Origin of the sequence: Kitasatospora sp. HPM-01-4, assembly GCF_051374625.1 — a bacterium.
In the GTDB taxonomy this organism is placed as follows: Bacteria; Actinomycetota; Actinomycetes; order Streptomycetales; family Streptomycetaceae; genus Kitasatospora.
Map to the genome: position 1 here is coordinate 2,062,329 of NZ_JBPQGP010000005.1, position 57,671 is coordinate 2,119,999.

Annotated in this window: 28 protein-coding genes and 3 rRNA genes (2 of these 31 cut by a window edge); 13 read left to right on the forward strand and 18 right to left on the reverse strand. The window is 70.5% G+C overall.

Features of this window, described 5'->3' with window-relative positions:
- The 3 genes from ACSMTC_RS08960 to ACSMTC_RS08970 all read right to left on the reverse strand — a co-directional run.
- On the reverse strand, nucleotides 1-1,105 hold the 5' portion of the coding sequence (locus tag ACSMTC_RS08960; protein ID WP_436559125.1) for a sodium:solute symporter family protein. 374 nt of this gene lie to the left of the window's left edge; the window shows 1,105 of its 1,479 coding nt (coding positions 1-1,105); its start codon is at nucleotides 1,103-1,105; its stop codon lies beyond the left edge, outside the window.
- Complete coding sequence (locus ACSMTC_RS08965) at nucleotides 1,102-1,359, reverse strand: DUF3311 domain-containing protein (RefSeq protein ID WP_436559126.1); 258 nt, start codon at nucleotides 1,357-1,359, stop codon at nucleotides 1,102-1,104. The genes ACSMTC_RS08960 and ACSMTC_RS08965 overlap by 4 nt, the downstream gene beginning before the upstream one ends.
- 137 nt (nucleotides 1,360-1,496) lie before the next feature.
- Nucleotides 1,497-2,159 carry an O-methyltransferase gene (locus ACSMTC_RS08970; protein ID WP_436559127.1) on the reverse strand — a complete coding sequence of 221 codons (663 nt, stop codon included), beginning with the start codon at nucleotides 2,157-2,159 and terminating at the stop codon, nucleotides 1,497-1,499.
- Nucleotides 2,160-2,429: 270 nt separating this feature from the next.
- Between ACSMTC_RS08970 and ACSMTC_RS08975 the strand changes: the two genes are divergently transcribed.
- On the forward strand, nucleotides 2,430-3,848 hold the full coding sequence (locus tag ACSMTC_RS08975; protein WP_436559128.1) for a selenium-binding protein SBP56-related protein: 1,419 nt from the start codon (nucleotides 2,430-2,432) through the stop codon (nucleotides 3,846-3,848).
- A 75-nt stretch (nucleotides 3,849-3,923) separates the two neighbouring features.
- On the opposite strand, the gene ACSMTC_RS08980 is transcribed toward ACSMTC_RS08975, so the two are convergent.
- Entirely contained in the window at nucleotides 3,924-4,805 is an 882-nt protein-coding gene (locus tag ACSMTC_RS08980) for a LysR family transcriptional regulator (RefSeq protein ID WP_436559129.1), read from the reverse strand.
- Between the two features lie 183 nt (nucleotides 4,806-4,988).
- Between ACSMTC_RS08980 and ACSMTC_RS08985 the strand changes: the two genes are divergently transcribed.
- The 3 genes from ACSMTC_RS08985 to ACSMTC_RS08995 all read left to right on the forward strand — a co-directional run bounded on the left by ACSMTC_RS08985 (nucleotide 4,989) and on the right by ACSMTC_RS08995 (nucleotide 9,450).
- Nucleotides 4,989-5,873 carry a DMT family transporter gene (locus ACSMTC_RS08985; protein ID WP_436559130.1) on the forward strand — a complete coding sequence of 295 codons (885 nt, stop codon included), beginning with the start codon at nucleotides 4,989-4,991 and terminating at the stop codon, nucleotides 5,871-5,873.
- A gap of 155 nt (nucleotides 5,874-6,028) precedes the next feature.
- A complete protein-coding gene (locus tag ACSMTC_RS08990) occupies nucleotides 6,029-8,074 on the forward strand; it encodes a PIG-L family deacetylase (protein ID WP_436559131.1) in 2,046 nt (681 codons plus the stop codon).
- A 230-nt stretch (nucleotides 8,075-8,304) separates the two neighbouring features.
- Nucleotides 8,305-9,450 carry an acyltransferase family protein gene (locus tag ACSMTC_RS08995; RefSeq protein WP_436559132.1) on the forward strand — a complete coding sequence of 382 codons (1,146 nt, stop codon included), beginning with the start codon at nucleotides 8,305-8,307 and terminating at the stop codon, nucleotides 9,448-9,450.
- Nucleotides 9,451-9,612: 162 nt separating this feature from the next.
- Here the strand turns inward: ACSMTC_RS08995 and ACSMTC_RS09000 are convergent, their stop codons facing one another.
- Nucleotides 9,613-10,608: a LuxR C-terminal-related transcriptional regulator gene (locus tag ACSMTC_RS09000; RefSeq protein WP_436559133.1), complete on the reverse strand. Its 996-nt coding sequence runs from the start codon at nucleotides 10,606-10,608 to the stop codon at nucleotides 9,613-9,615.
- Between the two features lie 165 nt (nucleotides 10,609-10,773).
- On the opposite strand from ACSMTC_RS09000, the gene ACSMTC_RS09005 reads away from it, so the two are divergent.
- The 4 genes from ACSMTC_RS09005 (at nucleotide 10,774) to ACSMTC_RS09020 (ending at nucleotide 15,590) form a co-directional block, all read left to right on the forward strand.
- Nucleotides 10,774-11,130: a hypothetical protein gene (locus ACSMTC_RS09005; protein ID WP_436559134.1), complete on the forward strand. Its 357-nt coding sequence runs from the start codon at nucleotides 10,774-10,776 to the stop codon at nucleotides 11,128-11,130.
- 119 nt (nucleotides 11,131-11,249) lie between these two features.
- The gene (locus tag ACSMTC_RS09010; protein ID WP_436559135.1) at nucleotides 11,250-11,414 is read left to right on the forward strand and encodes a hypothetical protein; all 165 of its coding nucleotides are present in this window, start codon (nucleotides 11,250-11,252) and stop codon (nucleotides 11,412-11,414) included.
- A gap of 170 nt (nucleotides 11,415-11,584) precedes the next feature.
- Entirely contained in the window at nucleotides 11,585-13,693 is a 2,109-nt protein-coding gene (locus tag ACSMTC_RS09015) for an Ig-like domain-containing protein (RefSeq protein WP_436559136.1), read from the forward strand.
- Nucleotides 13,694-13,832: 139 nt separating this feature from the next.
- Nucleotides 13,833-15,590, forward strand: coding sequence for a transglycosylase family protein (locus ACSMTC_RS09020; protein ID WP_436559137.1), 1,758 nt, complete (start codon nucleotides 13,833-13,835; stop codon nucleotides 15,588-15,590).
- Between the two features lie 91 nt (nucleotides 15,591-15,681).
- Here ACSMTC_RS09020 and ACSMTC_RS09025 read toward each other — a convergent pair whose 3' ends face one another.
- The 3 genes from ACSMTC_RS09025 to ACSMTC_RS09035 are packed head-to-tail and all read right to left on the reverse strand — an operon-like array spanning nucleotide 15,682 to nucleotide 21,673.
- A complete protein-coding gene (locus tag ACSMTC_RS09025; protein WP_436559138.1) occupies nucleotides 15,682-17,706 on the reverse strand; it encodes a PIG-L family deacetylase in 2,025 nt (674 codons plus the stop codon).
- 47 nt (nucleotides 17,707-17,753) lie between these two features.
- Nucleotides 17,754-20,624 carry a stealth conserved region 3 domain-containing protein gene (locus ACSMTC_RS09030; protein ID WP_436559139.1) on the reverse strand — a complete coding sequence of 957 codons (2,871 nt, stop codon included), beginning with the start codon at nucleotides 20,622-20,624 and terminating at the stop codon, nucleotides 17,754-17,756.
- Nucleotides 20,621-21,673, reverse strand: coding sequence for a hypothetical protein (locus ACSMTC_RS09035; RefSeq protein ID WP_436559140.1), 1,053 nt, complete (start codon nucleotides 21,671-21,673; stop codon nucleotides 20,621-20,623). The genes ACSMTC_RS09030 and ACSMTC_RS09035 overlap by 4 nt, the downstream gene beginning before the upstream one ends.
- 363 nt (nucleotides 21,674-22,036) lie before the next feature.
- On the opposite strand from ACSMTC_RS09035, the gene ACSMTC_RS09040 reads away from it, so the two are divergent.
- The 4 genes from ACSMTC_RS09040 to ACSMTC_RS09055 all read left to right on the forward strand — a co-directional run bounded on the left by ACSMTC_RS09040 (nucleotide 22,037) and on the right by ACSMTC_RS09055 (nucleotide 27,290).
- Nucleotides 22,037-23,872: a stealth family protein gene (locus ACSMTC_RS09040; RefSeq protein ID WP_436559141.1), complete on the forward strand. Its 1,836-nt coding sequence runs from the start codon at nucleotides 22,037-22,039 to the stop codon at nucleotides 23,870-23,872.
- A 235-nt stretch (nucleotides 23,873-24,107) separates the two neighbouring features.
- Nucleotides 24,108-25,871 carry a hydroxysqualene dehydroxylase gene (locus tag ACSMTC_RS09045; protein ID WP_436564632.1) on the forward strand — a complete coding sequence of 588 codons (1,764 nt, stop codon included), beginning with the start codon at nucleotides 24,108-24,110 and terminating at the stop codon, nucleotides 25,869-25,871.
- Between the two features lie 251 nt (nucleotides 25,872-26,122).
- Nucleotides 26,123-26,752 (forward strand): hypothetical protein, encoded by a 630-nt coding sequence (locus tag ACSMTC_RS09050; protein WP_436559142.1) that lies wholly within the window; start codon nucleotides 26,123-26,125, stop codon nucleotides 26,750-26,752.
- A 253-nt stretch (nucleotides 26,753-27,005) separates the two neighbouring features.
- Nucleotides 27,006-27,290: a hypothetical protein gene (locus tag ACSMTC_RS09055; RefSeq protein WP_436559143.1), complete on the forward strand. Its 285-nt coding sequence runs from the start codon at nucleotides 27,006-27,008 to the stop codon at nucleotides 27,288-27,290.
- Between the two features lie 134 nt (nucleotides 27,291-27,424).
- Here ACSMTC_RS09055 and ACSMTC_RS09060 read toward each other — a convergent pair whose 3' ends face one another.
- Nucleotides 27,425-28,105, reverse strand: a complete 681-nt coding sequence (locus ACSMTC_RS09060; RefSeq protein ID WP_436559144.1) for a class F sortase — start codon at nucleotides 28,103-28,105, stop codon at nucleotides 27,425-27,427.
- Nucleotides 28,106-28,320: 215 nt separating this feature from the next.
- Here ACSMTC_RS09060 and ACSMTC_RS09065 point away from each other — a divergent pair, with 215 nt between their 5' ends.
- Entirely contained in the window at nucleotides 28,321-29,739 is a 1,419-nt protein-coding gene (locus ACSMTC_RS09065; RefSeq protein WP_436559145.1) for a hypothetical protein, read from the forward strand.
- A gap of 1,675 nt (nucleotides 29,740-31,414) precedes the next feature.
- On the opposite strand, the gene rrf is transcribed toward ACSMTC_RS09065, so the two are convergent.
- The 9 genes from rrf to ACSMTC_RS09110 all read right to left on the reverse strand — a co-directional run.
- Nucleotides 31,415-31,531 (reverse strand): 5S ribosomal RNA (gene rrf / locus ACSMTC_RS09070).
- A gap of 81 nt (nucleotides 31,532-31,612) precedes the next feature.
- Nucleotides 31,613-34,723, reverse strand: a 23S ribosomal RNA gene (locus ACSMTC_RS09075).
- A 283-nt stretch (nucleotides 34,724-35,006) separates the two neighbouring features.
- Nucleotides 35,007-36,530: ribosomal RNA gene (locus ACSMTC_RS09080) — 16S ribosomal RNA — on the reverse strand.
- The 16S, 23S and 5S rRNA genes sit together here, the layout of an rRNA operon.
- A gap of 639 nt (nucleotides 36,531-37,169) precedes the next feature.
- Nucleotides 37,170-37,814, reverse strand: coding sequence for a response regulator (locus ACSMTC_RS09085; protein WP_436559146.1), 645 nt, complete (start codon nucleotides 37,812-37,814; stop codon nucleotides 37,170-37,172).
- Nucleotides 37,778-39,100 (reverse strand): sensor histidine kinase, encoded by a 1,323-nt coding sequence (locus ACSMTC_RS09090; protein ID WP_436559147.1) that lies wholly within the window; start codon nucleotides 39,098-39,100, stop codon nucleotides 37,778-37,780. The genes ACSMTC_RS09085 and ACSMTC_RS09090 overlap by 37 nt, the downstream gene beginning before the upstream one ends.
- A gap of 266 nt (nucleotides 39,101-39,366) precedes the next feature.
- Nucleotides 39,367-41,883 carry an ABC transporter permease gene (locus tag ACSMTC_RS09095; RefSeq protein WP_436559148.1) on the reverse strand — a complete coding sequence of 839 codons (2,517 nt, stop codon included), beginning with the start codon at nucleotides 41,881-41,883 and terminating at the stop codon, nucleotides 39,367-39,369.
- Entirely contained in the window at nucleotides 41,883-42,641 is a 759-nt protein-coding gene (locus tag ACSMTC_RS09100) for an ABC transporter ATP-binding protein (protein ID WP_436564633.1), read from the reverse strand. Before ACSMTC_RS09100 ends, ACSMTC_RS09095 begins: the two co-directional genes overlap by 1 nt.
- Before the next feature lie 261 nt (nucleotides 42,642-42,902).
- On the reverse strand, nucleotides 42,903-46,769 hold the full coding sequence (locus ACSMTC_RS09105; RefSeq protein WP_436559149.1) for a type I polyketide synthase: 3,867 nt from the start codon (nucleotides 46,767-46,769) through the stop codon (nucleotides 42,903-42,905).
- Nucleotides 46,766-57,671: the 3' portion of an SDR family NAD(P)-dependent oxidoreductase gene (locus ACSMTC_RS09110; protein WP_436564634.1), read on the reverse strand. 4,418 nt of this gene lie beyond the right edge of the window; 10,906 of the gene's 15,324 nt are visible here — the last part of the coding sequence; its start codon lies beyond the right edge, outside the window; the stop codon is at nucleotides 46,766-46,768. Before ACSMTC_RS09110 ends, ACSMTC_RS09105 begins: the two co-directional genes overlap by 4 nt.

Sequence of the window (57,671 nt, forward strand, 5' to 3'; positions counted from 1 at the left end):
CCATCAGCTTGGCGGCCCTGGCCACGGTCCGCTCGCTGGTCCTCGGCCGGAGCGGCAGCAGGACGTTCCTGGCCAGGCTGGTGGCCGAGTTCATCAGCAGCAGCGAACCGGGGACCAGCGCGGTCAGCAGTCCGGCGCCGCCGACCACCCCCACGAACCACGGGTCGAAGGTCCTGACCGTGGTCTTCAGCAGCGAGAGGTCCCCGTCGGCGCCCTTGAGGCCGGGCGCCGCGATCACGGCGGCGAACCCGGCGAAGAACACGAACAGCAGGATCAGCTGGTACAGCGGCAGGTAGACCGCGTTGCGGCGGAACGCCCGGGGGCTCCTGGCGCTGTAGACGGCGCTGAAGGTGTGCGGCCACATGTAGAAGCCGAGCGCGGACAGCAGCACGGTGGAGGCGAACCACCACGGGCTCAGGCCCTGGTGCGGCAGGGTCAGGAAGCCCGGCCTGGTGGCGTCGATCGAGTGGAACATCCGCCCGATCCCGCCGTAGTAGTGCAGCGGCAGGTAGATCCCGAGGAACACCACGACCCCGAGGATCAGCACGTCCTTGACCACCGCGGTCCAGGCCGACCCGTGGATCCCGGAGATGGTGACGTACCCCGTGAGCGCGACCGTGCCGATCACCGCCGCGAGGTGCGGCGAGACGTGCCCGTACGAGGCGGCGGAGACGATGACGCCCATCCCGGTGAGCTGCAGCACCAGGTAGGGCACCATCGCCACCACGCCCACCAGCGCGACCAGCACGCCGAGCGCCGGGCTGTCGAACTTCCGCGCGAAGAAGTCGGACTGGGACAGCAGCCGGTGCTCCTTGGCGAACCGCCAGACCACCGGCAGCAGCCAGTACGAGATCACGTACGCGAGCGAGGCGTAGGCGAGGATGTAGAAGGCCGGTCCGCCCTTCCCGTACGCCCAGCCCGAGGCGCCGAGGAAGGTGAAGGTGGTGTAGATGTCCCCGGCCAGCAGCAGGAAGACGAAGACCGAGCCGAAGCCGCGGCCGCCGACCGACCACTGCTCCAGGTCCATGTCCCTGCCGCGGCGTGCCCTCAGCCCCAGGGCGACGGCGAGCAGCAGGAAGGCCGCGATGACGGCCAGGGCGGTCACGGCCCGACCTCCCCGTCCTGCTCCGGCTCACGGTTGCTCGGATCCAGCCGGTAGATCACCGCCGTCACCGCCGACCCCAGGACCACCCAGAGGACCACCCAGAACAGTAAGAAGGGCATCCCGAGCACATAGGGCTTCACCCGGTTGGCGAAGAACACGCCGCCGAGGATCCCGGCGAACGGCACGGCGCCGAGCAGCGGGAGCAGCACTCCGCCCGCCGTGGTGGATCTTCTGGTCCTGTGCGCAGAGTGCATCGGTCATCCCCTGGAGGTCGGTACGGTCCCCGAACCCCCAGCACCTACCACCACCGGGCGGTGTCCATGCCAGCGCCGCCGATACTCGGCCACCAGACCTTGGCAGCGCCCTTGTTCGACCGGGCCGGGCCGGCGGCTCAGTCCAGGCGCCGGGCCAGGGTGAGCCCGTCCGCGACGGTGAGCAGCACCGCCTCGACCCGCTCGTCGGTGCGGACCACCTCGTTGAAGGCCCGGATCGCGCCCGCCTTGCCGGTGGCACCGGCATCGGCGACCTGCCCCTGGTAGAGGGTGTTGTCCAGGACGATCAGCCCGCCGGGCCGCGTCCGGCGGACCAGTTCCTCCCAGTACAACGGGTAGTTGGGCTTGTCGGCGTCGATGAAGGACAGGTCGATCCAGCGCTCGTCGGGCAGCGAGCGCAGCGTCTGGAGCGCGGGCGCGATCCGCAGCTCGATCCGGTCGGCGACCCCGGCCCTGGCCCATGCCTGCCGGCCGAGCCCGGTCCACTCCTCCGACACGTCACAGGTGATCAGCTTCCCGTCCTCGGGCAGCGCCTGGGCCATCGACAGCGCGGAGAGCCCGGTGAAGGTGCCGACCTCGACGATCCTGCGGGCCCCGATCAGCCGCACCAGGAACGCCAGCAGCGGGCCCTGCTCCCGGGCGGTCTGCAGCCCGGCGTCGGCGGCGTACCTGCTGTGGGTGATCTCGATCAGCTCCCGCTGCACCGGGTCGAGCGGCGGGTTCTGGCTCAGTACGTAGGCGTAGAGCTCGGGCGTGAGCGGCGGGTTCTTGGTCTCGATCACGGGACTCTCCAATCACGGATGCTGCTCCAAGCATCCCACCGGCCACTGCGCACACCGTGCTTCACCGGCAGGCCGGCGCCCATTCGGCCCGGTTCGGGCGTCCGATGGCCAACTCACCAGCGGTCAAAGGCAGTAGCGCGCTCCTCTTCACCACCATGCGCCCCGTGGCGCGCCTGCGGTTATGTGGAAGGCTGCCTGGGCAGTTGTCTTGTTCCGATCGCTCTCTCCTTCTGTGCCACCCCCAGTCGGACCTCAAGTCGAGGAGGCGTCATGGCAGATGCGCACGCTGCCCACGGGCACACGGATCCCTCTCTGTACCGGACCCCTGCGGAGGCGATGGCCGCACCGCCCGAGAAGCTCGCGTACGTCGTCGGGTTCGACCGGTCCGCGAGCCGTCCGGACGCCCTGATCACCGTGGACACGGATCCCGACTCGCCCGCTTACGGACAGGTGCTCAACTTCGCCGAAATGCCGGACGTCGGCGACGAGTTGCACCACTTCGGCTGGAACGCCTGCTCCAGCGCGCTGGCCCACGCCTGCCACAGCAATCCCGAGCGGCGGTTCCTGCTGCTGCCCGGGCTGCGGTCCTCCCGGCTGCACGTCATGGACACCCGCCCCGACCCGGTGCGGCCCAAGCTGGTGAAGACCATCAGCGCCAAGGAGCTCGCCGCCAAGGCCGGGTACTCGCGTCCGCACACCCTGCACTGCGGCCCGGACGGCGTCTTCCTCTCCTGCCTGGGCGGCGCGGACGGCGAGGACGGGCCCGGCGGGGTGGCGCTGCTGGACCACACCGGCTTCGAGGTGCTGCGCGCCTGGGAGACCGACCGGGGGCCGCAGCACCTCGCCTACGACGTCTGGTGGCACCTGGGCTCCAACGTCGGGATCACCAGCGAGTGGGGCACTCCGTCCATGGTGGAGGAGGGGGTGGTGCCCGAGCTGCTGCTGGGCCGCAAGTACGGCCACGCCCTGCACTTCTGGGAGCTGGACTCCGGCCGGCACCTGCAGCGGATCGACCTCGGCGACCAGCACCAGATGGTGCTGGAGCTCCGCCCGGCACACGACCCCGAGCAGGAGTGGGGCTTCGCCGGGGTGGTGACCAACGTCGAGGACCTGTCCGCCTCGGTCTGGCTCTGGTACCGCGACGGCGCCGCCTTCGCCGCGCGCAAGGTGATCGAGATCCCCGCCGAGCCCGCCAAGGCCGAGGACCTGCCGCCCGCCCTGCAGCCCTTCGGCGCGGTGCCGCCGCTGGTCACCGACATCAACCTGTCCGTGGACGACCGCTGGCTGTACGTCTCGGCCTGGGGCACCGGCGAGCTCTTCCAGTACGACGTGGCCGACCCGTTCCACCCCCGGCTGGCCGGCTCGGTCCGGCTCGGCGGCGTCACCGGCCGGGCCCCGCACCCCACCGCGCCGGACGTCCCGCTGACCGGCGGCCCGCAGATGGTCGAGCTGAGCCGGGACGGGAGGCGGCTCTACCTCACCAACTCCCTCTACGGCTCCTGGGACGACCAGTTCTACCCCGACGGCATCGACCCGTGGATGATCAAGATCGACGCGGACACCGTCAACGGCGGACTCACCGTGGACCCGCGGTTCTTCCCGCACGGCGCGGACTTCCGCGGCCTGCGGGTGCACCAGACCCACCTGAGCGGCGGTGACGCCTCCTCGGACTCGTACTGCTTCCGCTGACGGCCCCTCGTGCCTGTGCCGGCGGCCGCCCGCTACGTTTCCGCCGGCGGCCGCCCGCAACTCCTTCCCCGCCGGCTACCCCGCCCGGACGCCGTCCGCCGCCGTGGCCACCAGCGCGGTGACCGCCGGGTGCCAGGGCCGGTCGGCGGGGCCGGTGAGGACCAGCCGGCGGGTCACCCTCGGGTGCAGCGGGATCAGCACGCAGCCGGACGGGATCATGGCATGGGCCAGCGCGGGCATCACCGAGACCCCGATGCCCGCGTGCACCATGCTGATCAGGGTGCCCACGTCGCGGATCCGGTGGGCGGGGGTGAAGCGGCCGCCGATCCGCCGGTAGACCTCCCGGATGTGGCGTTCACAGCCGCCCTCGGAGAGCAGGAAGGCGTCGTCCTCCAGCTCGCGGATGTCGACCACCTGCTGCCCGGCCAGCGGGTGGTCCCGGCGCAGCAGGGCGTGCATGGAGTCCCGGGCGAGCAGCAGCGACCCGGCCGGCGCGGGCTCCGGGTCGATGAGGACGGCGGCGTCGACCGTGCCGGAGGCGAGCCAGGCGGCGAGTTCGTCGTCCTCGCCCTCGAAGATCCTGACCTTGACCCGTGGATGGGCGGCCTGCCACTCGCCCAGCAGCCGGGGCAGCAGTCCCTGGCAGACGGTGGTGGGCGCGGCCAGCCGTACCGTGCCCGCCGGACCGCCCTGGTGGCGGGCGGCGATGGCCGCGATGGCGTCGGCGGAGGCGGTGGCGGCGCGGGCGTGCGGCAGCAGCTGTTCGCCCAGCCGGGTGGGCCTGATCCGGCCGGTGCGGTGCACCACGGGCGCCTGTACGGCGCGCTCCAGCGCCGCGACGGCATGCGACACCGCTGACTGGCTGATGCCCAACTCCCCTGCCGCCGCGCCGAATCCACCGTTCTCCACGACGGCGACCAGTGCCCGCAGCTGGGCCAGATTGACTCCGGTGGCCATGAGCAACTCTCATCCTGTCCGCATCCGCACTTGTTGGACTCATGATCGTCCCTCCCGGCACGGTGTGTCCACGGGCCCGCTCGGGCCCGGTGGGTCGGACCGGCCGGCCACAGGCGCGCACCCGCGGCCGGTGTCTTCGGGTGGGTCGCTCCGGCCGGTCCCGGAACGGAAGCAGGTGACGAGGTGCGGCAGTGGTGGCCAGGTTTCGTGGCGCTGTCGGCGATCTGGGGTGCGAGCTTCGCACTCATCAAGGTGGCGGTGGACGCGGGTGTGCCGCCGGTCTGGGTGGCGCTGTGGCGGTGCGTGCTGGGCGCCGCCGCGCTCTGGCTGATCCTCGCCGTACGGCGTGAGACGGTGCCCCGGGATGCCCGCGCCTGGGCGCACTCGGCGGTGGTGGCGGTACTGCTGAACGCGGCGCCGTTCGTCCTGTTCTCCTTCGGTGAGACCCGGATCAGCTCGGTACTGGCCGGGGTGTGGAACGCCACCACCCCGCTGTTCACCCTGCTGTTCGCGCTGGTCACCGCGGGCGGCGAGCGCCCGGGACCGCGCCGGGCCGCCGGTCTCGCCCTCGGCTTCGCCGGGGCCCTGGTGGTCCTCGGGGTGTGGCGGGGCATCGGCTCGGGACAGCTGGCCGGCAGCCTGGCCTGTCTGGGCGCCGCGGCCTGCTACGGCGCCGGCTTCGCCTACACCCGCCGGTTCCTCTCCGACCTCCCGCACAGCACCACCTGCCTGGCCACGCTCCAGATCAGCTGCGCCACGGCGGAGTTGGCCCTCATCGCCCCCGCGGTGGCCGGCGCACCGCACTGGCCGGGCGTCTCCCCCGCGCTGTCGCTGCTGGTCCTGGGCGCCCTGGGCACCGGTGTGGCCTACATCCTCAACCTGCACCTGGTCCGGACCGCCGGTACCACCGTCGCGGCCACCGTCACCTATGTCATCCCGCTCTGGTCCACCGCCCTCGGCGCCCTGCTGCTCGCCGAGCCGGTCCACTGGAACACCGCCCTCGGCGGCCTGCTGGTGGTCGTCGCGGTCGCGCTCACCCGTACCGGCCCGCGCCCCCTCCGGGCCTGAGGAGGCTGCCGGGCGGCGTGTAAGGTGCATGGCACGGGGTGGGTCCATGCGTTCATCTGTCCTTCGCCTCGGCCCTGGGGCCTGGTGTCCGGGGGACAGATGTCCAGGTCTCAGCAGGGGGCGCCAGTCCTCCACCGGGTTCGAGGAAGCTTTCCGTGACAGTGCGCCGCCCCAGCCGAGTGTCCCGCCGTGCCGTGCTCGCGGGGATCGCCGCACTGGCGGTGGCGGGCTGTACGACCAAGTCGGCCGCGCCGCCGGTACCCCGGCCGCGGGCCTCGCTGTCACCGGACAGGGACGGGACCAGCGGCAGCACGATCGTGCAGATCGTCGCCCACCCCGACGACGACCTGTACTTCATGAACCCGGACCTGGAACAGTCCATCGACGCCAACGACCGGCTGGTCAGCGTCTACCTCAACTGCGGCGAGAGCGGCGGGGTGAACAAGGTCCCCGGCTCGAAGAATCCCCCCAAGGCCGACGAGGCCGCGTACGCGGGCGCCCGGCGGCAGGGCCTGCGGCAGGCGTACGGGCTGATGGCCACCGGAAACCACCTGGCCCCCTGGGACGTGTCCACCGAGACCCTGCCGGACGGCACCGTGGTCGAGGTGGACACCCTGGGCGGGCACCAGGGCGTCAGGCTGGTCTTCCTCGGGGTGAGCCAGCACTTCAGGCCCGCGGGCGGCGACAGCGTCAGCCTGCCGGACCTGTGGGCGAACCCGGCCGCGGTGAGCCGGACCCTGGTCAGCACCGGCTCCCCGGTGAAGAGCGCCCACCAGGTCACCCACGACAGCCTCGTCACCGCCCTGGCGCACCTGCTCGACCAGTACCAGCCGACGCTGGTGCGGACCATGGACCCGGACCCCGACATGCAGGTCCACGACGACCAGCACAAGCAGCACCACGACCAGGACGGCTACTCCGACCACCCGGACCACACCGCGGCCGCGCTGTTCACCTACGCCGCCCTGGAGCGCTACCGCGCGGCCGGCGGCCGCCACTACACCGTCACCGCCTACCGCGGCTACTACAACGAGCGCTGGCCGCAGAACCTCCCGGAGCAGCTGACCCGCCGCAAGGCCGACGTCCTCAACACCTACGGCGGCTCCCCGGACAACGGGTGCACCTTCGTGGCCGGCTGCGGCGACTACGACGTGGGCCAGGACCGCTCCTACGGCACCGGGTGGCTGCAGCGCACCAGCGCGCGCTACCCGGGCACCGCACCGTGGCTCCGGCTGGACGCCGACCACCGGCTGACCGCCTTCGGCCTGCTCGACCGGCAGGCCGCGATGTGGCAGGAGAGCGCTCCCGGCAGCGGCAAGTGGGGCGAGCCCCAACTGCTCGACGGCGACGGCCTGTTGCCGGGCATCACCGGCTCGCTCACCGAGGACGGCCGCTGGCAGCTGTTCGCCGAGCGGATGGCCGCCCTGGGACCGGCGACCGCCGACAACCGGCGCGAGATCGTCACTGCGGTGCAGAGCGCCAAGGGCGGCCCCTTCGGCGCCTGGACCTCGCTCGGCAACCCCGAGTCCGACCCCGACCACGGCCGCCGGGTGGGCGGCCCGGTCCTCGCCCGCAACGCGGACGGCACCACCCAGCTGTTCGTCCGCAACTGGGCGAAGGGCGTCTCCACCCGGCAGCAGCGCTCCGACGGCAGCTGGAGCGACTGGACGGACCTGGGCGGCGCGGACGTCCAGGAGGGCCTGGCCGCCGTCACCGACGGCTCCGGCCGGATCCACGTCTTCGGCGCCGGCCACGACACGGTCCACCACTGGGCGCAGCAGCAGCCGAACGGGCCGTTCACCGTGGTGGCGACCGGCCTGCCGGCCCCCGCGGACCCGCCGAGCGCGGTGGTCCGGCCCGACGGCACGGTGCTGCTCGCCTTCCGCGAGGCCAAGACCGCCCGCCCGCTCGCCCGCCGGCTGGAGGCCGGCGGCGGCTGGCAGGACGAGCCGCTCGACCTGACCGCCCGCGGCTTCGGCCCGCTCACCCTGCTCGCCCTGCGCGACGGCGTCCTGCTGGCGGCCCGCAACAACGACGGCTCCACCAGCCTGGCCACCTTCGGCTCCGGCAAGTCGGCGCGCTGGAGCACCGCCCCCGGCCCCGTCGTCGGAACCGCGGCCCTCGCCCTCGACACCGACAACCGCCCGGTGCTCGCGCGCCTGGGGCCGGACGCGGCGCTGCACTGCGCGCCGGTGGGCTAGCATCCACGTCCAGCCGATCGGCACGGTCGGCAGTGCGGCAACCGTACGCCGGAACCGAGTTCAGTCATCGGAGGAGGACCCGAGCAACCGTGCCCATGGCCTTGCCCGCCGCCCCGGCGGCCCGTCGCCCGTTCCGGTCGGATCCGCCGTGCCGGCCCGGATGCGAGCGCCGGCCACCCGCCCCCGCTGAGCACCTCCCGTTCCCCCATTCCAACCCAGGACAGCCACTGATGAATGTCTACGCCCCCGCCACCGGACACCATGCGGGCATACCGGAGGCACCTCCTGCGCGTCCCGCCCGCGCAGTCCGGCTGTACGCCCTCGACGGACTGCGGCTGATAGCCGCGCTCATGGTCGTGCTCTTCCACTTCGTCGGATACGACAACTGGGGAGGTTCCCTTCCCTGGGGCACCCACAACTCCGTGGTGTTCCCGACCGCGCAGCCGATCACCGCCTACGGCTGGCTCGGCGTCCAGCTCTTCTTCCTCATCAGCGGGTTCGTGATCTGCCTCTCCTCCTGGGGCCGCACGGTCCGGGACTTCGCGATCTCCCGGCTGCTGCGGCTCTATCCCGCGTACTGGTTCGCCGTCCTGGTGACCTCAGCGGTGCTGATCCTCGCCAACGGCGTGCACGGTTCCGGCCTCACGCCGTCGAAGATCTTCTCGAACCTGACCATGCTCCAGGAACCGATGGGCATCGGCGACATCGACCCGGTGTACTGGACGCTCTGGGCCGAGATGCGCTTCTACCTGTTGTTCGCGATCATCGCGGCCGTGGGACTGACCTACCGCCGGGTGGTGGCTTTCTGCGGTCTCTGGCTGCTGCTGGCCATCCTCGCCCCGCAGTCCGGCATCGCACTGGTTCAGCTGATGGCGGTGCCGGACGCCGCTCCGTTCTTCGTCGGCGGCATCGTGATGTATCTGATGCACCGTTTCGGCTCCAGGCCCGCCTTGTGGGTCCTTCTCCTCGGCTCGTGGCTGATGGCCCAGAACCAGCTGCGTTCGCTCATGCTCGCGGCCGAGCGCTCCACGCACCGGTCGCTGTCCTGGACGGTCACGCTGGCGATCGTCACCGTGTTTTACCTCCTGGTCCTCGCCATGGCACTGGGCAAGCTCACCTTCCTCAACCGCCGCTGGCTCACCACCGCGGGCGTCCTGACCTACCCGCTGTACCTGCTCCACGACGAGCTCGGCATCGAGGCGATCCGGCATCTCCACGGCCGGGTCTCCCACTGGGCCCTGGTCACGGGCGTCATCGTCGCGCTGCTCGCACTGTCCTGGCTCGTCCATCGCCTCATCGAACAGCCGCTCGCCAGGTGGCTGAAGCGCTGGTTCGCCGCCTATCCGCCGGTGACCGAGGTCTCACCCGCCCGCTGAGGGGTTCTCACTCCTCCGACACCGAACGAGGGGCCCAGGCCGGATCGAATCCGGCCTGGGCCCCTCGCGCGTTGCCGACGGCTGTGGGACCACCGGCACACCCAGCCGCAAACAGCCCGCCCGGCCGCTCGTCCCCAGATGCGGGCCGGCGGGCCACTTCTCTCACCCGCTCTGCGGCAGCCACCCTCGCTGGACCGCCCGCACCCCGAACTCGAACCGGCTGCGCGCGCCCAGCCGTTCCATCAGGTCCGTCGCCTGCCGCCGGGCGGTACGGGAGGAGACGGCGAGCCGCTTGGCGATCGCCTCGTCAGTGAGCCCCTGCGACAGCAGCCTGATGATCGTGGCCTCCTGGGCGCTGAGGCCTTCCTCGTCCCTCACCGTGCCGCTGGTCAGCGGCTGGGCCGAGGTCCAGACGTTCTCGAACAGCGCGCACAGGGCGGTCAGCGTGCCCTGCCCGGTCAGCACGACCGCGCCGGCCCGGGTGTCCTCGTTGCTCACCGGGATGAGGGCGGTGCTCCGATCAAAGATGATCATCCGGGTGGGGAGCTCCGGCGCGGTCCGGACCTCGCCACCGAGCTCGGCCAGCCAGCTCACGTACGCCACCGTGGGCTGGCTGTTGCGCACGCTGTCCAGATACACGGTGCGCATCCGGATCCCCCGGGCCAGCAGGTCCTGGTCGTGGGGCTTGGACGCCTCGATGCTCTCCGGGCTGTGCGCGCCACCGGGGGCGAAGGTCATGATCTCGGTCCGCAGCTCGCGGGCCAGCCCGGCGATCCGGTCACGGATCTCGTCGAGCCCCACCAGCTGCTCGACCCCGGGATGCGAGGCGGCGGGCCTCAGGTCCGAGAACTCCGCGATCAGCTGTGCGGCCGCAGCCCGGGATGCCTCGATCCGCAGCTGTTGCGCGGCCAGCTCCGCCTGCTGGCGGGCCATCAGCAGTTCCATACCGACGTCCGGCGACACCGCGCGAAGGCCGCCCGCCTGCTCGTACGAGGGGCGGATCAGTGCCAACTCACTGAGCACGTCCAGACTCCGCCGGACCTCCTCCTCCGGCCGGGAGAGCCGTGCGGCGAGCGCACTCACCCCGTCCTTCGGATGAGCGAGCATGCACCGGTAGACGGCCTCTGATGCGGCGTCCAGACCAAGCGCGGTCAACACGATGCTTCGTCCCCTTGGTGTGCAGAACCTGAATTCAAGCGCACACGATCATTGCATTCAGATGTTCGAACAGCCAATGCGATTCCTGGACGGTTTAGGCCATGGACGGTAGTGGCCTGTTTGATCCTCTTTTGGGCGGCATGGGCGATTCGGGAGGGTAGGGCCATGTACCTCGTCCACGCAGACCTCCGCGCGCCGCATCCGGACATGGCGCTGCCCCAGGACATCGGCCCACTGATCCACGCAGTCGCCATGCAGCACGAGCAGATCGAGCACATCTCCGTACACCGGACCTCAGGCCCTGAACCGGTACTCGGCGTCTATCTGATCGCCGATCACCTTGATGCGGCAGAAGCGGTGGTGGCCACGCTGTGCCGGCGCGCCATCGACACCGTCCCCGCCCTGCGCGGCTGGTCGACGCCCCGGGTCGGCGCACCTCTGGTCACCCCCTTCTACGAGCGACTGCTGTCCTCTTCTGGCCTCGCTGGACGGATCAGTCCAGGGCCGGTTCCGTCCATCTGAAAGCCCTTCCACCCGCTCTGAGCTGCGACGAAGCTAGTACTCGCCAGCAGGGAACACCACCCCGCAGGCAACACCGGACGAAGCGTCAACCGCGGGACGCGAGACCGGAGAAGACCCTCGTGCCGACCCTGAAGAGGACCACTCCCATGCTTCGCAGCTCGCTCGCCAAGACCGCCGCGGTCGCCGCTCTCGCCGCCATCCTGCCGATCGCCGCTGCCGTCCAGACCTCCACCGCTGCGCCCCGCACCACCGCCGCCGTCCCGGCCAACACCATCTGGGACTGACCCGGCGCCGCCCGGCGGCCCCGTTCACCCGTGCCGTCGACCGCTGCTCCTGCAGGGCAGCCGTCCGCGCCCACACCCTCTTCACGCCGACCGACCGGCGTCTCCCGGCACACGCGTGCCTGAGTCCTCAGCGCTTCCACGCCTTCCCTCACCAGCCAAGGAGTATCCCCTTGTCCAGCAGGACTGTTCGTCGCCTCGCCGTTGTCTCCGCCGCGATGGCACTGCCGATGGCCCTGACCCTGAGCCTCGGAGCGGAGTACGCCTTCGCCGCTCCTGTCGCCGGCGGGGCGGCCACCCCTCAGGCCGCACCGGTCAGCACCAAGGGCTACTCCACCGCGTTCACCCCGACCGTCCAGAACCCGACCACGGCGACCGCCTCGGAACTCGCGGCAGCCGCCAAGTCCGGTGGCGCGGCACAGCCTCAGCTCCGTGCGAACGCCCTGGCCGCCGCCTCCTCGGTGGGCGGCACCATCACCCGCGACGAGATCCTCTCCCGGGCCCAGTCCTGGGTGAACGAGGGAGTCGACTACAGCCAGACCGCCTACTGGACCGACAGCAACGGCACCTACCGCCAGGACTGCTCCGGCTTCGTCTCCATGGCCTGGCACCTCTCCGCCTCCGGCGCCAACAACTGGGGCGAGACCACTTACACTCTCCCCAACTTCGCCACCCAGCTGGGCAGTTACGACGATCTCCAGCCCGGCGACATGATCGACAACATCACCACCCATGTCGTCCTCTTCAAGAGCTGGACCGACAGCAGCCACACGGTCGCCAACGTCATGGAAGAGGCCCACACCGGTACACAGGCCCGTAACTCCACCCGCACCCGCGACGAACTCAGCTCCGGCGGCTTCAAGCCCTTCCGCTACAACAACGCCGTCAACAGCGTGGCCGCGCCGTCGGTGAGTGTGAACCAGCCGGTCGGGGACCAGTCCGGGACGGTCTTCCTGTCCGGGTCCGCGTCGGGTTCCGGCTCGGTCTCGCTGAGCACGCAGTTCTTCGTGGACGGCAAGGCGGTCGGCTCCGACACCGGCAACAACCCCGTCGTCACCTGGGACACCACCACCGTCCCCGGCGGCACCCACCAGATCACCGCCGTCACCACCGCCAGCAACGGCAGCGCCAGCACCTCCACCACCTCCGCCGCCGTCACCACCAGCGTCGAGAACTACTCGATGCTCACCAGCTCCGCCATCACCGACAAGACCGGCACCGTCCACGTCTTCCGCATCAACCAGAGCAACGGCCACCTCACCGACTCCTACCGCCCCAAGGGCGGCGCATGGGCAGCCCAGGACCTCAACACCAAGGCCGGATACACCTACGCCCAGGCCGGCGCCCCCGCCGCAGTCGTCGACACCAAGGGCGGAATCCACGTCTTCACCCGCAAGGCAGACGACGGCCAGCTGCTGGAGACCGTCGACTACCAGGGCAACAACACCTGGGCCGAAGAAAGCCTCTCCATCCGCGCCAACTACACCTACGCCATGAGCGACTCACCCGCCGCAGTAGTCGACTCCAAGGGCGGCATCCACGTCTACACCCACAAGGCCAACGACGGCGGACTCCTGGAAACCGTCGACTACAACAACGACAACAACTGGGCCGAACAGAACCTCTCCAACCGCGCCGGCTACACCTACCCCATGGGCGGATCACCCGCAGCCGTAGTCGACACCAAGGGCGGCATCCACGTCTTCACCCGCAAGGCCGACGACGGCAACCTGCTCGAGACCGTCGACTACCAGGGCAACAACACCTGGGCCGAAGAAAGCCTGTCCAACCGCGCCAACTACACCTACGCCATGAGCGACTCACCCGCCGCCGTCGTCGACTCCAAGGGCGGCATCCACGTCTACACCCACAAGGCCAACGACGGCGGACTCCTGGAAACCGTCGACTACAACAACGACAACAACTGGGCCGAACAGAACCTCTCCAACCGCGCCGGCTACACCTACCCCATGGGCGGATCACCCGCAGCCGTAGTCGACACCAAGGGCGGCATCCACGTCTTCACCCGCAAGGCCGACGACGGCAACCTGCTCGAGACCGTCGACTACCAGGGCAACAACACCTGGGCCGAAGAAAGCCTCAACAACCGCGCCAACTACACCTACGCCATGACCGGTTCGGCCGCCACCACCGTCGACACCACCGGCGGAATCCACGTCTTCACCCAGAAGCCCAACGACCGCGACCTCATCGAAACCGTCGACTACAACAACGACAACAACTGGGCCGAACAAGGCCTCACCAACCAGACCGGCCTGTAATCCCCGAGCCCCAAGCACCAAGCGCCGACCACAGCCCCCGGGCAACACCGCCACCTCTTGCCCGGGGGCTTCCCTGTGCCATCCACCCGAACCACCCGCCGGTGCCGCCCTGCCCGGCCGCCCCTCAAGGAGATCAACCGTGGCCACCAGGAAGTCCATGCTTCTGCGCGTCGCCGTAGCACTGCCGGCCGTCGCGATCGGCACGCTCACAGCTGCGACCCCGTCCATGGCCGCCTCGGTCGCGACCTGGGACAAGGTCGCGCAGTGCGAGAGCGGCGGAAACTGGAGCATCAACACCGGCAACAGCTACTACGGTGGACTGCAGATCACCATGCAGAACTGGCAGTACTACGGCGGCACCGCGTACGCGGCCCGCCCCGACCTGGCCACCAAGCAGCAGCAGATCCTGATCGCCGAGAAGATCCTCGCGGACCAGGGAGCGGGTGCCTGGGGTTGCGCCCCAGGCACCGGGCTGGCCACCGACAAGTCCCAGCCGTACCCCGACCCGCCGGCCGCGCCGTCGGTGAGTGTGAACCAGCCGGTCGGGGACCAGTCCGGGACGGTCTTCCTGTCCGGGTCCGCGTCGGGTTCCGGCTCGGTCTCGCTGAGCACGCAGTTCTTCGTGGACGGCAAGGCGGTCGGCTCCGACACCGGCAACAACCCCGTCGTCACCTGGGACACCACCACCGTCCCCGGCGGCACCCACCAGATCACCGCCGTCACCACCGCCAGCAACGGCAGCGCCAGCACCTCCACCACCTCCGCCGCCGTCACCACCAGCGTCGAGAACTACTCGATGCTCACCAGCTCCGCCATCACCGACAAGACCGGCACCGTCCACGTCTTCCGCATCAACCAGAGCAACGGCCACCTCACCGACTCCTACCGCCCCAAGGGCGGCGCATGGGCAGCCCAGGACCTCAACACCAAGGCCGGATACACCTACGCCCAGGCCGGCGCCCCCGCCGCAGTCGTCGACACCAAGGGCGGAATCCACGTCTTCACCCGCAAGGCAGACGACGGCCAGCTGCTGGAGACCGTCGACTACCAGGGCAACAACACCTGGGCCGAGGAAAGCCTCTCCATCCGCGCCAACTACACCTACGCCATGAGCGACTCACCCGCCGCAGTAGTCGACTCCAAGGGCGGCATCCACGTCTACACCCACAAGGCCAACGACGGCGGACTCCTGGAAACCGTCGACTACAACAACGACAACACCTGGGCCGAACAGAACCTCTCCAACCGCGCCGGCTACACCTACGCCATGGGCGGATCCCCCGCAGCCGTAGTCGACACCAAGGGCGGCATCCACGTCTTCACCCGCAAGGCAGACGACGGCAACCTGCTCGAGACCGTCGACTACCAGGGCAACAACACCTGGGCCGAAGAAAGCCTGTCCAACCGCGCCAACTACACCTACGCCATGAGCGACTCACCCGCAGCCGTAGTCGACTCCAAGGGCGGCATCCACGTCTACACCCACAAGGCCAACGACGGCGGACTCCTGGAAACCGTCGACTACAACAACGACAACAACTGGGCCGAACAGAACCTCTCCAACCGCGCCGGCTACACCTACGCCATGGGCGGATCCCCCGCAGCCGTAGTCGACACCAAGGGCGGCATCCACGTCTTCACCCGCAAGGCCGACGACGGCAACCTGCTCGAGACCGTCGACTACCAGGGCAACAACACCTGGGCCGAAGAAAGCCTCAACAACCGCGCCAACTACACCTACGCCATGACCGGTTCGGCCGCCACCACCGTCGACACCACCGGCGGAATCCACGTCTTCACCCAGAAGCCCAACGACCGCGACCTCATCGAAACCGTCGACTACAACAACGACAACAACTGGGCCGAACAAGGCCTCACCAACCAGACCGGCCTCTGACCAATCCGGGCGTCGTTGTCACCCGGGAAACGACTGGGGCCCTGTCCGGCGAGATCTTGCCGGACAGGGCCCCAGGTTCGTCTTCCGGCGTCTACGCCCCCGCGCTGGCCCAGTCGCCGAACGGACCGGCACCGGGCGCGAGTTGGCGACACACATGGAGCCGCCCGTCGGTGCCCTGGACGGCGATCACCGCACGGCCGGTGCTGTCGTAGGCCGCGCTGGGCGAGTGCACCAGGCCACCGGGCGGGGCGGGCAGATCGGTCCAAGAGCCGTCACCGGGCACGCGGTCGGCCGCGGCCGGGCTGCCCGGCAGGGGCCGGAACTGGTAGCCGAGACCCGCGAAGTCGTTGCGGCCGACCAGCAGCACGGTACCGGGGGTCACCGGGGAGGGCGCCGCGGCGAGGGGGCCGAAGCCGCCGCGGCCGGTGATGTACACCGGCCCGTCGTTCCAGTTCCCGTTGCGGTCGGACTGGGCGGCGGCGTAGAAGCCGGCCGTCTCCGGACGGCGGTAGAACACCTGGACCCGGCCGTCGGCGACGACCGCGGTCGGCGGATCGGCGGGGGTGGTGAGGCGGAAGCGCGGAGCCAGCACCACATCGGAGTCCTTGGCCGACTGGAACCAGTGGAAGACCCGCTCCCGGCCGGCGCCGAAGACGTCGATGGCGCCGTTCGGAGCGGTCACGGCCGTCAGGCCGTCCTGGATCGCGCCACCGTGCAGGTCCAGCCAGTCGCCCCAGGCGCCCTTCTTGTTCTGCACCCGGGAGCTGACGCCCTTGCCCCAGTTGCGGACGAACAGGTGCAGCCGGCCCTTGCCGTCGCGGGCCACCGACGGGGTGCCCAGCTGGCGCATCCGGTAGGCGGTCGGGCTGGGATTGCCGAGGCTGGTCCACGGGCCGAACGCACCGCCGCGCTTGGACTGCGCGCTGTGCACGATCTCGCGCAGCTGCTGTTCCGGGTCGTGGCTCAGCCTGGTCAGCCTGGTCGCGAAGAGCTGCCAGCGGCCGTCCGGGGTGAGGTCGACGGCCAGGCGCGGCGCCACCGGACCGTCCAGGCCCAGGAGTTCGGGTCCGTCGAAGCGTCCGCTGCCCGGAGCGGTCTCCTCCCAGCGGACCACCCGCTGGCCGAGTACACCGAACGCGGTGAGCCGGCCGTCCGGGCCGGTCCGCAGCCAGTCGGTGGAGCCGACGTAGCGGTGCCGGGTCGCCTGGGCCCAGCCGGTGCCGCGGACCGAGAAGGCCACCGTGTAGTCGCCGCCGCCGGCCGGGTCGCCGCAGTCGTAGCCGTCCGCGCAGCCGTAGATGTTGAGGTAGAACTCCTTGGCCGCGTACGACTCCGGCATCAGGTTCGGCGCCCAGCGCTCGTTGTAGTAGCCCCGGTACGCCTCCACCGCGAAGTGCCCGGCTCCTCCCGGACCGGCGTAGGACTGCAGCGCCAGCCAGGTGAACTGCGCGGTGGCGGTGTGGTCCTGGTGGTCCGAGTGGTCGCCGAAGTCGTGGTGCTGCCGGTTCTGGGCGTCGTGCACCTGGTGGTCCGGGTCCGGGTCCATGGTGCGGACCGTGGTCGGCCGGAAGGTGTCGAACAGCCAGGCCAGGGTCCGCACCAGACCGGCGCGGGTGTACCGGCCCGGCTCGCGCAGCCCGGTACCGGTCGGCAGCAGCGTGGGCACGTCGGGGACGGTGTCGTCCCACAGCATCCGCAGCCGGGCACTCTGGCCGTCGCTCGCCTCGCCCTGCTGGCGGATGTTGAGGAAGACCAGCTTGACCTGCGGGGCCCGGTCGAGGGTGAAGGTCTCCAGCTGTGCCCCGTCCGGCGCGGTCAGGACGCCCGGCGACCAGCGCGCGGCGCGGTCGCCGAGCGCCATGGCCGCGTACGCCCCCTTGAGGCCGTTCTGCCGGGCCCGGGCGAACCCCTCGAAGTCCGCCGGGCCCCGCTCGTGCGGCAGCGTGCCGTACCGGTGGTTGTGGCCGTCGGCGTCACCACTGGTCAGGTAGACGCCGGTCACCGGCGCACCGGTGCGCAGCGACTGGGCGATCTCCGGATTCATGAAGTACAGGTCGTCGTCCGGGTGGGCGACGACGTGCAGGAGAGACAGTCCGCCGGGCACGGTGCCGGTCATCGGCTCGCCCTTTCTCTGCGTCGAGGTGGGGTACGCCAGGCTCCGGCTCAACCGCGGGCGAGCCGCCGGTTGCGCACCGTGCCCTTCTCGTACTGGCTGGGCACCGGGAAGTAGCTCGGCAGGAAGACGGAGAGGATGTCCGCCTGCTCCTCCGCCGAGACGTCCGCGTTGTGGTAGTCGTTGATGCAGAACACGTCGTTCGGTCGCAGGCTCAACAGCCTTGCCAGCTTGGGGTGCTGGACCCGCAGGCCGACGTTGACGAAGCCGCTGGAGATGGGTGCGGCCACGCTGGTGCCGGTGAACATGCCGTAGTAGTGGTGCAGCGAGGAGGCGATGGCCAGGTCGGTCTCGCTGCGCAGCTGGGCCGCCGCGGTGCGGGCGACCTCGGCCGGGAAGCGCTCGTCGAGCTCGGCCAGGACGCTCTTGCGCAGGGCGTGCGGCGTGTGCAGGAAGGTGTTGGCCAGGCTCCGGCCAAACTCCCGCTCCAGCAGCTCGCGGTTGTTCTTGGCGGCGATGAAGGCGAACTCGTCGCCGTCCTTGACCGGGGTCGGGTCGACCGTGGTCGGCGACTGGAAGCACTTGGCCTGGCCGGTGCCGAGGAAGAAGCTGTCCGGGCCCAGGGCGCGGCCGATGAACACGTCGTCGTTGAAGTAGAGGAAGTGCTCGGACAGGCCCTCGATCCGGTGCAGCCGGCTCTCGATGGCGTGCGAGTTGAAGCTGGGCAGCTTGCCGGTGTCGCCGAAGATCTCGCGGTGGCTGACCACCTTGACCCGGGGGTGGTCGGTGTCCAGCCAGTGCGGCACCTGGTCGTCGGTGACCAGGTGGATGGTGCGGATCCAGGGGGCGTACATGTCCAGCGAGCGCAGCGAGTACCGGAGTTCCTCGCGGTTGCGGAACCGGGCGTCGTCCGAGGAGCCGTCGGTCTCGGTGGGTGCGAGGCCCAGCTCGACCAGGGCCTTGTTCTTGCGCTCGCGCCAGGCCGGGTCGTTGCCGTCCACCCAGGTGTAGACCACGTCGACGGGGAAGTCGACGTCGGTCGGCAGGGTCTTGGTGAAGGCCTCGTTGGTCGGGTACTCGCGGTCGCCGACCTTGAGGGTCGCGGTCGCGGTGAGCGCGGCCGCCGGCAGGGTGGCGCCGTAGAGCGTGCCGCCGGGGACGTCCAGCAGCTCGGCGTCGTCCTTGTTGGGCGTGGTGAAGGCCACGGTGCAGCCGTAGACGCCGGTCAGGCGCATGGTGCCCGCCGTGGTGGTGACCGGGCGGAACACCCGGAGCGCGGCCACCGAGCCCGCGGCCGGCAGGTACTGGTCGAGGATCGCGGCGAGGACGTTGGCCTTGGTGCCGCCCCTGGCGTCCAGCAGGCTGGCGTACACCGGGGCGTCCTTGTACCGCTCGGCGATCGCCCGCAGCAGCTTCTCGCGGTACTCGACCGCCACGGCCAGGCTGTGCCGCAGCGCGGTGGTCCTGGTCATCACGTACGGGATGCCCAGCTCGTCCAGCAGGTCGACGGCCAGGTCCAGGTTGGCCCGCATCACGTCGAACGGGGAGAGGTCGTCCGCGATCTGGCAGATGTGGCCGCTGGCCCGCATCACGGTGCCGCCGCTCTGGGCCTCGATCCGGACCTCGTGCGCCTTCTGGCCGACCTTGTCGATCGAGCCGACCGAGCGGGAGGGCTCGGCGCCGACGGTGCCCAGGTGGCCCCGGGCCGACTCGGCCAGCGCGCGGCGGCGGTGGCGGGCGGCGACCAGCCGGCCGCTGTCGCGGTCGGCTATCAGGCCCTGGAACAGCTCGCTCCACTGGGCCGCGACCTCGGGGGCCGACCAGCGCGCGGCGGCCTTCTGCGAGGCGGCACCGAAGGCGTGCCGGGTCTCGTCCTCGGACATCATCCGGTCCAGCGCCTCGGCCAGGCCCTCGATGTCGTTCGGCGGCGCCAGCAGGCCGTTGACGTCGGGGGTGACGATCTCGCCGGGCCCGTTGGGGCAGTCATACGCGACCACCGGGACGCCGGCGGCCTGCGCCTCGGCGAGCACCAGCGGCAGCGCCTCGACCCGGGAGGTCAGCAAGCAGATGCTGGCCTGCGCCCACTCCTCCAGCATGTGCTGGGTGGAGCCGACCAGCTGGATCTGGTCGGCGGCGCCGACGGTGGAGGCCAGTTCGCGCATCTTGCGCAGCAGCGGACCGTCGCCGAGCACCCTCAGCCGCCACTGCGGGTGCTTGGCGGCCACCCGGTCGAAGGCGTGGATGGCGTGGTCGATCTGCTTCTCCGGCACCATCCGCCCGGCCAGGGTGATGGTGCGGGTCTCCAGCGAGGAGGTCGGGCGGTAGCCATCGGGCAGGGCGTTGCCGAGCACGGTGAGCTTGGGTGCGTAGTCGCCGAAGGTCTCTTCGAACCAGGCCCGGGTGGGCTCGCTCAGCGCGATCAGGGCGTCCAGGTGCGGGGCGAAGCGCAGCAGCGGGGCGCCGCTGATGCCGCGCAGCTCGGAGACCCGGTGGTCCTGGCAGACGGTGATCGCGGACGGCGGGGCGACTCGGACCATCAGGGCCAGCAGGGCGGGCGTCGAGGCGACCAGGATGTCCGAGTCGGTGTCGCGCAGCGCCCGCTCCACCTCCAGGTCCGACAGCCGGTTGAAGGACCGCTCCCAGGCGGGGTCCACCAGCTCGCTGGGCTGGGCGGCGAGGCGGCGGTACACCGCGTCGTCCAGGTCGGCGCCCTCGACCGGGCGCGGGACCGAACCGGTGTTGTCCACCAGGTTCCGGATCCTCAGCTTGCCGCCGGTGGCGAAGAAGCCGCTGGAGCGGGTCTTGAAGACGCTGAGCACCTCGACCTGGTGCAGCTCGGCGACGGCTTCGGCCGCGGTCAGGATGGCCCGTTCGGTGCCACCCATGGTGTCGGCGCTGGTCAGGAGAAAGGTGATTTTCACGTGAGCGATCCCGTGGTGGCGGTGGAGTTCGACTGCTGACCGGGGGCGGCCGGCCCGGGCACCGGACTGAAGGACAACCGGTAGATACCGCGGATGGTGTGGCGCTGGGTCACGTAGTGTAGGCGGCCCCCGCGGTCGGTGATCACCAGCTTGACGCCGGTGTTCAGCATCACGCGGACCGGGCGCAGATCGTCGGGGCGGCGGCGCAGCCAGTACCTGCGGCCGCTCTCGCCCACCCAGCGGAAGCTCCAGTTGCCGCCCTTGCCGACCGCCTGGAGCTGGTCCAACGGCAGTGTGCTGCGCAGCAGTTCGGGGCTGTCGGGCACGGGCTCGGTGGCCAGCGCGATCGTCTGCCGGCCGTCGGTCGCCTCCAGCCGGCCGCGCGGGCCCGGCGGGCGGAAGTCCAACTGCAGCCCGGCGAAGCGGCGGACGGTCCGGACCAGCACGGCGCGGACGGCGGGGTCGGAGACGATGAGCCTGAGCCGGCCGGACGGGGAGATGCCGGTGTGCATCGACATGCCGCTGACCGGGCAGGCGGTGAGCGGGGCGCTCGGTCCGGTGAGGGTCGGCGTCTCGCCGGCGCCGATCAGCCGGAGCTCCTCGCTCGCGCCGCCGGGGGCGGTGATCCTGAGGGCCAGGGACCAGCGGCCGTCGGTGACGGGAAGGCCGCCGATCCGCTCGCCGAGCAGTGCGGAGGCGGTGACGGCGGGGCGTCCGCCGCGTCCCGCGGTCAGCCGGGCGGGGACGGAGAAGTGCCGGGAGCCGTTGCCGACCGTCAGCTCGGCCGTGGCGTCGGCCGGGGTGCCCGGCGGCAGCAGGGCGTGCACATTGAGGTTGTGGCCGCCCAGCACCATCGCGTACTTCACCACGGCGGCGGTGCCTTCGGCCCGCGGGGCGACCACGGAGTGGATCAGGTGGTCCCGGCCGGCGGCCACGTGCCGGCCGGCCTTGCGGCGGATCCGGTCGGGCAACTGGCTGACCGGCAGTCTGCGCCAGGCCAGCACTCCGGAACGGCCGACCACGCGCAGGGCGTGTACTTGCTCGGCCACCGTGACCTCCTAGGGCTCTCCCCGGACGGTCCGGGCTGTCGATTCGGGCACTCGTACGGGTGCGAGAGCAGCCATGCTAAGTCACCGGCAGTACCCGGGACTTCCACGCCTCCGGGCCCAACGGCCCATCTTATCGGGGACAAAAACCACCAAAGCGGACATCACCCATTGCAGCGCCCGCTTACGGTGCGGTGTTGGTCCGGTTGACACACGGCAAAATCAAATGACAGTGTGAGCGGTGAGCGAGGACCGCCATCCGTACCCGCACGTGCGGTCCCGCCGGATGCCACCGGGAGCGGTGGCGGCAAATCGGTCCTCCGCGCGCACCGTGGTCGATGGTGAAGCAAGAGTGTTGGGGGAGCGATGAATCGCTTGACAGCCATGGAGGATGCCGACTCCACCTCTCCGGCCGAGCCCAGCACCTCCCTGCCCCAGGGCAGCGCCGTCGGAGTCCTGAAGTCCGAGCACTCCAAGCTCGTCCACGCCTACCGCCGGATCCTGCCCGAGCGCAGCCGCGCCGCGATCGCCAGGCACATCTCACACGAGACCCGTACCCGGGTGATCCACACCATCTCCCGTTCGCTCTCCATGCAGCAGCGCCTCGACGACGGCGGACGCCTCGCCAGACGGCACCCGCAGTTCTTCGACTCCGGCGAGGTGGCCCTGGCCCAGATCGGCAAGGACCGCAAGATCGTCAGCGTCCGGACCGACCTCGACCCGCTGGACTGCCGCCGCCGGAACCTGGAGCTGGTCCGCGGCGCACTGGACGACGCCGGCCTGCGGTACTTCGCCGTCCGGGGCCTGGCCGACTCCTCCTCTGTCCTGGCCCTCGCCCTGACCGACCGGCCCGCCGCCCTGACCGCGCTGCAGGCGCTGTGCGCCAGGGTTCCCGGCTACCTCTCCGCCGTACCGCTCCCGGGTGAGCAGGCGCCCACCACCTCGCTGCCCGGTTTCGAGCCGGAGAGCTGGCGGTCCGTCGAACAGGCCGAGGTCATCCGGCTGACCTGGTTCCAGGCCGACCAGGACGGCCACTACGTGCTCGGCCACGAGTACGGCTGCGACGTGGAGTTCTGGCGCGCCGAGGACGGCGAACTCGTCGCCCCGCGCCGCAACCGGGTCACCCAACGGGTCGACGCCGACGAGCGGCCCGTCCCCGCACCGGGTGCCCTGTTCACCAGACTGGCGGCCTGGAGCCGCCCCGGCGACGAGATACCCACCCGGGCCCCGTTCACCGCCGCGCTGCCCGAGGACATCCGCTTCCCGGTGGACGTGGTCTACACCTGGGTGGACAGCAACGACCCCGCATGGCAGGCGACCCGCGCCGCCGCCGACGGCACCGCCGCGACCTACAACCCCGAGGCCGTCAACGACGCCCGCTTCATGAGCCGCGACGAGCTCAAGTACTCACTGCGCTCGCTGCACCTCAACGCGCCCTGGGTCCGGCACGTCTACCTGGTCACGGCCGACCAGGTACCGTCCTGGCTGGACACCTCCAACCCGCGGATCACCGTGGTCAGCCACCGGGAGATCTTCAGCGACCCCGAGGCCCTGCCCACCTTCAACTCGCACGCCATCGAGAGCCAGCTGCACCACATACCGGGCCTGTCCGAGCAGTTCCTCTACTTCAACGACGACGTCTTCCTCGGCCGTCCGGTCACCCCGCAGCTGTTCTTCCACTCCAACGGGCTGACCAAGTTCTTCCCCTCCCAGGCCATGGTGCCCTTCGGCACCCCCTCGGTCCAGGACCCCCCGGTCTCCGCCGCCGCCAAGAACAACCGCCAGCTGATCCAGCGGGACTTCGGCACCACCCTGGTGCAGAAGATGATGCACGTACCGCACGCGCTGCGCCGGGACGTCCTGCTGGAGATAGAGGAGCGCTTCGCCGAACGCCACCAGGAGACCGCCGCCACCAGGTTCCGCGGGCCGGCCGACCTCTCGGTCGCCTCCTCGCTGCACCACCACTACGGCTACCACAGCGGCCGCGCGGTCCCCTCCGAGATCGCCTACGCCTACCTCGACCTGATGCACGACAGCACCTCGCGCCGCCTGGCCCGGATCCTGACCGCCCGGAACCTGGACGTGTTCTGCATCAACGACACGGTCTCGGACCGCAAGGACCTGCCGGCCCAACTCGAGCTGCTGCAGCCCTTCCTGGACGCGTACTTCCCGGTCCCGAGCCCCTTCGAGAAGCGGGCCTGAGCCGACCGGGCGGGCCCCGGCCGTTGCGGATCGGCGGAAGTGTCGTTGGCAGTGCGTGCGAGAACGAGCGACAGACACCCCTGACCAGCGCCCCGAACGCCCCGATCGCCCAGGCCGGCCGGACCGACGCCTCGGACAGCCTGACCGCCGCCCCGACCGCCCCGGGCAGCCCGACCCGCACCCTGGTCAGCCGGACCGGCGCCCCGAGGACCCCGGCCACAGCAGGCGCCGGTTCCTGGCCGCGGCAGGCGCCCTGGGCGGCACTCTGGCCGCGGCCCCGCTCGGCAGGGCGACGGCCGCGGCCCCTCCCCCTCGGCGAGGCCGGACGCCCGGCAGCGTGGCGGTGCTCGGCGGCGGCGTGTCAGGCCTCAGCGCCGCCCACGAACTGGCCGAGCGCGGCTACCGGGTGACCGTCTACGAGCGCAACCTCATCCTCGGCGGCAAGGCCCGCAGCATGGACGTCCCCGGTACCGGCGACGGGGGCCGCCGCCCGCTGCCCGGCGAGCACGGCTTCCGGTTCTTCCCCGGCTTCTACCGCAACCTCCCCGACACGCTGCGCCGGATCCCCTTCCCCGGCAGTGCGAACGGAGTCCACGGCAACCTGGTCGAGCCCACCGAGGTGCTGTTCGCCCGCGACAGCGGCCGCCCCGGCCTGCGGCTGCCGTTCCGCACCCTGGCCACCGTCCCGAGCCTCGAACTGCTGCGGCCCGACGCCCTGTCGCAGACCCTGACCGGCCTGCTGGACACCGCGCTGCACCTGCCGGCCGCCGAGATCGCCTACTTCGCCGACCGACTGCTGGTCCACCTCACCAGCTGCGAGGAGCGCCGCCTGGGGCAGTGGGAGTACGTCCCCTGGTGGAAGTTCGTCCGCGCGGAGCAGATGTCGTACGACTACCAGCGGCTGCTCGCCATCGGGCTCACCCGCAACCTGGTCGCCACCAAGGCCGAGGTGGCCAGCACCCGTACGGTCGCCCGGATCCTCCAGGCCTTCCTCTACAACGTCCTCGGTTTCGGCAACGACGGCCAACCCGACCGGGTGCTGAACGCACCGACCAGCGAGGCCTGGATCGACCCCTGGGAGGAGCAGTTGCGCTCGCTCGGCGTGCGCTTCGAACTCGGCTGCGAGGTCGAGGAGTTGGCGTACGCCGACGGGCTGGTCAGCGGCGTCCGGCTGACCGACCTGGGCTCCGGCCGAACCCGTACCGTCACCGCCGACCACTACCTCAGCGCCATGCCGGTCGAGCACGCCCGCCGCACCTGGGGTCCGGCCCTGCGCGCGGCCGACCCCCGGCTCGCCCGCTGCGACCGGCTGCAGACCGACTGGATGGTGGGCGTGCAGTTCTATCTGCGCTCCCGCACCCCGGTCGTGCACGGCCACGTGGACTACGTGGACACCCCCTGGGCCCTCACCTCGATCAGCCAGGCCCAGTTCTGGCCGGGCCGCGACTTCCGCTCCGACTACGGCGACGGGACGGTCGCCGACTGCCTGTCCGTGATCATCTCGCAGTGGGACGCACCCGGCGTCGTCTACGGCAAGCCGGCCCTGAAGTGCACACGGGAGGAGGTGGTCCGCGAGGTCTGGACGCAGCTCAAGGGCTCACTGAACGACACCGGGCGCGCGGTGCTGCGCGACTCGGACGTCCACTCCTGGTTCATCGACCCCGCCGTCACCGGCCTCGGCGGCCCCACGCCGGCCAACCGCGAACAGCTGCTGATCCAGACGGTGGGCAGCCACTCCAACCGCCCCTCCTCCGCCACCGCCGTGGCCAACCTCTTCCTGGCCGGCGACTACACCGCCACCGACATCGACCTCGCCACCATGGAGGGCGCCAACGAGTCCGCCCGGCGCGCCGTGAACGCCCTGCTCGACGCCGACGGCTCCGACCTGCCGCGCTGCACCGTCTGGACCCTCTACCGACCGCCGGAGCTGGAACTCCTCCAGCAGCAGGACGCCGTCCGCTACCGCCGGGGCCTGCCCAACGCCCTCGACTTCGGCTAAGACCGACCGGCAATAGGGAGCGCGGATCAAGGAGCGGGGCGAGAGCCGAGTCTGGGCGTGCATCCCTCGTCGCGCGCAGCGGCGCTGCGCGCGACGAGGGATGTGCGTTCAAGGGCCCCTCCTGCCCGATGGCGGGCAAGGAGGGAGAGAGCTATCGGCACGCGACGCCGCGGGCCCTATTGCCGGTCGGTCTAAGACCGCCGACGGGTATATCGGCGGCGCCCCGGGCGGATGTCGGCCAGACTGGGCCGGTGATCGACATACACCCCGTACTGGAGAACGGCGCCCTCGACGACTTCGCGCTGTGGCCGGTCGCCGGACAACCGCCTTACCACTTCACGCAGTTGAACGGAGCACTGGACCGCGCAGGGGTCGGCACGGTCGTCGCCACCGTGGCGGGCTACAACGACAGCCGGGCCGACCACCGCTGCGCCGACCCGGCCGCCGCCTTCCTGAGCCCGCTGCTGCACGAGGAGGGCTTCATCTCCCCCGGCGGGCTCCGCGTCCGGGACACCGCGACCGGCACCACGCTGAACCCCGGCTGCTGTTGCGGGCTCGAGGACTGGCGTGCCTGGCTGGAGGTCTCCGACGGCGGCGAGATGTGGCTCGGCCACGACCCGACGCCCTGGGCCGAACACGACGGCGAGGCCCTCCGCCTGCACCCCGACGAGAAGCGCCCCGGGCCGGTGATCGAACTCCCCCGGGCCGAACTCCGCCGGCTGCTGGCCGGCGTGCGGCAGGACCTCGCCGACTTCCTCCTGCTGCTCGCCGACTGGGCCGGCCGCTACGCTCCCGACTCCGCCGAGGCCCTGGTCAGCGCCTTCGACGAGTCACTCCAGATCACCGCCCCGCTCCAGCGCACTCCTCACTGGCACGGCTGAACCCGCCCCGCCCGTTCGAGCTCTCCTCCCGGTAGTACGACGACCCCGCGAAGAAGATCTGACCCGGCGGTAACTCCCCCCTGCCGTCCGGGCGCTTCGGCGGCGAACCGCCGCCGGGGGCACGCCGCCACACGAAAGCGTGATCGCTGGCGAAACGACCTGCGGTTGGGTGATGATGGGCAGGCGGAAACGGACTTGATCCTTCGTTTCCGTTCCACGAAACCATCTCGCTCGAAACAAGGCAGGGTCATCCATGTCCGAGCAGTTCGATGTCGAGCCGCTGGGCGACCACGACTACCTCGTGCGTGCCCACCTCACCGAAGAAGTGATCGAGTCGCGCTTCCAGGCCAGCCCCGCGGTACTGGAGGAACTCCGGCTCGCGGAGGCCGACGAGCCGCGCGTGGTACGGGAGGCGGCACTCTTCCTCGCCGAGCGGCAGCCGATCATCGACTTCCCGCAGATGGTCGACCTCGACGATCTCGTCGCCGTCTACGACGACTTCATCTCCGAACTGGGCCGCCGCCTGCCGCCGCACTGACCCCGGACACGGATCAGGCCCAACCGGTGTGCTCGAAGCACCAGTTGGGCCGGATCCACGCATCGCCCGGAAACAGCGAGCGGACAACTCGGTCAGGCCGGGGCGGCCCGGGTCTGGACGACTCGGGTGGGCCCTCAGTCCTCGTCCTGCCAGGACTCCAGGTGGGCGAAGGCCACCACGTTCTCGGTGTAGTCCATGACGTTGCGGTCGTACGCACCGCCACAGGTGATCAGCCGGAGCTGGGCGTCATCGCTCTCCCCGTACACCAGATCGTCCGGGAACCTGTCCTTGGCGAAGGCCTCGATGGTGTCGACGACGTACGTCACGGTGACACCGTCGTCCCGGGTGATCTCGACCTCGCTCCCCTGCGGGAGCTCACTGAGCCCCACGAACACCGCGGGACCGGTCTTGGTGTCGACGTGGCCGATCACCACGGAGGTACCGTGTTCACCCGGCGAGACACTGCCGTTGAACCAGCCGACCAGGTTCTGGTCGTCGGCCGCGGGCGGGGTGATCTCGCCCGAGGCCTGCGCGGCCAGCTGGGTGAAGGGCGCGTCCACCCCGATGGCGGGGATCCGCAGGCGCGTCGGCGGCGAGAATCCCAGTACGGGCTCGGACGGCGAAGGCTCGGCCTCCGACGGCTCGGCCTGGGCCGACTCCGACTGGGTGGGACCGGCCTGAGCGGACGGTGCCTGCGAGGGCACGGGCCGCGCACCGGCCGGTCTGGGGACGGCAGCCGCTCTGGGGGGCAGCGGCGCGGAGGCCTGCGGCCCGTTCAGCGGCTTGAAAATCATCAGGATGCCGAAGAGGGCCATCCCGATACCGAAGAGCGACAACCAGCGCCTGCGGGTACGACCCCTCGGCGGCTGATCGGTTTCTGGATCCGACGTGGAGTGAGACTCCATGCTGCAACGCCTTTCCTGAAGAACCCCTCGACGACTTGCCTGGATCAGCCACGCGCCGGCGCGGCCATCGCGACTTCGCGACGGCCGCACCGGAACTTCTAGTGGCGGTGAGCTCGGATCGTGCGATGGGCTCAGATCACGTTGCGGGCCGCGCGGCGGCGCAGTGCGTATGCACTCACGCCGGCTCCACCCATGAGCAGAGCGGCACCACCGACCAGGCTGGAGTCGGTCTTGGCCAGACCGCCACCACCTGCGTGGACACCACCGTGCGGGTGACGGTGATCGCCCTCTTCGTGGTCCCGGCCCTCGTGGCCACGGCCGTGCTCACGACCCTCGCGACCCTCGTGGCCCTCGTGGCCACGACCGTGCTCACGACCGCGGCCCTCCTCACCACGACCGCGGCCCTCCTCACCACGTCCGCGGCCCTCCTCACCACGACCGCGGCCACCCTCGCCACGACCGCCTTCGCCACCACGGCCACCCTCACCGCGACCACGGCCACCGTCGCCACGGCCACCGTCACCGCGACCACCGTCGCCACGGCCGTCATCGTTGGTGCCACCGGTCAGACCGGACATGGCGAGGAAGCCGCCACCGGCGTGGACACCACCGTGGTGCTCCTCGCAGCGGCGACCCTCCTCACCACGACCGCCCTCCTCACCCCGGCGGCCCTCCTCACCGTGGTGGTCCTCGCAGTGCTCACGACCGTGCTCGCGACCCTCCTCGCCACGGCCGTGCTCACGGCCGTGCTCACGACCGTTGTCACCGGTCAGACCCGCCAGGCCGGACAGGGCGAGGAAACCGCCACCGGCGTGGACACCACCGTGGTGGTGGTCCCGGCACTCGCGGTGGTGACGGTGGTGCCGGTGGCCCCCTTCGCCACCACGGCCGCCGCCCCCGCCACGGCCGCCCTCCTTGCCACGGCCACCCTCCTTGCCGGCGGTGGTGGCCTCCTTGCCGGTGGTGGTGCCCTCCTTGCTCTTGTCGTTGTTGTTGCTGCTGCTACTGGTGCTGGTGCTGCCGTTGCTGTTGCTGCTGCCGTTGCTGCTGCTCTTGTCGCTGTCTGCCGTCAGGGCAGAGAGGGCGAGGAAACCGCCACCGGCGTGGACACCACCGTGGTGGTGGTCCTCCTCGCACTCCCGGCCGCGACCTTCCCGACCGCGGCCCTCCTCGCCGCGACCCTCCCCGCCGCGACCCTCCCGGCCGTGCTCACGGCCGCGACCTTCCCGGCCGCGGCCCTCACGGCCGCGGTCACCCCGGCCGCCACGGTCACCGCCCCGGTCACCATCGTTCTTCTCAGGTGCGGCGTTGGCCTTCGTGTCAGGCTTGGGAGCGTCATCGGCGAACGCGCAGGTGGGGGCAGTAAGGACGAGCGAGGCGGCGAGCGCCGCTCCGGTCACCATAAGGCGCGTGGAACGCATTGGTGCCTCTTCCTTCCACACCACTTCGAGGGCAGACGGGCTGTCAGCTCAGAGTCTCGCCGTGGTGCTTCACTTACCGTCAGTCATGTGTTAGAGGCTCGCCACCGGACATTGCGCCATTAGTGATCTGAAATGACCGCATATCGGTGCACAGAGGGCGTTCCGTTCACCCGTTTCCCCCATCGCCCGTCGGCGGCCGAGGCTCGCCCCGAGGGCTCCGGCCTGCGGAAACGCGCGGCACTCCGCTGAAAACGATCACTCCCGGCGGCGGGCTCGCAGACATCGCTCCGACTCTCACCCTGGTGGACGAAGCCCCACCGGCCGCCGGGTCGTCAGTCGGACCGCACAAGCACTCAAACTCCCGCCCAACCGCCCGGATTACGGCCAGCTGAACCTTCGCCAGAGCTGACTCGTCATCGCTTTCCGACCCGTCAGCTCAGGCGCCGCCACCCCCGCCAGAGAGCGCCCCGGAAGCTCGGGCCCTGCTTGATCAACGCTCGCCCACCCCTTGATCGACTACGCGCGCGAGGCCCCTCCGGGGTGCGCGGGTCCCCTTGCGGGTTCCCTGGCCGGCGGGCTGCCCGGAGGCGGCCCAGGCCCCGGAGCCCGGCCGGTCGGCGGCAGGCGGCGACCAGGTCCACGGGGAGCGTCGCGCCTGGGCTCGCACCCGGGCGTCGCGCCTGGCGACGCCAGGTGTGGGAGGGCCGCCGTGGGGAGGGGCGGTCATCGGGCGACCACCCGGGCGCTGTGACTGCCCGGGTGCTGTGGCTGGTGCCGCGCTTCGTCCGGGGAGCACGGGGCCCGCTGCCGGGGTCACGGACCGGCGCGCCGGGAGCGGGCAGCGTACGCGTTGCGCGTGTCGGGCGTGTCGCACGTGTTGGGCGGATCGGCCCGGCCGTCGCCGTCGTCGGGCGCCTGGGTGAGCATGCCCGGCTCGACCGGCCGCCCGCTCGACGGCAGCCGAGACGCCCGATCAGCACGGCGACGAGCGGCGTCCGGTCAGCTGCGCGCAATGCTCCGCCGGTGGCGGGCCGATCGCTTTCACCCCCGCCATCGAGGCCCGGCGCGCCCAGGTATCGGCTTGGTCCCGAGTGAACGCGGTGTCGTGAGTGAGCACGCCGTCGACTGTCCGCACCGGACCCGATCGCCCCTCGGTCATGGCCGCCGTCAGCGGCCGGCGCTGGTGCCGCGAGCTGGAGAGCGCCACCCACGGGTGCGGCTCACCATCGGGAAGCGCTGCAGACCGATCGTCAGCATGACTCGGTGCCGGCTGCGGCAACCGACCTGCCGGCTGTCGTTGGCGCCGTATGACTCTTCCGGGACCACAAGCGGTTGCCGGTCGACTCACACTGCGCGACCGTGACGGCGATCTGACACCGGGCGGAGGCGACCGACAGGGAGATCGCCCACCTGGTAGCAGAGCGAGCCGAATTGGGACTGCAGGAGACCCGACTTGCTGCCTCCGAGATGTCCACCGCGCCCTTAGATCAACGGGGGTCTGCCGCTACAAGACGTACCGCAGAGCACTCCTGACACCACCTCATGGTCGCGCCCGCGCCGCCTACTTCACAAACCGGCCGGTGGCGGATCAGTACGAGTCCTAAGCCCGACTGCGAAGCGCTCCCCGAGCCGGACGTAGCTGTCTGCCCCCATCCCCGGCCTAACCGATCCCAGACGGCTGGTCCAACCGGGGCGCAAGGCCGGCCGGACGGGCGAGGTCCCACCAGGCGTCGGCAGGTGGGCAGAAATGCAGAAAGCCCCTCCCGATCCCGGGAGGGGCTTTCTGCTATCAAAATTTGTTCGGCGGCGTCCTACTCTCCCACAGGGTCCCCCCTGCAGTACCATCGGCGCTGTAAGGCTTAGCTTCCGGGTTCGGAATGTAACCGGGCGTTTCCCTCACGCTATGACCACCGAAACACTATGAAACTATCAACCGCACCAACCCACACAGGGTCGGGGTCGTTGTTTCAGAACAACACAGTGGACGCGAGCAACTGAGGACAAGCCCTCGGCCTATTAGTACCGGTCAACTCCACCCCTCACGAGGCTTCCATATCCGGCCTATCAACCCAGTCGTCTACTGGGAGCCTTACCCTCTCAAGGAGGTGGGAGTGCTCATCTCGAAGCAGGCTTCCCGCTTAGATGCTTTCAGCGGTTATCCCTCCCGAACGTAGCCAACCAGCCATGCCCTTGGCAGAACAACTGGCACACCAGAGGTTCGTCCGTCCCGGTCCTCTCGTACTAGGGACAGCCCTTCTCAACACTCCTACGCGCACAGCGGATAGGGACCGAACTGTCTCACGACGTTCTAAACCCAGCTCGCGTACCGCTTTAATGGGCGAACAGCCCAACCCTTGGGACCTACTCCAGCCCCAGGATGCGACGAGCCGACATCGAGGTGCCAAACCATCCCGTCGATATGGACTCTTGGGGAAGATCAGCCTGTTATCCCCGGGGTACCTTTTATCCGTTGAGCGACGGCGCTTCCACAAGCCACCGCCGGATCACTAGTCCCTACTTTCGTACCTGCTCGACCCGTCAGTCTCACAGTCAAGCTCCCTTGTGCACTTACACTCAACACCTGATTGCCAACCAGGCTGAGGGAACCTTTGGGCGCCTCCGTTACCCTTTAGGAGGCAACCGCCCCAGTTAAACTACCCACCAGACACTGTCCCTGATCCGGATCACGGACCCAGGTTAGACATCCAGCACGACCAGAGTGGTATTTCAACGGCGACTCCACCATGACTGGCGTCACAGCTTCAAAGTCTCCCACCTATCCTACACAAGCCGAACCGAACACCAATATCAAGCTATAGTAAAGGTCCCGGGGTCTTTCCGTCCTGCTGCGCGAAACGAGCATCTTTACTCGTAATGCAATTTCACCGGGCCTATGGTTGAGACAGTCGAGAAGTCGTTACGCCATTCGTGCAGGTCGGAACTTACCCGACAAGGAATTTCGCTACCTTAGGATGGTTATAGTTACCACCGCCGTTTACTGGCGCTTAAGTTCTCAGCTTCGCCCGACCGAAATCGGACTAACCGGTCCCCTTAACGTTCCAGCACCGGGCAGGCGTCAGTCCGTATACATCGCCTTACGGCTTCGCACGGACCTGTGTTTTTAGTAAACAGTCGCTTCTCGCTGGTCTCTGCGGCCACCCCCAGCTCAGACCGCACGGGTCATCACCAGGAATGGCCCCCCTTCTCCCGAAGTTACGGGGGCATTTTGCCGAGTTCCTTAACCATAGTTCACCCGAACGCCTCGGTATTCTCTACCTGACCACCTGAGTCGGTTTGGGGTACGGGCCGCCATGAAACTCGCTAGAGGCTTTTCTCGACAGCATAGGATCATCCACTTCACCACAATCGGCTCGGCATCAGGTCTCAGACTATTGCAGGGCGGATTTGCCTACCCTACGTCCTACACCCTTACCCCGGGACAACCACCGCCCGGGCTGGACTACCTTCCTGCGTCACCCCATCGCTCACCTACTACCACCTCGGGTCACCGGCTCCACCACTCCCCATTGTCCGAAGACTCCGGGACGGCTTCACGGGCTTAGCATCAGAGGGTTCAGCGTTGGCGCTTCAAAGCGGGTACGGGAATATCAACCCGTTGTCCATCGACTACGCCTGTCGGCCTCGCCTTAGGTCCCGACTTACCCTGGGCAGATCAGCTTGACCCAGGAACCCTTGGTCAATCGGCGCAAGAGTTTCCCACTCTTGTATCGCTACTCATGCCTGCATTCTCACTCGTATACCGTCCACGACTCGATTCCTCGGCCGCTTCACCCGGCACACGACGCTCCCCTACCCATCACAGCCCCCGTTAGGAGTATTGCTGCAATGACACGACTTCGGTGATGTGCTTGAGCCCCGCTACATTGTCGGCGCGGAATCACTTGACCAGTGAGCTATTACGCACTCTTTCAAGGGTGGCTGCTTCTAAGCCAACCTCCTGGTTGTCTCTGCGACTCCACATCCTTTCCCACTTAGCACACGCTTAGGGACCTTAGTCGGTGTTCTGGGCTGTTTCCCTCTCGACCATGGAGCTTATCCCCCACAGTCTCACTGCCGCGCTCTCACTTACCGGCATTCGGAGTTTGGCTAAGGTCAGTAACCCGGTAAGGCCCATCGCCTATCCAGTGCTCTACCTCCGGCAAGAAACACGCGACGCTGCACCTAAATGCATTTCGGGGAGAACCAGCTATCACGGAGTTTGATTGGCCTTTCACCCCTAACCACAGGTCATCCCCCAGGTTTTCAACCCTGGTGGGTTCGGTCCTCCACGTGGTCTTACCCACGCTTCAACCTGCCCATGGCTAGATCACTCCGCTTCGGGTCTTGGGCATGCAACTGGGTCGCCCTATTCGGACTCGCTTTCGCTACGGCTACCCCACACGGGTTAACCTCGCTACACACCGCAAACTCGCAGGCTCATTCTTCAAAAGGCACGCAGTCACGGCCACCGAAGTGACGACGCTCCCACGGCTTGTAGGCACACGGTTTCAGGTACTATTTCACTCCGCTCCCGCGGTACTTTTCACCATTCCCTCACGGTACTATCCGCTATCGGTCACCAGGGAATATTTAGGCTTAGCGGGTGGTCCCGCCAGATTCACACGGGATTTCTCGGGCCCCGTGCTACTTGGGTATTCTTCAAGCGAGCCGTACAGATTTCGTCTACGGGGGTCTTACCCTCTACGCCGGACCTTTCGCATGTCCTTCGACTACCCATACGGTTTCTGACTCGCCGACCGGCCGGCAGACCGATCAAGAAAAAACCCACGACCCCCCAAGCGCAACCCCTGCCGGGTCTCACACGCTCAAGGTTTAGCCTCATCCGGTTTCGCTCGCCACTACTCCCGGAATCACGGTTGTTTTCTCTTCCTGCGGGTACTGAGATGTTTCACTTCCCCGCGTTCCCTCCACACTGCCTATGTGTTCAGCAGCGGGTGACAGCCCATGACGACTGCCGGGTTTCCCCATTCGGAAACCCCCGGATCAAAGCCTGGTTGACGACTCCCCGGGGACTATCGCGGCCTCCCACGTCCTTCATCGGTTCCTGGTGCCAAGGCATCCACCGTGCGCCCTTAAAAACTTGGCCACAGATGCTCGCGTCCACTGTGCAGTTCTCAAACAACGACCAGTCACCCACCTACGACACGGACAAGCCATGCTGTCAGTAGGACCGGCATCCTAGAGGTAACAGCCATACAGCCGTTCCCTCAGGACCCAACAACGTGCCCGACACAATCCAGTCACACACCACGTTCCACGCCCCAAAGGGCAGTACTAGCGGAAGCTTCCGAACCGTGCCGAATAGTCAACGTTCCACCCATGAGCAACCGTGCGAGACATTCGCTCGCAGTCGGCTATGTGCTCCTTAGAAAGGAGGTGATCCAGCCGCACCTTCCGGTACGGCTACCTTGTTACGACTTCGTCCCAATCGCTGGTCCCACCTTCGACGGCTCCTCCCCTTACGGGTTAGGCCACCGGCTTCGGGTGTTACCGACTTTCGTGACGTGACGGGCGGTGTGTACAAGGCCCGGGAACGTATTCACCGCAGCATGCTGATCTGCGATTACTAGCAACTCCAACTTCATGGGGTCGAGTTGCAGACCCCAATCCGAACTGAGGCCGGCTTTTTGGGATTCGCTCCGCCTCACGGCATCGCAGCCCTTTGTACCGACCATTGTAGCACGTGTGCAGCCCAAGACATAAGGGGCATGATGATTTGACGTCATCCCCACCTTCCTCCGAGTTGACCCCGGCAGTCTCCTGTGAGTCCCCATCACCCCGAAAGGCATGCTGGCAACACAGAACAAGGGTTGCGCTCGTTGCGGGACTTAACCCAACATCTCACGACACGAGCTGACGACAACCATGCACCACCTGTACACCGACCACAAGGGGGCTGACATCTCTGCCAGTTTCCGGTGTATGTCAAGCCTTGGTAAGGTTCTTCGCGTTGCGTCGAATTAAGCCACATGCTCCGCTGCTTGTGCGGGCCCCCGTCAATTCCTTTGAGTTTTAGCCTTGCGGCCGTACTCCCCAGGCGGGGAACTTAATGCGTTAGCTGCGGCACCGACGACGTGGAATGTCGCCAACACCTAGTTCCCAACGTTTACGGCGTGGACTACCAGGGTATCTAATCCTGTTCGCTCCCCACGCTTTCGCTCCTCAGCGTCAGTAATGGCCCAGAGATCCGCCTTCGCCACCGGTGTTCCTCCTGATATCTGCGCATTTCACCGCTACACCAGGAATTCCGATCTCCCCTACCACACTCTAGCCTGCCCGTATCGAATGCAGACCCGGGGTTAAGCCCCGGGCTTTCACATCCGACGCGACAGGCCGCCTACGAGCTCTTTACGCCCAATAATTCCGGACAACGCTCGCACCCTACGTATTACCGCGGCTGCTGGCACGTAGTTAGCCGGTGCTTCTTCTGCAGGTACCGTCACTTTCGCTTCTTCCCTGCTGAAAGAGGTTTACAACCCGAAGGCCGTCATCCCTCACGCGGCGTCGCTGCATCAGGCTTTCGCCCATTGTGCAATATTCCCCACTGCTGCCTCCCGTAGGAGTCTGGGCCGTGTCTCAGTCCCAGTGTGGCCGGTCGCCCTCTCAGGCCGGCTACCCGTCGTCGCCTTGGTAGGCCATTACCCCACCAACAAGCTGATAGGCCGCGGGATCATCCTGCACCGCCGGAGCTTTCCACCAACCCCCATGCAGAGGAAGGTCATATCCGGTATTAGACCTCGTTTCCAAGGCTTGTCCCAGAGTGCAGGGCAGATTTCCCACGTGTTACTCACCCGTTCGCCACTGATCCACCCCGAAGGGCTTCACCGTTCGACTTGCATGTGTTAAGCACGCCGCCAGCGTTCGTCCTGAGCCAGGATCAAACTCTCCGTGAATGATTACCCGTGATCGGGTCAACACTCGCGTTGAGCGGCACGGCAACCACCGGAATGAGGTGATCCCGCGCACTGCGTCCTCGCTGTGTATTACAAAAGGAATCTCCAACAAGACCGGATGGTCTCGCCGGGGATGTCAACATATCTGGCGTTGACTTTTGGCACGCTGTTGAGTTCTCAAGGAACGGACGCTTCCTTCGAGCCGCCTTCCAACGGGCCCTCCGAGCGCTTCATTCTTTCGTGTTTCCAGCTTATCAGATGTTTTCCGCTCCGTTTTCCGGAGTTTCACTCACCCGATCCGCTTCCCTTCGGCCTTTCGGCGTTCCAGACTCTATCAGAGCCTTTCGCGCTTCCCGGCCTTCAGGAGGCTTTCCGCCGGACCCGACCTGACGGCCCGTCCGACGTCCAAAACTTTAGCCGACCCCCGCTCCGAAAAGCGAATCCAGCCACAATCCAGAAAAACAACACGACAATTCGCACCAAGCCGCGACAACGCACGACTCAGCTCGAACAGAAGAAGTGGTGTTTCAGAGGATTGGCCGCCCCGGGACCGTCCGCGCCGATGCGTGTCCGGTGCTCCCTGCCGAGCGACCAGACAACACTACCCCCAACGGGCGGGGCGGGCAAACCCCGGCCCGGTCAGGCGTTGAGGTAGGCGAGGACTGCGAGGACCCGGCGGTTGCTGTCGCTGTCCGGGGGCAGTTGGAGCTTGACGAAGATGTTGGAGATGTGTTTGGCCGCCGCGCCCTCGGTGATGAAGAGGCGCTGGGCGATGGCGGTGTTGGAGCAGCCCTCGGCCATGAGTTCCAGCACGTTCCGTTCCCGGGCGGTGAGCGCGCCGAGGGGTTGGTCGCGGGCGTGGCTCACCATCAGCTGGGAGACCACGGCGGGGTCCATGGCAGTGCCGCCGGCGGCGACCCGGCGGATCGCGTCGATGAACTGCTCGTTGTCGAAGACGCTGTCCTTGAGCAGGTAGCCGATGCCACCCGTGCCGTCGGCCAGCAGCTCCCTGGCGTACATCTGCTCGACGTGCTGGGAGAGGACGAGGATGGGGAGTTTGGGGATCTCGCGCCTGGCCTGGAGGGCGGCCTTGAGTCCTTCGGTGGTGAAGGTCGGTGGCAGCCGGACGTCGACGATCAGGATGTCGGGGCGGTGCCGGGCGGCGGCCTCCAGCAGGTCGGGGCCGTTGTCCACGGCGGCCACGGTCTCGAAGCCGTAGGCGTCGAGTAGTTGGATCAGCCCCTGCCTCAGGAGGAAGAGGTCTTCGGCGAGGACAACACGCACGGTATCTCCATCTTTATCGCGGTCGGACCGCCCTGGGGGCTGCTGATGTCCAGGGTTCCGTCGAAGGTGGCCAGCCGGCGGCGGATGCCGTGCAGGCCGGTGCCCTTGGTGGTGTCGGCACCGCCGCGGCCGTCGTCGGTGACGCGGGTGTGCAGCGTGGCGCCGTCGTGCCAGGCGGTGACCTCGACATGCTCGGCCTCGGAGTACTTCAGGGCGTTGGTCAGCAGCTCCGACACCGCGAAGTAGACGGCGGACTCGAGTGGTGGCGCCACCTGGCCGGGGATGTCCACCCGCACCTCGACCTGGAGCGGGCTGGCCAGGCCCAGGGCGCGCAGGGCGTCGGCGAGGCCGCGTTCGGCGAGTACCGGGGGGTGGATGCCCCGGACCAGGTCGCGCAGCTCGCGCAGGGCCGAGACGGAGGAGGCGCGGGCGTCGAGCAGCAGCCTGCGGGCCTCCTCCGAGTTGGTGTCCAGGTGCCGTTCGACCGCGCCGAGGGTCATGCCGAGGCTGACCAGCCTGGCCTGGGCGCCGTCGTGCAGGTCCCGCTCGATCCTGCGCAGCTCCGCGGCGGCGGCGTCCAGGGCGCCGGAGCGGGTCTCGGCGAGGTGCTGCACCCGGATGGCGAGCAGGGACCGCTCGGTCGGGCCGAGCAGCAGGCGGGTGAAGTACGCGTGCCCCTTGAGGAACAGCGGGCTGAACCACACCCAGACGAGGAACAGGGCCACCGCGGCCAGCGCGGCCAGCACGGCGGTCGCCGGGCTCTGGACGGGGACGAAGAAGTACTCGCGGCCGCTGCCCTGCGCGTGCAGGATGGGCCGCCAGAGCCAGCCGGCCAGGGCGAGCCCTTCCAGGACGTAGTAGAGCACCACGGCGGGCAGGAAGCCGGCGATCATGCCGACGGCCGAGTTGAGCAGCAGCCAGAGCAGGTCGCGCCAGCTGGCCGGGTCGGTCAGGATCCATTTGCAGCGGCGGATCCAGCCGACGATGTCCTTCTCGAACTCCTTGGGTTCCGGCCGGTACGGGACGGCGATCCGGACGCCCGACCGCGCGGCCGCGCGCCGGTTGGCGTTGCAGAGCCAGCGGACCCACCTGGTCACGATCGGCAGCATGACCGCGCCGATGCCGATCACGAAGAGGACCACGAAGTAGGCGGTGACCAGGAAGAGGCAGACGGACGCCATGGCTCCGAGTGCGATCAGCACGCCGACCGCCAGGTCGCCGCAGGCCTTGCGGAACCGGGAGGGGAACTCGCGGAGCAGGGAGCGGAGCTGGGAACCGACGCTCACCGGGACTTGTCCTGGTCCGTGGATAAGCCGGGAGAAGGGCGGTAGTCGAAGCACACCAGAGCGATCGTCCATCCGTGACAGCAGCGATCCCGCGAGCCCGCATCCTACGGGTACGTACTTGTACGCACCTCGGGAGTCAGGCTAGCGGGTTTTCCTTGTGCCCGCCACGCTACTGAAACCTGGTCAGCCGTGGCGAGTTGACGTGCCGAAAGCACCGGGGCCGCCGCTCCGTCCGGGGTGACGGAGAGGCGGCCCCGGCTTGTCGGTCAGGCGGGGGTCCTGGCCGTTTCGATCGGCGGAGTCCGCATCCCCCTCCAGGAGGGGAACAGAGTCGCGCCGAAGATCAGGGCGAGCGCGCCGCCGATGATCGCGAGGTAGATGCCGATCGAGCCCTGCGGCAGCGGCGAGTCGGCCTTCACCAGGCTGTACGGGACGATGGTGGTCGCCGCCGCGATGGTGCCGAGGACGGTCGCGATGACGGCGACCAGGGCGCCCTCGACGCTCAGCATGCCCAGTACCTGGGCCCGGGTGGCACCGGTGAGCCGCTGGAGGCCGAACTCGCTCCGCCGCTTGCGGGTCACCGCCACCAGGGTGTTGATCACGGTGATCGCCGCATAGCCGACGATCATGGCCACGATGGTGTAGTTCGAGGAGACCAGGATCTGCTGGATCTGGGAGTTCGAACTGCTCAGCGCGGAACGGTCAGTGATCTTCGTACCGGGGACCGATGCCGCCACCGTGTCCAGGCGGGACTGGAGTTGGCCGGCGTCCGCGCCGGTGCCGGCCCGGACCAGGATCTTCTCCGGCAGGCCGGCGGTGGTGTGGGCGGCGAGCACGTCGGAGGGCAGCAGCAGGTACTCCTGCTTGGGGTTGTCCGCGTAGGTGGCGACGACCCTGGGAGCGGCCGCGGCACCGTCGCCGAAGTGGATCTTCAGCTGGTCGCCGATGCGGACTCCGAACTTCTCCGCCTGCTTGTCCGAGAGGGCCACCGTGTCGCCGTGCAGCTGGTCGATCGAGCCGTTCAGCGAGTCGAGCGCGAGGGTCTGCTCGACCCCCTGGGCGTCGACGCCGCGCAGGTCCATGGTGGTGCCGCTGCCGGCGGCGTCCACGAAGCCGATGGAGGAGGCCAGTTCGGAGGCGCCGGCCACGCCGGGGATGGCGCGGACCGTACCGACCACACCCGGGCCGAAGCCGCCGGTCGAGGAGTCGAGCACGTAGTCCGCCAGCACGTTGCTCGCGTAGCTCTTGGCCGAGACGTGGTCCTCGGTGGACTGCATGTACAGCGTTCCGGTGGCGATGCCGATCAGCAGCACGATCGGGGCGACCGCGCCCGCCATCCGGACGTTGTCGGTCGTGGCGTTGCGCACGGCCAGGTACCCGGAGAGCCCGGTCACCAGGCGGACGGGCCAGCTCAGCGCCACCACGACGGCCTTGGTGATGCCCGGGGCGAGCAGTGCGAGGCCGATCGCGAAGAGTACCGAGGCCGGTCCCGCGGTGCTGGCCAGGGTCGGACCGTCGGTCATCACGGTGGCCGTGATGACCGAGAGGGCGACACCGTTGGCGAGGAAGAACAGTGCCAGCAGCAGCCGGGTGACGCTGAACCACCTGGTCTGGATGGTGCTCTCGGCGAGCGCGGCGATCGGCTTGGTCTTCGCGGCCTTGCGGCCGGCGAACATAGTCGCGCCGAGGGCCGCGGCGATCGCCGCGACGGCGCCGACCGTGATCGGGATCCAGCCCTCGTGGAAGACGATCTCCTTCGACACCACGCCGTTGCCGGTCAGCTGCCCGTACAGCAGCTTGCCGACGACGTACCCGGGGGCGATCGCCAGGGCGGTGGCCAGCACCGACAGGACCGCGGTCTCACCGAGGATCATCCGGCGCACCTGCCGGGAGGTGGTGCCGATCGCCCGCAGCAGCGCCATCTCGTGCGCCCGCTGCTGCAGCGACAGCCCCAGGGTGGAGGCGACGCCGAACATCACGATCAGGACCGCCCAGCTGCCGAAGATGGCCGCCAGGATGGTCACCGTCTGCTGGCTGGAGAGCGTTCCCGGCAGGTCCGCCAGGCCGCGCCGCTCGCCGGTGAGCACCATGGCCTTGCCGCTGACCGCGGACGCCACGGCCTTCCCCAGCCCGGACGCGTCCACGCCGGGGGTCGGCACGACCCCGATGGAGTCGAACTTGCCGCCCGCGCCCGCCAGTTGCTGCGCCTCGGCGTCGGAGAAGAACAGTGCGGGAGCGGTCTTCTGGCCGGTGTCCTGCCGGGCGATGCCCGACACCGTGAACTTCCGGTCGGTGCCGTGCACCACCAGCTCCACGCCGGAGCCGACCGAGGCGCCCGAGTCGGCGGCCAGTGCCGAGTCCAGCACCACCTGGTCGCCGCGGGCCGGGGCCGCGCCCTGGGTCAGGGTGTAGGGGGTCAGCCCGGCGCTGGTCCAGTTGTGGCCGGCCGAGCCGGTGCCGACCGGCTTGCCGCCCGTCACCACGGTCGCGGGGAAGGACAGGTCGGTGATCGCGGCGGCCACACCGGGGACCGCCTTGACCGTGTCGAGCACACCGGCGTCGATCCGGTTGCGCTCGGTCAGCGCGGTCGAGTCATGGGTCTGCTGTCCGGTCACCACGATCGGCACCCCGGCGAGCCGCTCCGGCGGCGCCGCCATGCGCACGCCGGTCTCCATCAGCCCGCCGCAGGCCATCACGATCGCGGCGCCGAGGAACATCGCGACGAAGGTGGCGATGAACCCGACCTTGCGGAACTTCAGTGTCCGTAAAGCCAGCATCCACATCAGCGGTTACCTCCCGCCAGTGCGGAGGTGGACTCGTGGCTCTCGTCGTCCCAGGCGCCGAGCCGGGTCATCCGCGCCGCCACCACCTCGGCGGTCGGCTGGTGCAGCTCGCCGACGAAGCGGCCGTCCGCGAGGAAGACCACGCGGTCGGCGTACGAGGCGGCCACCGGGTCGTGGGTGACCATGACCAGGGTCTGTCCGCCGGCGGTCACCGACTCGCGCAGCAGACCGAGTACGGCCGCGGCGGTCCGGGTGTCCAGGGCACCGGTCGGTTCGTCGGCGAACACCACGTCGGGACGGGTCACCAGGGCCCGGGCGATCGCCACCCGCTGCTGCTGACCACCGGAGAGCTGGCCGGGCAGGTGGTTGAGCCGTTCGGCCAGACCGACCCGGTTGACCACCATCAGAATCTGGTTCTTGTTCGGACGCTTACCGGCCAACTGCAGCGGAAGCATGATGTTCTGCATGACCGTCAGCGCGGGCAGCAGGTTGAACGACTGGAAAATGAATCCGATCCGGTCCCGGCGCAGCTTGGTCAGCCGTACCTCGTCCAGGTCCGCGAGGTTGGTGTCACCGATCAGCACCCTGCCCGAGGTGGGCTGGACCAGGCCGGCGGCGCAGTGCAGGAAGGTGCTCTTGCCCGAGCCCGAGGGACCCATCACGGCGGTGAACGTGCCGGTCTCGAAACTCATACTCAGTCTCTTGAGCGCGGCCACCTCGTTGTCGCCCTTGCCGTAGATCTTCTCGACGGCTTCCAGCCTCACGGCCACTGTCCGCTGACCGTTTTCCTGAGTCTGCACTGGAACTCCCACCCGTTTGTCTCGCACCTCTCGCGAACTGGTATCCACGGTAGAAGCGGCGGCGGTTCGGCACATTGGCATTGCTTGGCGTATCGGAGGTAGAGGTTTCTCCACCAAGGTGGAGGAACTTCTACCACCACCGCAGTCGCCCCACGGGTCATGCGAAGGGCGCGGAGCCGCCTGCCGTCGGGCGGTGGCTCCGCGCCCCGGTGTGCGCCTTCAGCCGTCCAGGGTGGACAGCCAGCTCTCGACCGCCTCGGCGGCCGCCGTCGCCTGCTCCTCCAGGATGGTGAAGTGGGTGCCCGGCACCTCGCGCAGCTGGTGCTCGCCGGGCCAGCAGGCGCGCCAGTCCTCCGTGCCGGGCCCCTCGGCGAAGGACTCCGCCGGGCGGACGAACAGCACCGGAGCGGACAGCGTGCCCGGCGGGCAGTCGGTGATCAGGTCGCTGTAGCGGCTCATCGCGGCGAGCCGGGCGGCGCTGAACCCGCCGAAGCCGGACTCGCGGTCCAGCATGCCCCGGAACATCTGCGGCCAGAGCCCGTCCTGGCCCTCGGCGCCGGGCAGGTAGGTGTCCAGCAGCACCACGCCGTCGGCAGGGGTGCCGGCCTTCTCCAGCACCTCGGCCGCGGCGTGGGCGAACTGGCCACCGGAGGAGTAGCCGACCAGGACGTAGGGCTCCCCCGCCGCCGCGGCCCGCACGCCTTCGACGAACACCTCGACCGCGGCGTCCACCGATCCTGGCAGCGCCTCGCCCGGCCCGAAGCCCGGCACCGGCGGCACGATCACCTCCCGGCGGCCCCGGAAGTACGAGGCGAACCGGGCGAACTGGTGGGCTCCGCCGAGCGCCATCGGGGAGGGGAAGCAGATCAGCCTGGGCCCCTGGCCGCCCTGGGTGAGGCGGACCGGCTCGGCGAGGCGGGTCAGCCCCGCCGCCGAGGAGAAGGAGGGGAGGATCTCGGCGACCGCGTTCAGCAGGTCCATCCCCTTGGCCATCCGGCCGTCGGCGGCGGCCCGGCGCAGCAGGCCGCTGATGGACTCCAGGTCCTCCTCGGGCGCGGGTCGCGTGCCGCCGCGGGCCAGTTCGGCACCGAGGTGGGCGGCCAGGGCGGCCGGGGTGCGGTGGTCGAAGACCACGCCGGCCGACAGGTCGAGTCCGGTGGCCGAGGCCAGGGCGAGGCGCAGTTCCGTTCCGGAGACCGAGTCCATCCCGGCTTCCAGGAAGGCGGTCTCCGGCTCGATCCCCTCCGGTCCGGCGTGGCCGAGGATGGCGGCGGTCTGGGCGCGGACCAGTTCGGTCAGCAGGTCCTGCCGCTCGGTCCCCGAGGCGCCGGCCAGGCGTTGGCGCAGCCGCTCCGACTGGCCGGCGCCGACGGGCTGTTCGGGGGCGGAGAGTGCGCCGACGGTCAGCGGGACGTCGGCCGCGAGCCAGTAGCGCTGGTGCTGGAAGGCGTACGTCGGCAGCGGCGCCCGCCCGGTGCCGGGGAACACCGCCTGCCAGTCGGGGGACATGCCGTCCACGTAGAGCCTGGCCAGACCGGTCAGCAGGGCCGCCGTCTCCGAACCGCGCCGGCGGCCGAGCGGGACGAACGCCGTGTCCGGTGCGCCGGCGCTCTCCTGGGCCATCGCGCTCAGTACGGCGTCAGGTCCCAGCTCCACGAACCGGGTGACCCCGGACTCGGCCAGGGTGCGCACTCCGTCCTGGAAGCGGACGGCTTCGCGGACGTGGCGGACCCAGTACTCCGGGTCCCCCAACTCCTCGGTGGCGAGCCGGCCGGTCACGTTGGAGACCACCGGTACGGTCGCCCGGCCGTACTCCAGGGACTCGGCGACCTGCCGGAACTCCGCCAGCATCGGCTCCATCAACGGCGAGTGGAACGCGTGCGAGACCTTCAACCGCCGGGCCTTCTCGAACGACCCAGCGACCCGCAGAACCTCCGCCTCATCCCCCGAAATCACCACCGCCCGCGGACCGTTGACCGCCGCGATACCCACCCGACCGGTGAGCAGCGCAGCAACCTCCTCCTCCGACGCCCGCACCGCCACCATCGCCCCACCCGCCGGCAACGCCTGCATCAGCCGGCCCCGGGCCGCCACCAACCGGCACGCGTCCTCCAGCGACAGCACCCCGGCCACATGCGCAGCGACCAGCTCACCGATCGAATGCCCGGCGAGGAAGTCCGGCTTGAGGCCCCAGGACTCCAGCAGCCGGTACAGCGCCACCTCGAAGGCGAACAGGCCGGTCTGCGCGTACAGGGTCCGATCGGCCTGGTCGGCGTCGGTGCCGGAGAGGACCTCGGCGGTGCCGACGCCGAGGTGTCGGTCGAGTTCGTCGAAGGCCTCGGCGAACACCGGGTAGGCCGCCCGCAGTTCGGCGCCCATGCCGAGCCGCTGGGCGCCCTGCCCGGTGAACAGGAAGGCGGTGCGCACTCCCGTGCGCGCCCGGCCGTGTACGACGGTGGGCGAGCTGTCCCCGGCGGCCAGGGCGTCCAGCCCGTGCAGCAGCCGCTCCCGGTCCGGGGCGACGACCGCGGCGCGGTGCTCGAAGGCGGCGCGCTCGCTGCCGAGCGTCCTGGCCACCGTGCCCGGTGCCAGGTCCGGCCGGTCGGCGGCGAAGGCGCGCAGCCGCTCGGCCTGGGCGGGCAGTGCCTGCGGTGCGCGGGCGGACAGCGGCCAGAGCGCCATCGGCGGTACCGGGTCGGGCTCGGGCTTCTCGCCGGCCGGGGCCTGCTCGATGATGATGTGGGCGTTGGTGCCGCTGATCCCGAAGGAGGAGATCCCGGCCCGGCGCGGCCGGTCGGCCTCCGGCCAGTCCCGGGTCTCGGTCAGCAGCCGGACCTCACCCGCCGTCCAGTCCACCTTGGTGGAGGGCTGGTCCACGTGCAGGGTCTTCGGCAGCACGCCGTGGCGCATCGCCTGCACCATCTTGATCACACCCGCGACACCGGCGGCCGCCTGGGTGTGCCCGATGTTCGACTTGATCGACCCCAGCCACAACGGCCGCCCGGCGTCCCGCTCCTGGCCGTAGGTGGCCAGCAGCGCCTGCGCCTCGATCGGGTCACCAAGGGTGGTTCCCGTACCGTGCGCCTCCACCACGTCGATGTCCGCCGCCGAGAGCCGGGAGCCGGCCAGGGCCTGGCGGATCACCCGCTGCTGGGCGGGGCCGTTGGGTGCGGTGAGGCCGTTGGAGGCACCGTCCTGGTTGACGGCGCTGCCCCGGACCACGGCCAGCACCTCGTGCCCGTTGCGCCGCGCGTCCGAGAGCCGCTCCAGGACCAGGACGCCGACGCCCTCGGCGAATCCGGTGCCGTCCGCGCCGTCCGCGAAGGCCTTGCAGCGGCCGTCCGGGGAGAGCCCGCGCTGACGGCTGAACTCCACGAAGGTGCCGGGCGAGGCCATCACGGTGACCCCGCCGGCCAGGGCGAGGGTGGACTCTCCCTGGCGCAGCGACTGGGCGGCCAGGTGCAGCGCCACCAGCGACGACGAGCAGGCGGTGTCGATCGACAGCGTCGGCCCCTCCAGACCCAGCGTGTACGCCACCCGCCCCGAGACGATACTGCCGCTGCCGAACGCCCCGAAGTAGTCGTGGTACATCACCCCGGCGAACACACCGGTCCGCGAGCCCTTCAACGACCCCGGATCGATACCCGCGCTCTCCAACGCCTCCCACGACGACTCCAGCAGCAACCGCTGCTGCGGATCCATCAACAGCGCCTCACGCGGCGAGATCCCGAAGAAACCCGCGTCGAACTCCCCCGCCCCGTGCAGGAATCCGCCCTCGGCGGTGTAGGACCTGCCCTCCAGGCCCGGTTCCGGGTCGTACAGGTCCTCGTCCCAGTCCCGGTCGGTGGGGAACGGGGTGATGCCGTCCCCACCCGCCGCGACCAGGTCCCACAGCTCCTGCGGCGAGGCGACCCCGCCGGGGTAGCGGCAGGCCATGCCCACGATCGCGATCGGCTCGCGCAGGGTCGCGGTCAGCTTGCGGTTCTGCTCCCGCAGGCGTTCGGTCTCCTTCAGCGAGGCCCGCAGGGCCTCCACCATCCGGGGGTCCGGGCTCTGCGGCCGAGCCGCCTCTCCAGTGCCTGTCACAGCTCCTCGTCCTCCCCCGCGAAGTCGTCGAGCGCCAGGCTGATCAGGCTCTCGGCGTCCATCGCGTCGATCGACTCGCCGTTCCCGTCCCGGTCGCCGGGTACGGACTCGGCCTTCAGTCCTGCCAGTTCGAGCAGGCTGTCCAGCAGGCCGGAGTCGCGCAGCCGGGCCAGCGGGATCGTGCCCAGGGCGCGGCGGACGGCGTCCTCCTCGGTAGCGCCCGATTGCTCGGCCGCCGGGGCCAGTTCGGCCTCCAGGTGCCGGGCCAGCACCGGCGGGCTCGGGTAGTCGAAGATCAGCGTGGCGGAGAGCCGCAGTCCGGTGGCCTCGTTGAGCCGGTTGCGGAACTCCACCGCCGTCAGCGAGTCGAAGCCGAGCTCGCTGAACGCCCCCTCCAGGGCCACCTCGGTGGTCCCGAGCACCCCGGCCGCCTGGGTGCCGACCAGGTCGAGCAGCCGGGCGACCCGCTCCTCGGGCGTCAGGCCGGCCAGGCTGCGCCGCAGTGCGGCCGAGGCCGCGGAGGCCTGCGCCACCTTGCGCGTGGACGAGGACCGGACCAGTCCGCTCAGCAGCGGCGGGACCCGGTTGCCCCGGGCCATCGCGGCCAGGTCGAGCAGGGCGGGCATCAGTACCGCCTCCGGCCGGCCGACGGCGGCGTCGAACAGCGCCAGTCCGGCCTCCTCGCTCAGCGAGTCGACCCCTGCCTGGGCCAGCCGCCTGCGGTCGGCGTCGCCGAGCCGGTCGGCCATGCCGCCGCTGCCGGACCACGCGCCCCAGGCCAGCGAGCTCGCCGGGAGGCCGATCGCTCTGCGGTGCCGGGCCAGGCCGTCGAGGAAGGCGTTGGCGGCGGCGTAGCTCGCCTGTCCGGGGCTGCCGAGCAGGCCGGCCGCCGAGGAGAACAGGACGAACGCCGTCAGCTGCCGGTCCTTGGTCAGCTCGTGCAGGTGCCACGCCGCGTCCACCTTGGGCCGCAGGACGGCGGTCAGCCGCTCGGGGGTCAGCGAGGCGAGCGTCCCGTCGTCGAGGACGCCGGCGGAGTGCACCACCGCGGAGACCGGGTACTCGGCCAGTACCCGCGCCAGCTCGTCCCGGTCCGCCAGGTCGCAGGCGAGGACGGCGACTTCGGCTCCGAGGCCGGTGAGTTCGGCCCGCAGCTCGGCCGCGCCGGGCGCGTCCGGGCCGCTGCGGCTGAGCAGCAGCAGGCTGGGCACCTTGTGCTCGGTGACCAGGTGGCGGGCGACCAGGCGGCCCAGCGCGCCGGTCCCTCCGGTGACGAGGACCCGGCCGGTCCACTCGACCGGGGCGTCCAGGACGGCCCTGGCGGCCCTGGTGAGCCTGGGTGCGCTGAGTACGCCCGAGCGCACCGCCAGCTGTGCCTCACCGGAGGCGACGGCGGCCGGCAGCAGCCGGTACCCGTCCTCGGAGTCGTCCAGGTCGACCAGCACGATCCGGTCGGGGTGCTCCGACTGCGCGGAGCGGATCAGCCCCCAGGCCGCCGCACCCGCCAGGTCGGTGACGTCCTCTCCGGTCAGGCCGACGGCGCCGACGGTCACCACCGCCAGGGTCGCCGCCGCGAACCGCTCGTCGGCGAGCCAGGACTGCACCCGGCCCAGCAGTACGGCCAGGGCGTCGTGGACGGCCTGCGGATCGTCGCCGCCCGTGAAGGGCAGCACGAGGACGTCGAGCGAGTCCGCCGCCAGGTCGAGACCGGTGACCGTGTCGACCACCGCGACCTCGCCCGCCAGGGCGTCCACCAGCCGCTGCCAGTGGGTGCCGAGCACCGCCCAGTGTCCGGCCGACGGTGCCGCACCGGCCGGGACCTCGACCCACTCGGGTGCGAACAGCGAGTCGTTGCCGCCCGCCGTCGCGGCCAGCCGGTCGACCGCGACCTCGCGCAGCACCAGCGAGTCCACCCGGGCCACCGGGACACCGGCGCCGTCGGCGAGCTCGATCCGTACCGCGTCGGAGCCGGCCGGGCTGATCCGCACCCGCAGGGCCTTCGCCCCCACGGCGTGGAGCTCGACCCCGCTCCAGGCGAACGGGAGCGCGATGCGCTCCGCCGCGCCCGCCCGCAGTCCGATCGCGTGCAGTGCGGCGTCGAACAGTGCCGGGTGGATGCCGAACCGGTCGGTCTCCAGCGGGAGTTCGACCTCCGCGAAGACCTCCTCGCCCCGGCGCCAGGCCGCGCGCAGGCCCTGGAACAGCGGGCCGTACCCGGCGCCGAGCTCCGCCAGGCGCTCATAGGTGCCGTCCAGGTCGAGCGCCTGGGCTCCGGCGGGCGGCCAGGCGGTCTGCTCGGCGGTGGCCGCCGGCGGCGCCTCGCGGAGCAGGCCGGTGGCGTGCGCGGTCCACGGGTCGCCGTCCGCCGTCCGGGAGTGGACCCGGAAGGTCCAGGTGCCGGCGGCGGCCGGTGTGAGGCCGCACTGCACGCGGACCGTGCCGCTCTCGGGCAGGAGCAGCGGCTCGGTGACGGTCAGCTCGTCGACCGCGCCGGCCCCGATGCGGGCACCGGCCGCGAGCGCCATCTCGACGAAGGCCGTCCCGGGCAGCAGCGCCACACCGCCGACGGTGTGGTCGGCCAGCCAGGGGTGGCTCTGCAGCGACAGCTGTCCGGTGAACAGCATGCCGTCGGCTCCGGCCAGTTCCACGGCGGTGCCCAGCAGCGGGTGTTCCGCCGACGCCCGGTGGCCCGAGGCGTCGCTCGCCATCCAGTAGCGGCGGCGCTGGAACGCGTACGTCGGCAGGTCGACGCCGGCGTCCGCCGGCAGCAGCCGTGCCCAGTCCACCGTGCCGCCGCTCACCTGGAGCGCGCCGAGGGCGGTGAGCAGCGCCTCGGGCTCGTCCCGGTCCTTGCGCAGCAGCGGGATCAGTGCCGCCTCACCGCTCAGGTTGTCGGCGGCCATCGCGGTCAGTACGCCGCCCGGGCCGATCTCGACGAACCGCCGTACCCCGGCGTCCGCCAGGGTGCGGACGCCGTCCGCGAAGCGGACCGCCTCGCGGGCGTGCCGGACCCAGTACTCCGGTGAGCACAGCTCCTCGGGGGTCGCCTGCGCGCCGGTCAGGGTGGAGACGAAGGGGATCCGCGGCGGCCGGTGGTCCAGGCTCGCGGCTATCTCCCGGAACTCGTCGAGCATCGGCTCCATCAGCGGCGAGTGGAAGGCGTGGCTGACCGCCAGCTTCCTGGTCCGCTCGAACCGGTCGGCGATCGCCGAGACGGCCGCCGCCTCGCCCGAGACCACCACGGAGCGGGGCCCGTTGACGGCCGCGATGCTCACCCCGTCGGTCAGCAGCGGCTCGATGTCGGCCTCGCTCGCCCTGATGGCCACCATCGCACCGCCGTCGGGCAGTTCCTGCATCAGCCGGCCGCGCGCGGCGACCAGCCGGACGGCGTCGGCCAGCGACCACACCCCGGCCACATGGGCGGCGGCGAACTCGCCGACGGAGTGCCCGGCCAGCAGGTCGGGGCGGATGCCCCAGGACTCCAGCAGGCGGAACAGCGCGACCTCGACCGCGAACAGCGCCGGCTGGGTGAACTCGGTCCGCTCCAGCAGTTCGGCCGAGGCCAGTGCCTCGCGCAGCGGTCGGCTCAGCAGCGGGTCGAGCTGGGCGCACACCTCGTCGAAGGCGGCCGCGAAGGCGGGGAACGCCTCGGCCAGCCCCAGGCCCATCCCGGCCAGCTGCGAGCCCTGGCCGGAGAACAGGAACGCGGTCCTGCCCTCCGCCGCCCCTCCCGCGGTGACCGACGGCGAGACGGTGCCCTCGGTCAACGCCCGCAGGCCGCGCAGCAGTTCGTCCCGGTCGCCACCGCCCACCGCCGCCCGGTGGGCGAGCGTGGTGCGGGTGGTGGCCAGCGCCGCGGCGACCCGGCGGGTGTCGAGCTCGGCCCGCTCGCTCAGGTGGGTCAGCAGCCGCCCGGCCTGGGCGCGCAGCGCGTCGGCGTCGTGCCCGGAGAGCAGCAGCGGGGCCTGCACGGTGGGCGCCGCCTGGGCGGGCTCCTCGTCGGGGGCCTGCTCGATCACCACGTGCGCGTTGGTGCCGCTGATCCCGAAGGAGGAGATCCCGGCCCGGCGCGGGTGTCCGTACTCGGGCCACTCCAGGGACTCGGTGAGCAGCCGGACGTGGCTGTCCGTCCAGTCGACGTGCCGGGACGGCTGGTCCACGTGCAGGGTCCTGGGCAGTACCCCGTGGCGGATCGCCTGCACCATCTTGATCACGCCGGCGACGCCGGCCGCGGCCTGGGTGTGCCCGATGTTGGACTTGATCGAGCCCAGCCAGAGCGGGCGTTCCTCGGTGTGTTCACCGCCGTAGGTGGCGATCAGGGCCTGGGCCTCGATCGGGTCGCCGAGTGTGGTGCCGGTGCCGTGCGCCTCGACCACGTCGACCTCGCCGCCCGGTACGCCCGCCGCCGCCAGCGCCCGGCGGATCACCCGCTGCTGGGCGGGGCCGTTGGGAGCGGTGATGCCGTTGGAGGCGCCGTCCTGGTTCATCGCGGTGCCGCGCACCACGGCCAGCACCCGGTGGCCGTTGCGGCGGGCGTCGGAGAGGCGTTCCAGCAGCAGCACGCCCGCGCCCTCGCCGAAGCCGGTCCCGTTGGCCGCGTCGGCGAACGGGCGGCAGCGGCCGTCCCTGGACAGGCCGCGCTGGCGGCTGAACTCCACGAAGGTCCCGGGGGTGGCCATCACCGTCACACCGCCGGCCAGGGCCAGCGTGCAGTCGCCCTGGCGCAGCGCCTGCACCGCGAGGTGCAGCGCGACCAGCGAGGACGAGCAGGCGGTGTCCACCGTCAGGGTCGGTCCCTCGAGGCCGAGGGTGTAGGCGACCCGGCCGGAGACCACGCTGCCGGAGCCGTAGCTCTCGAAGTAGTCGTGGTACATCACGCCCGCGAAGACGCCGGTCGCGCTGCCCCGCAGCGAGGCCGGGTCGATGGCGGCCCGCTCCAGCGCCTCCCAGGAGGTCTCCAGCAGCACCCGCTGCTGCGGGTCGGTGACCAGTGCCTCCTCCGGGTCCATGCCGAAGAAGGCGGCGTCGAAGTCGCCCGCGCCGTACAGGAACGCGCCGTGCCTGGCGTAGCTGGTGCCGGGCCGGTCCAGGGTCGGGTCGTAGAGCGAGTCCAGGTCCCAGCCGCGGTCGGTCGGGAACTCGCCGATGGCGTCCACCTCGCCGAGGACCAGGTTCCACAGGTCCTCGGGCGAGTCGACGCCGCCCGGGTAGCGGCAGCTCATACCGATGATGGCGATCGGCTCGTCGGCCACGGCGGCGGGCGCCGCCGCGGCCGGTGCGGCCGTCAGACCGCCGACCAGCTGGTCCAGCAGGTACCCGGCCAGCTCGACCGGGTTCGGGTAGTCGAACACCAGGGTGGCCGGCAGCCGCAGCCCGGTCGCCGCCGTCAGGCCGTTGCGCAGCTCGACCGCGGCCAGCGAGTCGAAGCCCAGCTCGCGGAAGGCCCGGTGCTGCTCCACCGCGTCCGCCGAACGGTGACCGAGCACCGAGGCGGCGCGGGTGCGCACCAGCTCCACCAGGAAGGGCTTGCGCTCGGCCTCGGGCAGCGCGGCGAGCCGGTCGCGCAGCGAGCCGGTGCCGGTGGCCGGGCGGTCGGCGACGGACTGGCGCTGGGTCCGCACCAGGCCGCGGAAGAGCGGTGCCAGGTCGTCGCCCTGGGCGCGCAGTCCGGCCGGCTCCAGCTTCATCGGGAGGAGGGCCGGGTACCGGGAGTGCAGCGCCGCGTCGAAGAGGGCCAGGCCCTCGTCACTGGCCAGGGCCGCCACACCGCCCCGGGAGATCCGGGACAGGTCGGTGTCGTCCAGCGTGCCGGTCATCCCGCTGGCCTGCGCCCACAGGCCCCAGGCCAGGGAGTGCCCGGGCAGGCCCAGGCTCCGGCGGTGTGCGGCCAGCGCGTCCAGGAAGGCGTTGGCGGCGGCGTAGTTGGCCTGTCCGGGCGAGCCGAGGGTGGCGGCGGCCGAGGAGAACAGCACGAAGGCCTTGAGGTCGAGGCCGGCGGTGAGCTCGTGCAGGTGCCAGGCCGCGTCCACCTTGGGGCGCAGCACGGTGTCCAGGCGCTCGGGGGTGAGCGAGGAGAGCACGCCGTCGGCGAGCACTCCGGCCGCGTGCACCACGGCGGTCAGCGGATGCTCGGCCGGGACTGCCGCCAGCACCCCGGCGAGCGCGTCGCGGTCGGCCACGTCGCAGGCGGCGGAGGTGACCCGGGCGCCGAGGGCGGTGAGCTCGTCGACGAGCCCGGCGTCCGCGCCCCGGCGGCTGACCAGCAGCAGGTGCCGTACGCCCCACTCGGTGACCAGGTGGCGGGCGATCAGGGTGCCCAGCGCGCCACTGGCACCGGTCAGCAGGACGGTGCCCTCCGGGTCGAGCTCCAAGTGGCCTTCGTCCTGGGCCGCTTCGGCCCGTACCAGCCTGGGCAGCCGGATGGTGCCGCCCTGGATCGCCAGATGCGGCTCGCCGACGGCGACCGCCGCGGGCAGCAGCTGCTCGCCGGCGGGGTCGTCGTCGAGTTCCACCAGGACGATCCGGTCCGGGTTCTCCGACTGCGCCGAGCGGACCAGTCCGGCGACCGCCGCACCGGCCAGGTCGGCGCCGGTGGTGACCACCAGTGGGGAGTCGCCGGCCAGGTGGTCCCGCAGCCGGTCGAGTACGGTCCCGACCGCGGCCCTGACCTCGGCGGCGTCGGTGCCGGCCGGGCTGCGCAGCACCTCCAGGCCGAGGGGGGCGTCGGTGGCGGGGGCCGGCACGGTGATCCAGTCCACCCGGTAGAGCGAGCCGGCCCGCGCCGACTTGGCGGCGGCGGCGAGCTGTTCGGCGGGGATCGGGCGCAGCGCGAGCGAGCCGACGGTTGCCACCGGTGCGCCGCCGGCGTCGGCGAGCGTCAGCTCCACCGCGCCGTCCTGCTCCAACGGCCGTACCCTGGCCCGCAGTTCCCTGGCGCCGCTCGCGTGCAGCTGTACCTCGGACCAGGCGAAGGGCAGCAGTGCGTCGTCCTCGGCGATGCCGGTCAGGCCGACCGCGTGCAGGGCGGCGTCGAAGAGCGCCGGGTGCAGGCCGTAGCCGTCCACCTGCTGGGTGAGGGCCACCTCGGCGTAGACGTCCCGGCCCAGGCGCCAGGCGGCGCGCAGGCCCTGGAAGGCGGGCCCGTAGCCGAGTCCCGCCTCGGCGAGCTGCTCGTACAGGCCGTCCAGCGGGATCGGTTCGGCGCCGGTGGGCGGCCAGAGGGTGAGCTCCGGCTCGGCGGGGGCGCCCGCCGGGGCGAGGAGGCCGTCGGCGTTCCGGGTCCAGGGCAGGTCGTCCGCGTCGCTCTCGGCGCGCGAGTAGATGGCGACCGGGCGCCTGGAGTCCTCGGCCGGGCCGACCACGACCTGCAGCTGTACCGCGCCGTGCTCGGGGAACACCAGCGGGGCGTGCAGGGTCAGGTCGGCCACCCGGCCGAGGCCGGTCCACTCGCCCGCCTGGACGGCCAGTTCGAGGTAGCCGGTGCCGGGGAACAGCAGCTCCCCGCCGACCGCGTGGTCGGCCAGCCAGGGGTGGGTGCCCACCGACAGGCGGCCGGTGAGCACCGTGCCGTCGGTGTCGGCGCGGGTCATCGCCGCGCTGAGGATGGGGTGCTCGGTCGGGGCGAGACCGGCCGCGGTGACGTCGGCGTTGCCCGAGACGCTGTCCATCCAGTACCGCTCGTGCTGGAAGGCGTAGGTCGGCAGCTGGACGCGGGCGGGGTGCAGGCCCGCGAAGACCGCCGGCCAGTCCACGGCCACGCCGTGTGCGAAGGCCTCGCCGAGCGCGGCTGCGATCCGGCCGGGGCCGCCGTCGTCGCGGCGCAGCGAGCCGATGGCCCGCAGGCCGTCGAAGGTCTCCTGGAGGCCGACGGTGAGCACCGGATGCGGGCTGGACTCGATGAACACCCCGTGGCCCCTGCCCACGGCGGCCTCGGCGGCCTGCTCGAAGAGCACGGTCTGGCGCAGGTTGGTGTACCAGTACTCGGCGTCCAGCCCCGCGGTGTCGAGGAGGCCGCCGGTGACGGTCGAGTAGAACGGCACCTGGGCGGTCTGCGGCCGGATGTCGGCCAGGGTCTCAAGGAGGCGGTCGCGGACCGACTCGACCTGCGCGGAGTGCGAGGCGTAGTCCACCGGGAGCCGCTTGACCCGGATGCCCTCGTCCTTCAGCTGGGCCTGCAACCGGTCCAGGGCGTCGACGAATCCGGAGACCACGACCGATCCCGACCCGTTGCGGGCGGCGATCGACAGCCGTCCGTCCCAGGCGGCGAGCCGCTGCTCCAGCTGCTCGACGGACTGGGCGACCGACATCATGCCGCCTCCGCCGGAGAGGTCCTCGGCGATCGCCTTGCTGCGCAGGGTGACGATCCTGGCGCCGTCCTCCAGCGAGAGGGCGCCGGCGACGACGGCCGCCGCGATCTCGCCCTGGGAGTGTCCGATCACCGCGGCGGGGCGCACGCCGTAGGAGATCCAGGTCTGGGCCAGCGAGACCATCACCGCCCAGAGCAGCGGCTGGACCACGTCCACCCTCTCCAGCGGGCCGCTCAGTTCGGCCACCGGGTCCCAGTCGGTGTAGGGCGCCAGGGCGGCGGCGCACTCGGCCATCCGGGCCGCGAACACCGGTGAGGAGTCGAGGAGTTCGGTGGCCATGCCCTGCCACTGCGAGCCCTGGCCGGGGAAGACGAACACCGGGCGGGAGCCTGCGGCGGTGCCCTCGACCAGTCCGGGGGCGGTGCGGCCCTCGGCCAGGGCGGCGAGCGAGTCGCGCAGCTCGGCGCGGTCGGCGCCGGTCAGGGCCGCGCGGTACTCGAAGTGGGCGCGGGTGGTGGCGAGGGAGTGGGCGAGGTCCGAGGGGCTGAGCTCGGGGTCGGCGTCCACGAGGGCGAGCAGCCGGGCGGCCTGGGCGGGCAGCGCGGCACGGGACTTGGCGGAGAGCAGCCACGGGAGAGCGGCCGCGGGCCGCTGCTCGGCGGGCTGTGGCCCGTCGGCCGGTGCCTGCTCGATGATGGTGTGCGCGTTGGTGCCGCTGATCCCGAAGGAGGAGATCCCGGCCCGGCGCGGCCGGTCGGCCTGCGGCCAGTCCCGGGCCTCGGTGAGCAGCTCGACCGCGCCCGCCGTCCAGTCCACATGGGTGGAGGGCTGGTCCACGTGCAGGGTCTTGGGGAGCACGCCGTGGCGCATCGCCTGCACCATCTTGATCACACCGGCGACACCGGCGGCCGCCTGGGTGTGACCGATGTTCGACTTGATCGAGCCCAGCCACAACGGCCGCTCAACGTCACGATTCTGACCGTAGGTGGCCAGCAGGGCCTGCGCCTCGATCGGGTCACCAAGCGTCGTGCCGGTGCCGTGCGCCTCCACCACGTCCACCTCGGACGCCGAGAGCCCGGCACTGGCCAGCGCCTGTTCGATCACCCGCTGCTGTGACGGGCCGTTGGGCGCGGTGAGGCCGTTGGAGGCACCGTCCTGGTTGACGGCGCTGCCCCGGACCACGGCCAGCACCTCGTGCCCGTTGCGCCGCGCGTCGGAGAGCCGCTCCAGGACCAGGACGCCGACGCCCTCGCCCCAGACGGTGCCGCCGGCGGCGGTGGCGAACGGGCGGCACTGCGCGTCGGGGGCGAGCGCGCCCTGGCGGCTGAACTCCACGAACGGGTCCGGGGTGGACATCACGGCGACACCGCCCACCAGGGCGAGGGTGGATTCTCCCTGGCGCAGTGACTGGGCGGCCAGGTGCAGCGCCACCAGGGACGACGAGCAGGCGGTGTCGATCGACAGCGTCGGCCCCTCCAGCCCCAGCGTGTACGCCACCCGCCCCGAGACGATACTGCCGCTGCCGAACGCCCCGAAGTAGTCGTGGTACATCACCCCGGCGAACACACCGGTCCGCGAGCCCTTCAACGACCCCGGATCGATACCCGCGCTCTCCAGCGCCTCCCACGACGACTCCAGCAGCAACCGCTGCTGCGGATCCATCAACAGCGCCTCACGCGGCGAGATCCCGAAGAAACCCGCGTCGAACTCCCCCGCCCCGTGCAGGAATCCGCCCTCGCGGACGTAGCTGGTGTCCGGGCGCTCTCGGGTGGGGTCGTAGATCCGGTCGATGTCCCAGCCGCGGTTGTCCGGGAACCGGCTGATGGCGTCCCGCTCGGCGGTCACCAGGTCCCACAGCTCCTGCGGCGAGGCGACCCCGCCGGGGTAGCGGCAGGCCATGCCCACGATCGCGATCGGCTCGTCGGTACGGGTCGCGGTGGTCCGGACGGCCTTGCGCGGGCCGGAGCCGGTGCCGCTGAACTGGGCGGCGAGGTAGGCCGCGAGGGCGTCGGGCGACGGGTAGTCGAAGACCAGGGTGGCGGGCAGCCGGTGGCCGGTCTCGGCGGTGAGCGCGTTGCGCAGTTCCACGGCGGCGAGCGAGTCGAAGCCGAGGTCCTGGAACGCCCGGCCGGGGTCGACCGCCTCCGGGGAGGCGTGGCCGAGGACGGCCGCGACCTGGACCCGGACCAGCTGGAGCAGGGCGTCCGCCCGCTCCTCGCCGGTGAGCTGGGCCATCCGGTCGGCGAAGGAGAACTCGGAGCCCTCGGCCTGTGCCGCCTCCCGGCGCACGGTGCGGCCGGCCAGGGCGCGGAACACCGGGGCGAGCGCGGCGCCCTGGCCACGCAGCGCCGCCAGGTTCAGCTTCACCGGTGCGACGGCGGCGAGCCCGGTGCGGCGGGCCAGGTCGAACAGCTCCACGCCGTCCTCGGCGGACAGCTCGGCCATGCCGCCACGGGAGATCCTGGCCCGGTCGGCGGCCTCCAGACCGCTGGTCATGCCGCCGACCGGAGCCCACGGCCCCCAGGCCAGCGACAGCGCGGGCCTGCCCTGGGCGGCGCGGTGGGCGGCCAGGGCGTCCAGGAAGGCGTTGGCGGCC

Excerpts from the sequence above, each read along its gene's own strand:
- ACSMTC_RS09005 (WP_436559134.1), top strand. The coding sequence starts at position 10,774 with ATGTACCTCGTCCACGCAGACCTCCGCGCGCCGCATCCGGACATGGCG.
- ACSMTC_RS08975 (WP_436559128.1), top strand. The coding sequence starts at position 2,430 with ATGGCAGATGCGCACGCTGCCCACGGGCACACGGATCCCTCTCTGTAC.
- ACSMTC_RS09065 (WP_436559145.1), top strand. The coding sequence starts at position 28,321 with ATGGGCTCAGATCACGTTGCGGGCCGCGCGGCGGCGCAGTGCGTATGC.
- ACSMTC_RS09040 (WP_436559141.1), top strand. The coding sequence starts at position 22,037 with ATGAATCGCTTGACAGCCATGGAGGATGCCGACTCCACCTCTCCGGCC.
- ACSMTC_RS09025 (WP_436559138.1), bottom strand. The coding sequence starts at position 17,706 with ATGACCGGCACCGTGCCCGGCGGACTGTCTCTCCTGCACGTCGTCGCC.
- ACSMTC_RS09055 (WP_436559143.1), top strand. The coding sequence starts at position 27,006 with ATGTCCGAGCAGTTCGATGTCGAGCCGCTGGGCGACCACGACTACCTC.
- ACSMTC_RS08980 (WP_436559129.1), bottom strand. The coding sequence starts at position 4,805 with ATGGCCACCGGAGTCAATCTGGCCCAGCTGCGGGCACTGGTCGCCGTC.
- ACSMTC_RS09060 (WP_436559144.1), bottom strand. The coding sequence starts at position 28,105 with ATGGCCCTCTTCGGCATCCTGATGATTTTCAAGCCGCTGAACGGGCCG.
- ACSMTC_RS09095 (WP_436559148.1), bottom strand. The coding sequence starts at position 41,883 with ATGTGGATGCTGGCTTTACGGACACTGAAGTTCCGCAAGGTCGGGTTC.
- ACSMTC_RS08965 (WP_436559126.1), bottom strand. The coding sequence starts at position 1,359 with ATGCACTCTGCGCACAGGACCAGAAGATCCACCACGGCGGGCGGAGTG.
- ACSMTC_RS08995 (WP_436559132.1), top strand. The coding sequence starts at position 8,305 with ATGAATGTCTACGCCCCCGCCACCGGACACCATGCGGGCATACCGGAG.